The 47,290-nt window shown below is 68.3% G+C and carries 36 protein-coding genes and 2 pseudogenes; 14 read left to right on the top strand and 24 right to left on the bottom strand.

What is annotated here, in order from left to right; genetic code table 11:
• Positions 1-251: 251 nt before the first annotated feature.
• Positions 252-6,518, top strand: a complete 6,267-nt coding sequence (locus ACGFIV_RS32865; RefSeq protein ID WP_392838846.1) for a DNRLRE domain-containing protein — start codon at positions 252-254, stop codon at positions 6,516-6,518.
• 717 nt (positions 6,519-7,235) lie between these two features.
• Here the strand turns inward: ACGFIV_RS32865 and ACGFIV_RS32870 are convergent.
• The 7 genes and pseudogenes from ACGFIV_RS32870 to ACGFIV_RS32900 form a co-directional block, all read right to left on the bottom strand.
• A pseudogene (locus ACGFIV_RS32870) lies at positions 7,236-8,047 on the bottom strand (transposase family protein).
• Between the two features lie 1,457 nt (positions 8,048-9,504).
• On the bottom strand, positions 9,505-9,891 hold the full coding sequence (locus tag ACGFIV_RS32875) for a hypothetical protein (RefSeq protein WP_392838848.1): 387 nt from the start codon (positions 9,889-9,891) through the stop codon (positions 9,505-9,507).
• Positions 9,892-10,183: 292 nt separating this feature from the next.
• On the bottom strand, positions 10,184-10,390 hold the full coding sequence (locus tag ACGFIV_RS32880) for a hypothetical protein (RefSeq protein ID WP_392838850.1): 207 nt from the start codon (positions 10,388-10,390) through the stop codon (positions 10,184-10,186).
• A gap of 88 nt (positions 10,391-10,478) precedes the next feature.
• On the bottom strand, positions 10,479-10,922 hold the full coding sequence (locus ACGFIV_RS32885; RefSeq protein WP_392838852.1) for a hypothetical protein: 444 nt from the start codon (positions 10,920-10,922) through the stop codon (positions 10,479-10,481).
• A gap of 791 nt (positions 10,923-11,713) precedes the next feature.
• Positions 11,714-12,277, bottom strand: a complete 564-nt coding sequence (locus tag ACGFIV_RS32890; RefSeq protein ID WP_392838854.1) for a dihydrofolate reductase family protein — start codon at positions 12,275-12,277, stop codon at positions 11,714-11,716.
• Complete coding sequence (locus ACGFIV_RS32895) at positions 12,274-12,768, bottom strand: SRPBCC domain-containing protein (RefSeq protein ID WP_392838856.1); 495 nt, start codon at positions 12,766-12,768, stop codon at positions 12,274-12,276. Before ACGFIV_RS32895 ends, ACGFIV_RS32890 begins: the two co-directional genes overlap by 4 nt.
• Positions 12,768-13,154, bottom strand: coding sequence for an ArsR/SmtB family transcription factor (locus ACGFIV_RS32900; protein ID WP_392838858.1), 387 nt, complete (start codon positions 13,152-13,154; stop codon positions 12,768-12,770). The genes ACGFIV_RS32895 and ACGFIV_RS32900 overlap by 1 nt, the downstream gene beginning before the upstream one ends.
• A gap of 223 nt (positions 13,155-13,377) precedes the next feature.
• Here ACGFIV_RS32900 and ACGFIV_RS32905 point away from each other — a divergent pair, with 223 nt between their 5' ends.
• On the top strand, positions 13,378-13,800 hold the full coding sequence (locus ACGFIV_RS32905) for a hypothetical protein (RefSeq protein WP_392838860.1): 423 nt from the start codon (positions 13,378-13,380) through the stop codon (positions 13,798-13,800).
• A 57-nt stretch (positions 13,801-13,857) separates the two neighbouring features.
• Here the strand turns inward: ACGFIV_RS32905 and ACGFIV_RS32910 are convergent, their stop codons facing one another.
• The 7 genes from ACGFIV_RS32910 to ACGFIV_RS32940 form a co-directional block, all read right to left on the bottom strand.
• Positions 13,858-14,772 carry a glutathione S-transferase C-terminal domain-containing protein gene (locus ACGFIV_RS32910; RefSeq protein WP_358561279.1) on the bottom strand — a complete coding sequence of 305 codons (915 nt, stop codon included), beginning with the start codon at positions 14,770-14,772 and terminating at the stop codon, positions 13,858-13,860.
• Between the two features lie 321 nt (positions 14,773-15,093).
• Positions 15,094-16,785, bottom strand: coding sequence for a dipeptide ABC transporter ATP-binding protein (locus tag ACGFIV_RS32915; protein WP_392838863.1), 1,692 nt, complete (start codon positions 16,783-16,785; stop codon positions 15,094-15,096).
• Entirely contained in the window at positions 16,782-17,711 is a 930-nt protein-coding gene (locus ACGFIV_RS32920) for an ABC transporter permease (RefSeq protein WP_358561958.1), read from the bottom strand. Before ACGFIV_RS32920 ends, ACGFIV_RS32915 begins: the two co-directional genes overlap by 4 nt.
• Complete coding sequence (locus ACGFIV_RS32925) at positions 17,708-18,664, bottom strand: ABC transporter permease (RefSeq protein ID WP_358561956.1); 957 nt, start codon at positions 18,662-18,664, stop codon at positions 17,708-17,710. The genes ACGFIV_RS32920 and ACGFIV_RS32925 overlap by 4 nt, the downstream gene beginning before the upstream one ends.
• A 33-nt stretch (positions 18,665-18,697) precedes the next feature.
• Positions 18,698-20,326, bottom strand: a complete 1,629-nt coding sequence (locus tag ACGFIV_RS32930) for an ABC transporter substrate-binding protein (protein WP_392838866.1) — start codon at positions 20,324-20,326, stop codon at positions 18,698-18,700.
• 371 nt (positions 20,327-20,697) lie between these two features.
• Positions 20,698-22,356, bottom strand: coding sequence for a M28 family peptidase (locus ACGFIV_RS32935; RefSeq protein ID WP_358558102.1), 1,659 nt, complete (start codon positions 22,354-22,356; stop codon positions 20,698-20,700).
• 419 nt (positions 22,357-22,775) lie between these two features.
• A complete protein-coding gene (locus ACGFIV_RS32940) occupies positions 22,776-23,699 on the bottom strand; it encodes a DMT family transporter (protein ID WP_392838868.1) in 924 nt (307 codons plus the stop codon).
• Positions 23,700-23,738: 39 nt separating this feature from the next.
• Here ACGFIV_RS32940 and ACGFIV_RS32945 point away from each other — a divergent pair, with 39 nt between their 5' ends.
• The 6 genes and pseudogenes from ACGFIV_RS32945 to ACGFIV_RS32970 all read left to right on the top strand — a co-directional run.
• A complete protein-coding gene (locus tag ACGFIV_RS32945; RefSeq protein ID WP_358558108.1) occupies positions 23,739-24,308 on the top strand; it encodes a MarR family transcriptional regulator in 570 nt (189 codons plus the stop codon).
• 654 nt (positions 24,309-24,962) lie between these two features.
• Positions 24,963-25,901 carry an ABC transporter permease subunit gene (locus ACGFIV_RS32950; RefSeq protein ID WP_358558111.1) on the top strand — a complete coding sequence of 313 codons (939 nt, stop codon included), beginning with the start codon at positions 24,963-24,965 and terminating at the stop codon, positions 25,899-25,901.
• Positions 25,898-26,770 (top strand): carbohydrate ABC transporter permease, encoded by an 873-nt coding sequence (locus tag ACGFIV_RS32955; protein ID WP_358558114.1) that lies wholly within the window; start codon positions 25,898-25,900, stop codon positions 26,768-26,770. Before ACGFIV_RS32950 ends, ACGFIV_RS32955 begins: the two co-directional genes overlap by 4 nt.
• Positions 26,771-26,833: 63 nt before the next feature.
• A complete protein-coding gene (locus ACGFIV_RS32960; RefSeq protein WP_392838871.1) occupies positions 26,834-28,471 on the top strand; it encodes an extracellular solute-binding protein in 1,638 nt (545 codons plus the stop codon).
• A 64-nt stretch (positions 28,472-28,535) separates the two neighbouring features.
• Entirely contained in the window at positions 28,536-29,246 is a 711-nt protein-coding gene (locus tag ACGFIV_RS32965; RefSeq protein WP_392838873.1) for a DUF624 domain-containing protein, read from the top strand.
• Between the two features lie 96 nt (positions 29,247-29,342).
• Positions 29,343-29,552: pseudogene (locus tag ACGFIV_RS32970) on the top strand (beta-galactosidase); the annotation flags it as partial.
• A gap of 190 nt (positions 29,553-29,742) precedes the next feature.
• Here ACGFIV_RS32970 and ACGFIV_RS32975 read toward each other — a convergent pair.
• The 5 genes from ACGFIV_RS32975 to ACGFIV_RS32995 all read right to left on the bottom strand — a co-directional run bounded on the left by ACGFIV_RS32975 (position 29,743) and on the right by ACGFIV_RS32995 (position 35,733).
• Positions 29,743-30,516 (bottom strand): maleylpyruvate isomerase N-terminal domain-containing protein, encoded by a 774-nt coding sequence (locus ACGFIV_RS32975; RefSeq protein ID WP_358558123.1) that lies wholly within the window; start codon positions 30,514-30,516, stop codon positions 29,743-29,745.
• A 91-nt stretch (positions 30,517-30,607) separates the two neighbouring features.
• Positions 30,608-31,801: an acyl-CoA dehydrogenase family protein gene (locus tag ACGFIV_RS32980; RefSeq protein WP_358558126.1), complete on the bottom strand. Its 1,194-nt coding sequence runs from the start codon at positions 31,799-31,801 to the stop codon at positions 30,608-30,610.
• A gap of 283 nt (positions 31,802-32,084) precedes the next feature.
• Positions 32,085-33,161: an NADH:flavin oxidoreductase/NADH oxidase gene (locus tag ACGFIV_RS32985; protein WP_392838876.1), complete on the bottom strand. Its 1,077-nt coding sequence runs from the start codon at positions 33,159-33,161 to the stop codon at positions 32,085-32,087.
• 192 nt (positions 33,162-33,353) lie between these two features.
• Positions 33,354-34,226 carry a glucose-1-phosphate thymidylyltransferase RfbA gene (rfbA, locus tag ACGFIV_RS32990; protein WP_358558132.1) on the bottom strand — a complete coding sequence of 291 codons (873 nt, stop codon included), beginning with the start codon at positions 34,224-34,226 and terminating at the stop codon, positions 33,354-33,356.
• A gap of 217 nt (positions 34,227-34,443) precedes the next feature.
• Entirely contained in the window at positions 34,444-35,733 is a 1,290-nt protein-coding gene (locus tag ACGFIV_RS32995) for an activator-dependent family glycosyltransferase (RefSeq protein ID WP_392838878.1), read from the bottom strand.
• Positions 35,734-36,117: 384 nt separating this feature from the next.
• Here ACGFIV_RS32995 and ACGFIV_RS33000 point away from each other — a divergent pair, with 384 nt between their 5' ends.
• Positions 36,118-36,312, top strand: coding sequence for a hypothetical protein (locus ACGFIV_RS33000; RefSeq protein ID WP_358558138.1), 195 nt, complete (start codon positions 36,118-36,120; stop codon positions 36,310-36,312).
• Positions 36,309-37,052, top strand: coding sequence for a class I SAM-dependent methyltransferase (locus ACGFIV_RS33005; protein WP_392838881.1), 744 nt, complete (start codon positions 36,309-36,311; stop codon positions 37,050-37,052). Before ACGFIV_RS33000 ends, ACGFIV_RS33005 begins: the two co-directional genes overlap by 4 nt.
• Positions 37,053-37,170: 118 nt before the next feature.
• On the opposite strand, the gene ACGFIV_RS33010 is transcribed toward ACGFIV_RS33005, so the two are convergent.
• Positions 37,171-38,184: an NAD-dependent epimerase/dehydratase family protein gene (locus ACGFIV_RS33010; RefSeq protein ID WP_358560867.1), complete on the bottom strand. Its 1,014-nt coding sequence runs from the start codon at positions 38,182-38,184 to the stop codon at positions 37,171-37,173.
• Positions 38,185-38,189: 5 nt separating this feature from the next.
• Positions 38,190-39,539 (bottom strand): nucleotide sugar dehydrogenase, encoded by a 1,350-nt coding sequence (locus ACGFIV_RS33015; RefSeq protein WP_358560864.1) that lies wholly within the window; start codon positions 39,537-39,539, stop codon positions 38,190-38,192.
• Positions 39,540-39,759: 220 nt separating this feature from the next.
• Here ACGFIV_RS33015 and ACGFIV_RS33020 point away from each other — a divergent pair, with 220 nt between their 5' ends.
• The gene (locus ACGFIV_RS33020; RefSeq protein WP_392838884.1) at positions 39,760-41,181 is read left to right on the top strand and encodes an NDP-hexose 2,3-dehydratase family protein; all 1,422 of its coding nucleotides are present in this window, start codon (positions 39,760-39,762) and stop codon (positions 41,179-41,181) included.
• A gap of 34 nt (positions 41,182-41,215) precedes the next feature.
• Positions 41,216-42,328, top strand: coding sequence for a DegT/DnrJ/EryC1/StrS family aminotransferase (locus ACGFIV_RS33025; RefSeq protein ID WP_358560858.1), 1,113 nt, complete (start codon positions 41,216-41,218; stop codon positions 42,326-42,328).
• Between the two features lie 276 nt (positions 42,329-42,604).
• Here ACGFIV_RS33025 and ACGFIV_RS33030 read toward each other — a convergent pair whose 3' ends face one another.
• Both ACGFIV_RS33030 and ACGFIV_RS33035 read right to left on the bottom strand, forming a co-directional pair.
• Entirely contained in the window at positions 42,605-43,333 is a 729-nt protein-coding gene (locus tag ACGFIV_RS33030; protein ID WP_358560855.1) for a class I SAM-dependent methyltransferase, read from the bottom strand.
• A 2-nt stretch (positions 43,334-43,335) separates the two neighbouring features.
• Positions 43,336-44,553 carry a methyltransferase domain-containing protein gene (locus ACGFIV_RS33035; protein WP_392838887.1) on the bottom strand — a complete coding sequence of 406 codons (1,218 nt, stop codon included), beginning with the start codon at positions 44,551-44,553 and terminating at the stop codon, positions 43,336-43,338.
• 473 nt (positions 44,554-45,026) lie between these two features.
• Between ACGFIV_RS33035 and ACGFIV_RS33040 the strand changes: the two genes are divergently transcribed.
• Both ACGFIV_RS33040 and ACGFIV_RS33045 read left to right on the top strand, forming a co-directional pair.
• Positions 45,027-46,346: an FAD-binding oxidoreductase gene (locus tag ACGFIV_RS33040; RefSeq protein ID WP_358561886.1), complete on the top strand. Its 1,320-nt coding sequence runs from the start codon at positions 45,027-45,029 to the stop codon at positions 46,344-46,346.
• Between the two features lie 421 nt (positions 46,347-46,767).
• Positions 46,768-47,112, top strand: a complete 345-nt coding sequence (locus tag ACGFIV_RS33045; RefSeq protein ID WP_358561885.1) for a YciI family protein — start codon at positions 46,768-46,770, stop codon at positions 47,110-47,112.
• A gap of 41 nt (positions 47,113-47,153) precedes the next feature.
• Here the strand turns inward: ACGFIV_RS33045 and ACGFIV_RS33050 are convergent.
• Positions 47,154-47,290 (bottom strand): zinc ribbon domain-containing protein (locus tag ACGFIV_RS33050; RefSeq protein ID WP_392838890.1); only part of this gene is annotated, 137 nt, incomplete at its 5' end.

Genomic DNA, 47,290 nt, shown 5'->3' on the forward strand with positions numbered 1-47,290 from the left:
CCACCACGTCTACAGCCACCGACGCACCCTCAATCTGTTCAAGATGGAAGTGAGGGAATCAAGCTGACCAAATCACAAACTCGCCGGGGCCCTGCCACTGACCCCGCTACCTTAAAACTTCCTGTGAACCGTGACAAGATCGGTTCAATACGCGCGGTACATTTTCGATGTGCCGCGCGTATGCCGCGAATATGCCGTGCATTTCGTACCTTCCACGTGTACATCCACTAGTCGCAACACGTGGAGTAAACGTGGCCTCACTGTCCATGAAACCCCCGCAGGCGGCGCCACCGCCCAGAAGAAGGACCCGCCTGAAAGCCGGTGTGGCGGCGCTGACCCTGGCCGTAGGCGTTTCCAGCCTGCCAGGCGTTCCCACGGCATCCGCCACGACGGTCCCGCCCGCCGCCAAGCGGGCCGCCGTCCCTGAGCGCGTCACCGAACGTCCCGACCGCGTCTCGGCGGCGCTCGCGGCGCGCCTGCAGGGCAGTCGCGTCCTGATCACCGGCGAGACCACCGAGTCCAGCCAGACCTACGCCAACGGGGACGGAACCTTCACCGCCGAGACCGTTAGTGGTGTGGCCCGGGTCCAGAAGAACGGCCGCTGGGCACCGGTGGATCCCCGGCTCTTCGACGCGGGGAACAGCGTCCTGAAGGCCAGAGCCGTGAAGCCGGACTTGGAGTTCTCCGCCGGAGGGCGGACGCCGTTCGCGAAGATGACCCGGGAGCCGGGCAAGTCCCTGGCGTTGTCCTGGCCGTCTGAGTTGCCCAAGCCGGCCATCAAGGACAACACGGCCACCTACACCGGGGTCGCCGGGCCGGGCGGGGACCTGGTCGTCACCGCCCTGCCCACGGGCATGCGATTCGACATCGTGCTGCGGGAGCGTCCGCGCGGGCCCGTGGAGTTCAAGGTCCCCCTCAGGACCGAGGGGCTGGCCGTGGGCACCACCGCGGACGGCCGCCTGGAGTTGACCGGGGGGAAGAAGAAACTGGTCGCCGCCGCGGCCGCGCCCGCGATGTGGGAGGCGGCAACGTCCGGCAAGGTCGCCGCGACTCACGGGCGCCGGGGTGACCGAGGCCGCCTGGGCAAGATCACCGGAACGGTGGAGGGCAAGGACGGCGGCCAGGCGCTGGTGCTGCGCCCCGATCCGGCGTTCCTCGCCGACCCGGCCACCAAGTACCCGGTCACCGTCGACCCGACCGTGCTGCTGCCCCTCAACGACGACACTGATGTCAGCAGCATCTTCGTGGACGACAACAACTCCGCCGGCGAGTTCATGAAGGCCGGCACCGAGGCCACCGGCGACAAGGATCGCGCCTACCTGCGGTTCGACACCACCGGCCTGCCCTCGGTGATCACCGCCGCCCAGCTCGTGCTGCGCAACGTGGACGCCCCCTCCTGCGGCCCCACGGTCGGTGCGGGCATCCAGGTCCGGCAGGTGACCAGCGCCTGGGACGGCTCGCTCATCGACTGGTCCCCCCAGCCGACCAACACCACCACGGGCGCCGTCACCAGCACCGAGGGCTCCCAGGCCGGGGTGTGCGGTAGCGGCTACATGAAGTGGAACGTCACCGGGATCGTCCAGGCGTGGGCCGGCGGCGCCGCCAACCACGGCCTGGTGCTGCGCGCCGCCTCGGAGACCGCGACCGCGAACTACCGTGTGTTCACCTCCTCCGACGAGACGATCGAGTTCAACAGCCCGCCCAAGCTGGTGATCACCTACACCACCCCGCCCACCCTCGGGGCCCTTTCGGTCTCGCCGTCGGCCGGATCCCAGACCTCCTCGCGTACCCCGAGCCTGAAGGCGCAGCTCAACGACGCCGACGGCGGCGTGCTCACCGGTGAGTTCCAGGTCGAGCACGACCCGGTCGTCCCGGCCCAGGGCACCGGATTGATCTGGTCCGGCTCGGCCACCGGCGTGCAGGCCGGGACGACCGGTTCGGTGACCGTCCCGGCGAGCACCCTGACCGACGGCTGGAAGGTGCGCTGGCGAGCCCGCGTCTACGACGGCACCACCTACTCGGCCTGGTCGGGCTGGCAGTCCCTGGCCGTGGACGCCACCGCCCCCGCCACGCCCACCATCACCTGCGCCTCCTACGCCTCCGGCGTATGGTCGGCCAAGCAGGCCGCTCCGGTCGGCTGCACCGTCGACACGACGGCGAACGACGCGGTCGAGTACGCCTGGGACCTGGACGACCCGGCCGCCACGGAGAGCAAACCCACCACCGCCGGCAACCCTCAGACGATCACCATCGACCCGGCCAACGGCTGGCACACCCTCTACGTCAAGGCCCGCGACGCCGCCGGCAACAGTAGCACCACGGCGTCCTACACCTTCGGCGTCGGCGTCGGCGACGTGGCCAAGCCCCTGAACGAGGACCGAACACAGGCCGCCGTCACCCTGGCCGCGCGTGCCGAACCCGGCCGCACCGGCGTGCGCTACGAGTACCGCGCCGACGTCAGCGCCACCGGCACTTGGACGACCATCCCGACCGCCCACGTCACCGTCCCCGGCTCGGGCACCCCGATCTCCGCCTGGCCGCAGACCCGCGCCAACACCGCCCAGCCGTTCGCCGACCTGACCTGGGACGTGGCCGCCACCATGACCGCCGCCTCCCGCGGCGACGGCCCCTTACAGCTACGGGCCTGCTTCACGACGGGCACGATGGAGAGCTGCTCCGACCCGGTGACCATCACCTTGGAGGCCACCGCCTTCGGCGCCTCCTACGCCACCTCGCAGCTCGGCCCCGGCACCGTGTCCCTGCTCACCGGCGACTACTCGATCAGCGCCAGCGACGTCAACGCCTTCGGGCTGTCGGTCGGCCGTGGTCACACCACCCTGGCGCCCGCGACGGCTTCTGGCGCCAACGGGGTGTTCGGACCCGGCTGGTCCGCCTCCTTCCCGGGCGGCGCCTCGTCGGTGTCCGGCATGACGTTCGAGGATCATTCCGCGCAGGGATACGTGGTCTTCACCGGCGCGGACGGCTCCCAGCTCAACTACTCCGTCCAGGCTGGCGGCACCTTCGCCGGCGTCAGCGACACCAGCGACGGTTCCCAGGTGGTCAAGGACTCGGCCACGCAGTTCACCCACACCGACGCTGAGGGCGTCAAGACGGTCTTCACCCTGGCGGGCGGCAAGTGGGGCGTCAGCTCCATCGACGAACCCGGCAGCGAGAACACCACGGCTTACACGCGCGATGGCCAGGGCCGCGTCACCCGGATGCTCGCTCCCGTCCCCTCCGGCGTCACCTGCACCACGCTGGTCGCGGGCTGCCGCTCCCTGGACGTCACCTACGCCACGACCACGACCGCCACGGGTGTGACGTCCGGCTGGGGCGACTACGCTGGCCAGGCCAAGTCGATCAGCTATACGGCCTACGACCCCGCCACCTCGGCGATGAAGACCACCACGGTCGCCACGTACTCCTACGACGCCACGGGTCACCTGCGCACCGCAACCGACCCACGCACCAACCTGGCCACCACTTACGAGTACAACGCCCAGGGCAGGATCTCCCAGCTCACCCCGCCCGGCCTCAACCCATGGCGCGTCGAGTACGACACCTCCGGCCGCCTGGCCCACGTCCAGCGAGAGGCCGGCGCCAACGACCTCACCCAGGCCGTCGCCTACGGCGTCCCGATCAACTCCCCGATCGACCTGACCGGCGCCACCTCCGCGACATGGGGCCAGTCGGTGGACCTGCCGCGCGTCGGCGCCGCCGTCTTTCCCGCCTGGCGCGTCCCGGCCCGCGCGGGCAGCGGCGCGTACCAGCCCGCCGCCGCCGACTGGGAGTACAGCCAGCTCATCTACGTCGACGTCAACGGTCGCGCCGTCAACACCGCGGCCTACGGAGCCGGCGCGTGGCAGATCTCCACCACCCGCTACGACGACAACGGCAACACCATTTGGGAACTCACCCCAGGAAACCGCCTCCAGGCCCTGACCCCCACCGCCGACACCGACCCCTACGTCCGCGGCCTCACCAGCTCGGCCGCCCGCGCCGACCTGCTGTCCACTACGGCGACCTACAACGATGACGGTGATCTGCTGGCTCAGGATGGTCCCACCCATCAGGTGAAGCTGGCGTCCGGAGCCCTCGTTTCGGCCCGGCAGCGGACCACCAACACGTACGACGAGGGCAAGCCCGACCCCAACATCAAATATCACTTGGTGACCACCACAACGGTGCAGCCGGTAGTGGTGGGCGGCACAGCCGCCCCCGGGACCGCCGACATACGAACCACCAAGATCGGCTACAACCCGATCGTGTCCGGAGACACATCCGGCTGGGAGTTGTTCGCCCCGACCACGCAGACCACGGTCATGCCCGGCGGTACGGACATCGTCCAACGCACTCGGTTCGACGCGGCAGGCCGCGATATCGAACGCCGCATGCCCGCGTCCAACGGCTCTGACGCCGGGACCACCATTACCAGTTACTACACCGCCGGAACTCACCCGTCAGTGTCCGCTTGCGGCAACAAACCACAATGGGCCACCCTGCCCTGCCGCACCGCCCCTGCAGCCCAACCCGGCGGGCAGACGATCCCCACCGCCACGATCACCTATGGCTACTACGGCCAGAAGGCCACCGTCACCGAAACCTCGGGCACGGTCACCCGTACCACCACCGTCTCCTTCGACACCGCCGGCCGCCCAAGCAGCCACGCGTTGACGGTGACTCCCGCCTCCGCCGGTGGCACCGCGGTTCCGGACGTCACCTTCGCCTACAACGCGTCCACAGGTTTGCCGACTATGTCGAGTATGGGCGGAGCCACCGTCACCACCGGCTACGACGCTCTAGGCCGCGTCACCTCCACCACTGACGCCGACGGTAACTCGTCGATCACCACCTACGACATCTCAGGCCGTGTGGCCACGCTGAATGACGGCAAAGGCACATACACCTACGCTTACGACGGAACCGACGCCGCCGGGCAGGCCGAACGGCGTGGCTTGGTGACCAGCGTCAGCACCGGCACCCCGGGCACGTTCGGCGCGGCCTTCGACGCCGACGGTCAACTGCGCACCCAGAGCCATCCGGGCGGGCTCACCGCGTCCTGGCGGTTCGATAACGTCGGCAAGCCGTTCCTGCTGACCTATACCAAGAGCGGTAGCACGTGGCTCGAGTTTGCCGCAACCTCCGATACTGACGGCCGCGTCGTCTCGCAATCCGTTCCCGGCGGAAGCAATCAGACGTACGCTTACGACGCCGCCGGACGTCTGACCGCTGTCGCCGACAGCTACGCCGGGTCGTGCACTACCCGCCTGTACGGCTACAACCTCAACACCAACCGCACCAGCCAGTCCGCCTATCCAGCTGCGGCAGGTGGGGCGTGCAGTACCAGCACCACTCCCGTCACCCAGACCTCCTCTTTCGATACCGCGGACCGCGCCACCAACACCGGCTACACCTACGACGCGTTCGGCCGCACGACCGTTGTTCCGGCCGTCCACGCTTCTGGGGGTGTCGACCTGGAGGTGGCTTACCACGCCAATGACATGGTGGCCTCCCTCACCCAAGGTCTGCTCACCCGGGAGTTCACCCTTGATCCCCTGGGCCGTATCCGCGCGATGACCAGCAGCGGTGGACTGGTGTCCGGCACCATGACCAACCACTACACGTCGGGTGGCGACTCGCCCGCCTGGATCGCCGAAGTCAATGGCACGTGGACCCGTAACGTCACCGCCTTCGACGGCATGGCGGCCACGCAGTCAAGCGACGGTACGGTCACTCTTCAGCTCGCCGATCTCCACGGTCATGTCGTCGCCACGGCGAGCAACAGCAACACCGCAACCGGAATCAGCTCGTATTTCGAACAGACCGAATTCGGCATACCGCGTGCCGAAAACATCACGTCCCCGAACAGATACGGCTGGCTCGGCAATGCGCAGCGCTCCATCGACTCACTCGCTGGCATCGTTCTCATGGGCGTCCGGCTCTATAATCCCACCACCGGCCGTTTCTTGCAGGTCGATCCCGTCGTCGGTGGCAGCGCCAACGCCTATGACTATTGCAATGCCGACCCCATCAACTGTCGGGATCTCGATGGGAGATGTCCGGGCGGGTGGAAGGCATGGGCCTGTGAAGGTACCGTCGCGGTCGCCCAGTTCGCCGTCGAAGGGCTGATCCTGGCCGGGTGTGGTGGGGTCACAGGCGGCGTCGGTATCGTCTTGTGCCAACTCGGTGCCGCAGCCGCGGGAACGGCGATCGGCTACTGGGTAGAATCTCTCTGGGACAAGAACTTCAACTGGAACACTATGTGGTCAAAGGTGTTCTGGAGCTTCACCAAGGCGTGGGGCATCGCGGCCGGCGTCGACAAGTTCCTGAGGAGCCCCGTAGGCAAGAAGTTCGTTAAAGTGATCCAGTCTCTAGCAGTGCGGCTGGGGCAAGTGATCGCTAAGGCCGTCCGCTGGATATTGGGTACAAGGGCGGGCAGGCAGGCTGCGATTATCGCCAGCGCCCTGATCGGTTACATCGTTTCCGGTATTTACAGTGTCCAACGCGCGAAAAAATAGGTAGGGTCGTATAGCTTCGCGGGGTGCGCCCATGGCTGTGGGTGCACCCCGCGTGTACGAATGCTGCGCCATCCGGTGCAGGAGAATCGAGGAGATGGCGATGAGATGGCTGGCATGGACCAAGAGCAGGGTGATCGCCGTGGGTTGCTGTGGTCTCGTATATGTGGGCGCAGTGGGTAACGCGGTCTTTGGAGATCAACAGTCGTGGGCGACGGGGCTCGTGAGAGGCCTCGTTCCGACAGCTCTGGTGGCTGCTTTATTAATCGCCTCTGAGTGGGGGCGTGGCGCTGCGAAGGGGCGCGGCGTCAAAGATCACAAATCATCTGAATGAGAGCATGGATGGCTGTTGTCGCCTGATGTCCATCCATCGGATATTTGACCGCAAAGCGTGCGCTCTACCTATACGTGATGGAGCATTGAATCCACGATCCCAGATCGTCAACCGGCCGGGAAGGACTCCAGCACGGGTGGCGGTCACGATAACGCGGGCTTGATACGTCGGCTGATAGGTGATGACTCGGGGAAGCCGGGGTGGTCGGTGCTCGTCATCCACTTCTGTGGGGCGCGGTATGAGGATCGGCCGGTGGATTCGCCATGTTCGTTCTGTTGTCGGCCAATTCGTATTTTGAAGGAGAGCGTCCGATCCCCTGGGCGCTTACGGCGAGTATAGGCCTCGGTGTTGGCGTCGTGTTGACGCTGACGTTCAGTGACGTGATCTCAGCGAATTGCCGGTAGGTAGTCGTGCTCGAAATGAGTGAGGACAAGCGCCGCGCGGGCGATGTCGCCGATTCTGGCGGGGCTGATGGTGATGTGCTGGAGGGTCCGCCAGCGGCCTTTGAGCAGGGCGAATCCGCGTTCGCCGAGGCGGCGCAGGGCTCGTAGGAGCCGGTTGTAGGTGCGGTTGTCCGGGCTGAGCATTTGATTGTCGGAGGGTTGTTTGATCGGCGTGTGGATGCCGGCGCCGTCGTAGCCGCTGTCGGCGAGGGTGGGCAGGCCACGGGCGGCAGCGGCGTACAGCGCGCCCAAGACGTGCGTACGGGCGGCGGACAGCTCGACCTCGGCGATCCACAAGGCAGCCCGCCCGGCGTCGACAGTGCCTGCAGGTTGCCGGCGTGCTGGTGGGCCTTGCCCGAGTACCACACGTCGATGGGCTCGCCCTTGACACTGATGGCCTGCTCGGCGCACCGGTCGATCGGGATCAGAGTGCCGTCCAGGATCACATACGCCAGCCCGTCGGCCTGTGCGCGGTCGAGAGCTTCGGGCAGATCCGGTTCCTGAGCTGCTAGAACCTCGATGCCCTCGTGAATGTAGCGGTAGGCGGTGGCCCGGGAGACGCGGTGATCGCGGCCAAGCTTGGGGATGTCGCGCTCGCCGCGGAACCAGCGCAGCACCATGACCGCCTGCCGGAACGGGGTCAAGGCGCGGCTGTCTTTTGGGGTGCTGCGCAGTCGGCGCTCTTCCTGCAGGAGTCGTGCGACGTAGTGAACGAGTGCGCGGGAGACGTCCAGCGTGGCACGATGAGCAATCACGTGGAGCCTTACGGCTGGTGAGATTTCTTGTGGTGAGAGCTCTTCTACCGGGGGCTCCACGCCTGTTTCCGGCCTTCGGCGACTCCTCCCGAAAGGCCCGGTACGCCACCAGCAGCGTCCAAGAAATCCCAATCATCCGAATTATTTCGTTGAGATCACCTCATTCACATTGGTGCTGGCGGGGCCGGTGGACCAGCAGAGTTGGACTGGGCATCCTTTGGTGAATACGTAGCGTCGTTTCTCAGCGATGAGAGTCGAGCAGATGTACGTCTGAAGCTTGCGGCGACTGAAGCTGACGAGCGGCACGCTTTTGTAGGCTTGACCTTCACCACGCCCTGGCCTGCCTATCATGCGCTCGACCAAGCCTACAGCGGCTTGCCGCCCGAGCCTCCCCGCTTACCAGCCGAGATCACTCACCTGTGGGTCTGGGCCTACCCCCTGGGTCGGTGTATCGGGTGGTTCCCGGACCAGGGATGGTTTGACCCGCATCGAGGGGCACCTTACGCCCAGCCATGCAGAAGCCGCCGCAGGCTACCGGACTCGAACCGGCTCATCCCCGTGAAGGGAGTCAGCAAGCTGATACGATCTTTCCCATTCGCCTTTGCCTGCGACGGCCCATGCAGCCTATGACGGTGCAGAACCGACGTCGACGGATTAATCTCCGACCGTCTCCCGCCGCTGTGGCCGAGTTTTGGGTCGGCCATCACACCGGTACAGGTCGACAATCGCGCTGCGGTCGACCACCACACGGGGTTACGGGCGATCGGAGGGCCGGGGCTTCGTGCCTCAGCCCCGGCCCATCGAGCACGGTCGCGCATGACGGCCCTTGCTGTACAGAGGGGCTCACGTTGGGGGCCAAGCGAAATGGGTCTATATGACAGAATCCCCGACATGCTTAATACGGTGAGCAACAATGATCTTGCGGGTGCTCTCTATTTCACTCTCGCCCTGGTCAACGCTGGTTTGGCACAAGGCAAGTGGCGTTCGGGCTTCGGATGGTGGTTGCTTTCTCTCTTTCTCGGGCCACTCGCAACTCTGCTTATCGTGGTTCTCCCACGCCCGAGGCCCTACCGCACAAATGACGAGTGATAGCCCTGGGTCAGGACTTCAGGACATCGGGGGTTGCAGTTTGGGTTGCAGTTCAGGGTGATCCAGAGCCGTTCAGATCAGACCGTTTGTACCCGCTGATCTGCCTTGAACTGTCCGGAGACTGTTCCCTGACGAGGGTACCGCCGTGCCCGTCGCGTGCCCGACGGAGCGGGGAACAAGGGGGAGGCGCGGGGAACGCGATCAGTGCGCTGATCTGCGTTTTCGCAGGTCGGGCAAGATCGGCTTACGTATTTACAAGCAGGATGTCAGGGGTTCGGATCTCCTAGATTAGATCCCGTCAGTCAGAACGCTCTATGCATCTGGTGATCGGCTGAGGTGCCGACCGTGTGGGTAGACCTCGGTTGTGTCTACAGGTCCGCCGGTGAAGGGATGGCGATCAGACCCAGCGTGGCGATCTCGGTGAGTGCCTGGCTGGAGAGATGCCGGACCTCAGCCCATTCGGGATCGGTGGCGAGCCCTTCAGGGGTCCACTTGTCGGCGTTGGCCTGCCCACTCATCTCTGCCAAGCGGTCGTCGATGCGCTGCAACAGGTCGTGAAGCACTGGGGACAAAAGTCCTGGCGATCGCTCGTCAACACTCCACGGTACCCACCCGTTCGCCCAGTCGAAGTCGAGCGCCAATTCGTCCACGTGCCACTGGTGCCGGTCAACCCACGCGACCTGTTCGTCAGCGGAGGCGGCCAGCATCACTAGGGTCTCCGCCAGTCGCAACACCGAGGCCGGCACGTTGGGCATAGTGTCCAGAGCCTCCAGTCGGGGGTCAGAACTCATCGGCGCAGACATAGCGACGATCTCATCTTTCCCTGCCCGATGATCCTCCGGTAGACCTACGAAACCGCTCCCGGTGCGCTCCTGTACATCAACCGCTACATTAACCCGGGCTCACACCTGCCCATGCACCCACATATCAGCGATCACCTGGAGTCCAAGTCAGGCCGTAACGCCGCGGCCCGCGATCATGGTGCCTACTCCTGAAAAGCGGAAGGTCGATGCACTGTGCCCGTTGCGTGCCCGATGTGTGCGGTGATCAAGGGGGAATCACGGGGAGCAGCGCTCCAGCGTTCAGTGCGGCGGAGAGGCCGGTGACGACCTGGTCGTGACGCAGGTGCCGGTGCAGCATGAGCACTTCGATCAGGGCGCGAGTGCCCGCGGCGTCGCCGTGCGCCTTGCAGGCGGCAGCCCACCATGCGTCGTGAACCGGGGTGAACCGTCCGGCCGCGCGGGCTTGCTCCAACGCGGTGGCACCGGGCAGCGCGCCCCGGCTTCCGAAGAAGGACCTCAAGGTAGTGGGTCGAGGTCCACGCGGGTGGCGCCCTTGGTCATCAGCCGTGGCGGGCGATCTCGGTCTTGCCGTCGAACACGACCAGTTCGCCGGCGTGGAGCAACACCCGGACCTGACGGCCGACCATGCGGGCCGGGACGGAGTACTCGTTCATACGGACGGTGACCTGGGCGTACCGGTCGACGCGGGAGTTGAACCGACGGCCTGTCTCGAACGGCTCGGCTGGCAGCGGCGCGAGGAGCGGCTGCTCGGTAGCGAAGTGCTCCCCGACCGTGCGGGCCCGGGACCCGATCCGACGCGCATCGTCGGCTTGATCCCAGGCGTCGACCATGGCGTTGAGCTCGGCGAAGGACTCGACCTCGGGGACGAGGTGGTTGCGGCGGAACCAGCCGATCTGCCCCTCGAAGCCGCCCTTCTCGTGCGCCCCCTGGATGCCGGGCTGACAGTAGAACGCCTTCCGTAGTGCGAGCGGAACGCGGTCCACCTGTCGGCTTCGACCCGTTGCCGGCTGAACCCGATCACGCTGGCGACGGCGGCCTTGAGATTGTCGTAGCGGATCTTCCCGGTCGGCACCCCACCCAGCACATCGAAGGCGTAGGCGTGGCCCTCGAAGAACGCCTCCTGCCCAGCCGAGGCGCTGATCCTGTGCACGGCCTTACCGGAGTAGGACAGTCGCAGGCTGAACAGCGCGCATGTGACCAGCTCGCCGCGCAGCCGGATCGCGACCTCACCGAAATCGACCTCGGCCTCCCGATCGGGCAAGTGCTCCTGAGGAATGAAGGCGTTCGCGGGTTCACGCCCGGCCTCGATGCGGATCTCACGCCGGCGGGTGGCGACGTACTCCCGCACCATCCAGTACGACACCACCCCGACCGCGTCATGCTCGTCGAGTAGCCGGTCGAAGATCCGCTTCGCGGTGTGCCGCTGCTTCCGCGGGGCGTCGAGATCGTCGCGCAACCAGTCGTCGATCACCTCCACGTACGGATCCAGTCGGGATCCGCGCTTCGGTGGCGGCTTCCTGGCCTTGGCCACGCCGACGCGAGCGCGGCAGCGACCGTGCGGTAGCCAACTCGGTGCTTCCGCTGGAGCGCTCGGTTCGACAGTCCAGCACGGGCGTCGCGCCGGATCGCCGAATAGAGCTCGACGCGGGAGCCTGCGGGTGACAACCCAGTTCACCGACACCGCTGGGTGCTCGAGATACGCCCCGGCCGATCGGCCATAAGCGCTCCGCGCGTCATGGAGGCTCGCGCCCGGCGAATCAGGCAGGGCCGCAAGTCACCGTCCCAGAGGGCGGTACCGGAGGAGTACAACACCGTTTCCGAATCGGCGTTCATCGATGAGCTCGAGGTCGGCGCGCGCGTCGGTCGGTAAGGCCTCCTTTCCCCCACCAAGGACAGTGGGCCAGACGAACAGCTGGCACTCGTCAACCAGCCCGGCCTTGAATGCCTGGGACGCGAGGTTCGCACCCCCTACGGTGATATCGCTGCTGGCCGCGGCCTTCAGTTCGCGCACCGCGGTGGGGTCGAAGTGGCGTTCGATTCGGGTGTTGGCGGTCGACGCGGCGGTCAGCGTCGTGGAGTAGACGACCTTGTTCGCTGTCTGCCAGGCCGTCGCGAAGTCGGCCATGAGGTCGGACTGTGCCGCTAGCGTGGCGTCGGTCTCCCACACGGCCATGGTTTCGTAGAGGCGCCGCCCGTAAAGGAACGTGCCCACGGGTTGCAGGAGGTTTGTCTGGGACCGGAACACCTCGGCGTCCACCGGGCCGAAGTCGAAGGCGCCACGCTCGTCCTCGATGTAGCCGTCCAGAGTCACATTGGTCACGTAGATCAGCTTGGTCATGCCACGACACCTTCACGATCGGCCGCGATCTGGGCACTTGTTAGCGTGGCGTCCAGCTTGGTGAACGCCTCGAGCCAACCCTGCTCGCTGGGGCCCGCCAGGTGCGGTGGGAGCCACTGGCGGATCTCGAGTCGCGTGCGTCCCTCGCCCTCGTCGTGGAACTCGAATCGGAATCTTGTTGCGAACGGCTCGATGCCCTCCTGCAGTTGGCCGGCTACGTGCATGACGCCCTCAAGCAGTTCGCCGTCTGTGACGTCTGTGAGGTTGATGTAGATGTGAATACGAAGGTCTGGCTCGTTGGCAGAGACCTCCGTCCACCGCTGATAGCCGCCGGGACGCACGTCGAAATCGATCTCCTCGCGCGGCAGCGAGTTGCCCATCGGGCCCCACCACTCCGCCAGGTGGTCTGGATCGGTGAAGGCTCGGTAGACGAGCTCACGTGGCGCGTCGAACACGCGCGAGATAGCGAGTTGCCGAGTTTCGGTTTCCATTAGAGCTCCTGGTCATCGGGGACCTTGGGGTCGTTGGCCATCCGGTCCGTTGCGCGTTCGGCGGCCTGCACCGCGGCAAGGTGGGCATCGAGGCGGGTGAGGGAGGAGTCCCAGAAGCGCCGGTAGCGATCGATCCAGTCGGCCGCGTCGCGCAGTGGGGCGGCCTGGAGGCGGCTCCCGCGCCACTTGCCCGATCGTGTCCGCGAGATGAGCGCGGCGCGCTCGAGCACCTTCAGGTGCCGCGACACCGCCGGCATCGAGATGGAGAGGGGAGCGGTTAGCTCGGTGACGGTGGCGTCGTGTTCGGCCAGCTCGACGAGGATTGCCCGTCGAGTCGGGTCTGCGAGCGCTGAGAACACCGCGCTGAGCTGGTCAGTGCCGGCCATCCGAAGTCTCCCTTCATTTAACCAACATGTTAAATGAAACGCGACTCACGCTCTGCTGTCAAGGGAGGCGTTCACCGGGCCGATCAGTCGAGAAGAGGCGGGAGCCGAGGAGTACGGCACCCTGCGAGGGCGGCGGGTCTGGATCAACGGTCAGAACGTCGCCGCGACCAACACCGGCTTCTCGTGGACCTTCCACAGCGGCCAGCCGGCTCCGGCCACCGTCGTGCGCGCCACCGGCTACGGCGAGGAGTCACTGACCTGGAAACTGACCAACCCGATCCTCACCATGAAGCTCGGGTCCACGACCGCCGGGACCACGGTCAACTCGGTCGACTGGAAAGTGGTCCATCAGCCCAGCGGCACCACGGTGGCGACCCCGAAGGGCATCGAGGCCAAGGTCGCCCTGCCCGTGCCCCCGCCGAGTCAGGTGGTCACCTACGACCTCTACTGCACCGTCGACCTGACCGGCCTGGACGGCAAGCACCACACGGTGTCGATCACCTACCCGAACGCCGGTGTCGCGCACGTCGGCTGGAGCGGCAAGGCGCTCCTCGCCGCCTTCCTCATAACCGAGGACAGGAACGTCGACCCGGTCACAGGCACCGTGACCCTGACGGACAACCTCATCTTCCAGGGCGCCGGATGACGCGGTCGATCCGTACCTGGACGCGCCGGGCCGACCTCGATCACCGGGGGGCGGTGGTCAGGCCGGGCGGGGGGCCTGGGCGTGCCAGTCGGGTGTCTCGGCGCCGGGCACCGTGAAGGACCCGAAGTCGGTGGTGTCCCGGAAGGCAGGCACGGTGTAGAGATCCCGGGCGTACGCCCACAGGTGCGGGTACTCATGCAGGCCCGGGTTGATGGCACGGTGGGCGTTGGGTCCGGCGTCGTAGCGGACCAGGGTCACCCACAGCCGGATGTCGGCCTCGGTCAGCGTCGAGCCGACCAGGTATCGCCGGGTGGCCAGCCGCTCGTCGAGCGTGGCGAACGCGTCGAGCAGCGCGGCGCGGGCCCGCGCGCCGTCCGGGCCGGGCCGGCCCGCCGCGGCGGCGCCGTGGTTCACCGCCGGGCCGATCCAGGCGTCGAGCTCCTCGATCTCGTCGCGGTGCCGCTCGGGGTAGGTGACCACGAGCGGCTTGGCGAGGTGCCGGAACAGGGTGCCGAGGTCGATCCCGATGCCCTTGAAGTCGTTGCTGACCACGGTCGCGGTGGCCCGGTCCCACAGCGTCGGCACCGAGATGTGGCCGTCGTAGCCCTCCTCCGTCGCCTCGTAGGCTTCGCGCAGCAGGGTGAAGCCGTTGACCGGGTCCGGCCCGTACCGCTCGCGGAACGCCCAGCCCCGTCCGTCGCGTGCGTTGTCCACGTACGAGACGCTGACGACGTCGTCGAGGCCGGCGAGGGCACGGGCGATCGTCACCCGCTGCGACCACGGGCAGAACCAGCCCGCGTACAGGTGGTACCGGCCGGCGCGCGGCGTGAAGCCGGCCGGGCCGTCCTCGGTGATCCGCCCGGTGAATCGGTAGAGCGGGCGGGGGTCGTCGGCCCTGCGGGTGATGCGGTACTCCCCGTAGGTCGTGGTGTCGACGGGGCCGGCCAGCTTGAACTGCGACAGGTTTGACATGGGATACCTTCGAGAATCGAAGCACTGGAGCCGCTCCAAACCCTACTTGTCATGTAGGTTTTAGGTCTAGCGTCCGCTTCGCGGTCGTTCGGGGCCGGTGGGGCGTGGCCCGCCCGCGTCAGGTCGGCGCGGGGCGATCGGCCGGCGGTTCGAAGCCGGGTTTCTCGCGCAAGGTCGCCCGGTGTGGTCCGGCTTCACGGTCCCCTGCGCGCCGAAGGTGGGCAGGTCCGGGGCGAAGGGCGCCGTCCTCTGGGGGTCGAGGGTGGGTGGTCCGGCGGGTCCGGTGGACCGGGGCCGCTGAGCGGGTGGGGTGCGCGGTGGTCAGGCGTACCGCCCGCCGGGGATGGCCGCAAGCAGCTCGCGGGTGTAGGCGTGGGCCGGGCGGTCGAAGAGCTCGCCGGTCGTGCCGATCTCGACGATCCGGCCGGCCCGCATGACGGCCACCCGGTGGGCGATCTGCCGCACCACGGCGAGGTCGTGGGAGATGAACAGGTACGCGACGCCGGTTGCCGCCTGCAGTTCGGCGAGCAGTTCGAGGACCTGGGCCTGCACCGAGACGTCCAGCGCGGAGACAGGCTCGTCGCAGACCACGAGGTCCGGGGAGAGCGCCAGGGCCCGGGCGACGGCGACCCGCTGGCGTTGCCCACCGGACAGTTCCGCGGGCCTGCGCGCGAGCACCGAGGCGGGCAGCGCGACCCGGTCGACGAGCTCGCGGGCGCGCGCCCGCCGGGAAGCCCGGTCGCCGACGCGGAACACGCGCAACGGTTCGGTGATCACCTCGCTGATCGTGAAGCGCGGGTCGAGCGACGCGTACGGGTTCTGGTAGACGAGCTGGGCACGCCGGCGCAACCGGCGCAACGCCTCCCCCCGGGCCTGGGTGATCTCCATGCCGTCGAAGGCGATCCGCCCGGCGCTCGGCTCCACCAGGCGCAGGACCAGGCGGGCCGTCGTCGACTTGCCGGAGCCGGACTCGCCGACCAGGGCGAAGGTCTCACCCCGGTCGATCGAGAAACTCACGTCGTGCACCGCGCGCACCGACCGCGCGGCGCCGCCGGCCACCCGGGGGAGCGGGAACTCCTTGGCCAGGTTCTCTACCGTCACCAGGGGCCGGCCGGTCACCGCCGCGCCAGGAGCGGGCCGCGGCGGTGCGCTCGGGCGGGCGACCGCCAGGCTTGGGGCGGGCCGCGGCGGTGCGGCCGGGCGGGCGACCGCCAGGCTCGGGGCGCTACGCAGCAACCGCCGGGTGTACGGGTGGCCCGGTCGATCGAGGATCCGCCGGGCCGGTCCGGCCTCGACCACCCGCCCGCGCGACATCACCACGATCCGTCGCGCCCGGTCGGCGGCGATGCCGAGGTCGTGGGTCACCAGCAGGACGGCCGTGCCGAGCTCCTCGGTCAGGCTCTGGATGTGGTCGAGGATCAGCCGCTGGACGGTGACGTCGAGCGCGCTGGTCGGCTCGTCGGCGATGATCAGCCTCGGTTCGGCGGCGATCGCCATGGCGATCAGCACCCGCTGCCGCATCCCGCCGGAGAGCTCATGAGGGTACTGCCGGGCCCGGACGGCCGGGTCGGGCAGACCTGCCCGCTCCAGCAGGTCGACGGCGTCCAGCGGCGCGGAGCGGCGGTCCGCCAGGCCGTGCAGCCGGCGCACCTCGGCCACCTGGTCACCGATGCGCCGCACCGGGTTGAGCGACACGGTCGGGTCCTGCGGGATGAGGCCGATCTGAGCCCCCCGGATCGGCCGCAGCTCCCGCTCGGACAGGCCGGCGAGGTCCCGCCCGCCGAACCGGATCCGGCCGGCGTCGATCCGGCCGGTGCCGGGCAGCAGGCCGATGACCGCGTGCGCCGTCGTGCTCTTGCCCGAGCCCGACTCGCCGACGACCGCGACGATCTCACCGGCGCGGACCGTCAGGTCCACGCCGTCGACGGCCCGCACCACCCCCGACCGCGACCGGTAGGAGACCGCCAGGTCGCTGATTTCGAGAAGGTTCTCCGGACCGCTCGGCGTGCTCATCGCTGGGTCGTCAACTCTCCGTCGAGGGCGCGGGCGATCCGGTTGGTGGCAAGGACGGTGGCCGCGACCACCAGGCCGGGCAGCGTCGAGAGCCACCACGCGTTCGCCAGGTAGTTCCGCCCGGTGGAGATCAGGGTCCCCCACTCCGGGGCGGGTGGCGGGGCGCCGTACCCGAGGAAGCTGAGCGAGGAGACGGCAAGGACCGCGATGCCGAATTCGAGGGTGGCCAGCACGACCACCGGGCCTATGGCGTTGGGCAGCACGTGCCGGAGCAGGACCGAGTACCAGCGTGCCCCGATGGAGCGGGCGGCCTCGACGTAGAGGGACTGACGTACCCGCAGCACCTCCGCCCGCATCACCCGGGCGAAGCCGGCGACGCTGGCGAGACCGACGGCGACGGCGACCTTGACGGTGCCGAAGCCGAGCGCGGTGACCAGGGCGAGGGAGAGGAACAGGGCGGGTATGGCCAGCAGCACGTCGACGATCCGCATCAGCACGTCCTCGACCCACCGGCCGGCGAAGCCGGCGACCAGCCCCATCGTGCCGCCGACGACGAAGGCGACCCCGACCGCGACCAACGTCGCCTTGAGGGAGAGCGCCGCGCCGTGCACGACCCGCGAGTACAGGTCCCGCCCGAGTTCGTCGGTGCCGAACCAGTGCTGGGCGCCGGGGCCCTGGAACCGGTCGACGGGTACCCCGAGCAGGGGGTCGCGCGAGGTGAACAGCGCCGGCCAGAAGGCCGCCAGCACGACGAGGACGACCACCAGGGCGGAGAGCACCAGCCCGGGACGCCGCAGCAGGAACCGGGCCAGCCGCCGTACCTCGGAGCCGACGATGACGCCCGGCTCGACCGGTTCCGGGTGGCGCGGGCGGTCCGGGTCCGGCCCGGTCCCCGGCACCACTTCGCCGGCCAGCGATTGGCTCATCCGGTGCTCCTTGGCCGGGCGGCGGCGACCACGATCCGCGGGTCGAAGAGCGGGTAGACCAGGTCGACGGCGAGGTTGACCGGCACGAAGGTCAACGCGCCGAAGACCACGACGCCCTGGACCACCGGGATGTCCTGCACCGTCACGGCGCTGACGGTCTCCCGGCCGACGCCGTTGCGGGAGAAGACCGTCTCGACGACGACCGAGCCTGCCATCAGGTTGCCGACCAGGACGCCGGCCATGGTGAGCGCCGGCAAAGCGGCATTGCGCAACGCGTGGCGCAGGTGGACCCGTACCCGGCCGGCGCCCTTGGCCCGCGCGGTCTGCACGTAGGGTTCGCCGAGCGTGGTCAGCAGGCTCTTGGCGAGCAACTGTGCGAGCATCGCGCCGGTCGGCACGGCCAGGGTGACCGCCGGCAGGATCAGGCCGGCCGCGCCCTCGTCGCCGAACGCGGGCAGCAGCCGGAGCCGGAACGACAGGAGCTGGACGAGCATCAGGCCGATCCAGAAGGTGGGCAGCGACACGCCCAGCGCCGGCAGCGACACCAGCAGCTGACGCAGCCAGCCGTGGGCGGTGTAGGTCGCGTACAGGGCCAGCGCACCGCCGAGGAGGACGGCCAGCACCAGGGCGGCGGCCGTCAGACGCAGCGTGTAGGGCAGCGCGTCGGCCAGCGTCGAGATCACCGGCCGCCCGGTCGCCACCGAGTCGCCGAAGTCGCCGCGTACCGCCCGGCCGAGGTGGCCCAGGTACTGGACGATGATCGGCTGGTCGAAGCCGTACTCCCGGCGCAGCGCCTCAAGCTGCGCCGGGTCGATGGCGGCCTGGTCGGCCCCGCCCGCCATCGCCGAGACCGGATCGCCGGGCAGGAGGTCGAGCACCAGGAAGGAGACCGTGTAGGCCGCCCACAGCACCACCACCGCCTGCCCGACGCGACCGGCTAGATATCGACGCATGCTCGGTTGCTCCTCCCGCCCGGCATCCGGCCCCTAGCTCTTCCAGGTGTCGTGCAACTGGATCCGGGTGGACGCCTCGAAGTCCAGGTCGTGGACCCGCTTGGAGACGCCGAGCTCGGTGGTCAGCTCCACCACCGGGACGATGTACGCGTTCTCGACGATCAGCCGCTGGGCCTGGCTGACCTGGGCCTGGCGCTTCGTGGCATCGGTGGTGGCGGCCTGCTCGGCCAGCACCGTGTCCAGCTCGCCGGGGTGGAGCCGGTACACGTTGGCCAGCGAGGTCGAGTAGCTGCTGCGCAGGATGTCCGGGTCGGCCCGGGTGATGTTCCCCCACAGCGCGTCGAAGTCGCCGGACTGCTGTAGCTGGGTGATCTGGGCGATCGGCTGCTCCCGCAGCCGGATCTCGACGCCGACCGCCTTGAGCTGCTGCTGGATCAGCTCAAGGGCCGGCCGGTTCGTCGCGGCGTTGGCGAACCAGCTGACCGAAAGGCTCAGCCGGACGCCGTCCTTGGCCCGGATGCCGTCGGCGCCGGGCCGCCAGCCGGCCGCGTCCAGGAGCGAAGCGGCCCTGCCGGGATCGAACGCGAGCCGCTCGCTGAGGTCCGTGTAGAACGGGGTGGTGTGGGCCAGGATGCTCGTCGCCGGCTTGCTGCCGGTCGGGAAGATCGCCTCGACGATCTGCGGCCGGTCGATCGCCGCCTGGATCGCCTGGCGCACCGCGGGGTCGCGCGCCGGCGGGCGGGAGTTGTTGAGTCCCAGGTTGAAGACCACGCCCGGGTTGGCCCGCGCCCGCAGGGTGACGTCGTCGCTGCCCCGCAACGTGCTCTCGTCGGCGAGGCCGACGCTGCCGATGGCGTCGACCTGCTCCGACTGGAGGCTCCCGGTGCGGACCCCGGCCTCGGGGACGATGGTGAACACCACCTTGTCCAGGTAGGCCTCGCCGGGCTTGCGCCACAGTGACGACCCCCAGTTGTAGCCGGTACGCCTGGCCAGGGTGATCGACTGGTTCGCCCGGTATCCCTCCAGCGTGAACGGGCCCGACCCGGCGATCCCCTCGGTGCAGCGCTGGTCCGCCGTCTTCCGGGTGCTCGCCTGCGAGACCAGGCCGAGCGAGAAGGTCGACGTCGCCTGCAGGAACTGGGCGTTGGGCTGCTTGAACGAGACCGCCGCGGTGAGCTCGTCGACGACCTTGGTGCCGGTGTACCCGCTGAGGTAGCCGATCGCGAGGACGGCCTTGGCGCCGAGCTTGGGCGCGGTGTCGAAGGTGTCCTTGACCGCCTGGGCGTTGACGGGCGTCCCGTCGCTGAACGTGGCTCCCGGACGGAGGTGGAAGGTGAAGGTCCGCGCGTCCGGGCTCACTTCCCAGCGCTCCGCGAGCCAGGGAACGATCTTGCCCGTGGCCGGATCCTGGTCGGTCAGCGAGTCGACGATCTGCCGCAGGGCGTAGATGGTGTCGTTGCTGCCGACCTGCTGGGGGTCGACGCAGCCGGCGTACGACCCGACCGCGAAGGTCAGCGTTCCGCCGGCCTTGGCCGCGTCGCCGTCGGCGCTCGCGGTTCCGCCGCCCGAGCCGCAGGCGGCGGTCAGCAGGATCGGCCCGGCCACGGCGAGCGTCATGATCAGCCGTCGGCGGACCACGGTGGACTGGGGGGCTGGTTGCACGTGTACTCCCACTCGAATCGAGACAGGCGCCGTGGTCGCCCCCGTGCTGGGCGGGACGGGAACGGACCGGCACTGTACGGTTCGTCAGCTCGTGCCGGCGCACCACCTCGCGCCGCCGGTGCGGGCCCGGCCGGTCACTGGCGTCGCGCCGCGCTCATGGTAGGCAGCACGAATTATTTGAGTCAATACCTACAGGAAAAGTAGGAAATATGCATAGGAGCCGGCGGCGGACCGAAGGGCACGGAAGACGCGCGTCAGCCCCGTCGTCCAGGGCCGGAGCTTCCACAGCAGCCGAACGCCCCCGTCAGAGATCCTCTGACGGGGGCGTCGTGTCACCGGTGCGGCGAAGGCTCGGACACGCTCGGCAACGCTCAGACGGTGACGCTCCACGTGTCGAGGAAGCCGGTGTCGAGCTGGTAGTTGTCGGTCACCTGCAGCGTCCAGGTTCCCGAGGCCGACTGGGTGACCGGGACCGAGTAGGTGCGGGTGCCGTAGGAGGTGCAGGACGAGCCACCGCTGCTGTCGATGGTGTAGTACGTCCCGTTCGGGCCGCGCAGGCGGATCTGCAGGTCCTCGGCGCAGGTGTGTGAGATCGTCACGCTGACCTTGACCGGCGACACGGCGCTGCCGGTCGCGGTCGAGGTGACCGGGCTGTTGATCGTCGACAGGTCGTTGATCGTGTAGTTGGTGCCGTTGGTGAACGTCCGGTTTCCGCCGGTGCCGCTGACCGTCAGCGTCCAGGTCGTGGTGCGGGTCACGGTCTCACCGGTGCCCGTGACGGTGATGGCGTAGGTGCCGGTCGGCGTCGACGCCGAGGTGGAGAGCGTGAGCGTCGAGGAGCCGCCCGAGGTCACCGAGGCCGGGCTGAAGTTCGCCGTGGCGCCGCTCGGCAGCCCGGACGCCGTCGTGAGGTTCACCGTCTGCGCGGTGCCCGACGTCGTCGCGGTGTTGATCGTGGTCGTGACCGCCTGCCCCGCCGGCACGGAGCTCGACGCGGGGTTGGCGCTGATCGAGAAATCCCTGCCGGTGGGAGTGCCCACGGCCTGGGTCCAGATGGCGTACGCCAGGGCGTCGCCCGCCCGGTCCAGGACGGTGTCGTTGATGTTGGCCGTCGTGTCGCACGACCGGTGGTAGCAGGAGTCGTACGCCTGCCCCGCCGTGCCGCCCCACTTGGCGGCCTGCGCCGAGGTCTTGGTGGCGCTGGCGCCGGCCGCGACACCGGAGGTGGCGATGCCCGCGTTGCGGAAGGAGGCGTCATCGGAGCGGTTGGCGCCCTCGGTGTTCTCTTCCGGCTGCAGGCCGAGGTTGGTGTAGAACGCGCGCAGGTCGGCGGCGGCCGTGGTGGTGATGTTGTTGATGAAGTAGCCGCCGTTGGGCGAGCCGACCATGTCGAAGTTGAGGTACTGCTTGATCTTGGAGCGATCGGTCGAGCTGAGCGAGTTGACGTAGGCGCGCGAGCCGAGAAGGCCCTGCTCCTCGTCGCTCCACCAGCCGAATCGCACATGCTTGGTCATCGTCGGGCGCTGCGCGGCCAGGGTCAGGGCGACCTCCAGCAGCATCGACGACCCCGAGCCGTTGTCGTTGATGCCGGGACCGGCCGAGACGCTGTCCAGGTGGGCGCCGGACATGATGACCTGGTTCTCGTCCCCGCCCGGCCAGTCGGCGATCAGATCGGGCCCGGCGCCGCTGGTGCAACCCGGCGTGCAGGTCACGCGGCGGGTGGTGTAGCCGGCGGCCTGCAGTTTCTGCTCGACGTAGGAGACCGACGCGGTGTAGCCGGCGGTGGTCGACCTGCGGGTGCCGCCGTTGGAGGTGGCGATGCTCTGCAACTGGCTCAGATGGGCCTTGATGTTCGGCAGGCTGACGTCGGGGGCCGCCAGGGCGGTGAGGGGGGCACTCCGGGACGTACTGTCGGGTGCGTTGTGCCGGGTGCTTCCCGGTGGAGCCTGGGCGGTCGCGGGGGTAGCGGACGCGAGCAGGCCCGTCAGGGCCATGATGACGGTCGCCGTGAGGACAGCTGTGCGCCTCAAGTGCGTTTTCCTTTCTCGGCATCCCACTGTCGCGCTTCCGCCGGGTGGGCGGGCGGCGCTCATCGCGCCGTCACGGATCGCTGGACGGCGCGAGGGTGTGGGACTGGGGGGTGTGGAGAAACGAATGCTCACACGCCGGATATGCCGGTCGGCGGCCGAGGCGGTCGAGACCCGTACGGCACCCGGCATGACTCCCAGGGCCGGGAGTGGCGTTCTACCGTCGGTACGGCTACGACATGTGACGACGCTCCTGACTTCGAAGGGGCGAATCCACTTGTGCGTGACGGTAGGGCCACCGGAAGGCGCAGTACATACGTAGCGGCATCCGTATATCTACCGAAAATCACGAGCAGGGATGGCGGATGGTGCTGATATGGGCAGTCAGCGGCTCGGCGAGCAGGTGGAAGCGGAGAGGCAGGTCACCCGACGCACTCCGCTTGATCATGTGCGTGGGCGGTGTGCTTCGATCGGTGGGCTCTGACCAGCGTGACGAGGCGAGCCGTGAAGGGCTGGCCGGAAAGGATCCCGAGGAAGACCAGCGCGAGTCCGCAGATCTGGTGCACGGCGAGCGTTTCACCGGCGACCATGGTGCCGAACAGGACACCGCTCATCGGGTTGAGTAACCCGATGAGCCCCACCGTTCCGGCACTCAGGTGCCGTAGTCCCGTGAACCAGGCGGCGAAGGCGAGCGCGGTCGCGACGACCGTGACATAGCTGAAGCCGAGCAACGCGGACCCGTCCAGGGTGGGCGGTGATCCCTCCGTCGCGACCGCGACAGGCAGCAGGACGACTCCCCCCGCGACGAGCTGCCAAGAGGTCAGCGAGAAGACATCGACGTCCGAGCTCCACTTCTTGGCGAGCACGTAGCCAAGGGACGACATCACCATGGCCATGACAGAAGCGAGTACACCGGAGGCCCGCACGGTGCCCCCGCCATCCAGCAGCATGAGGCAGACGCCCCCGATCCCGATGCCGGCTCCGGTCATGTGCGTCGCCTTCGGGCGCTCGGACAGCGCCGCCCAGGCGAAAAGCATCATCACGATCGGCGAGGTCGCCATGATCGTCGATGCGATGCTCGTCGGAAGCGTTTGCGCCGCCAGATAGACCAATGCGAAGAACGCGCCCATGTTCATGGTGCCGAGGACCAGCGACTTCCACCACCATGACCCGTGGGGACGCTTCCTGCGGACGAGGAGGAGCAACAGGCCCGCGGGCAGCGCCCGGATCACCGCTCCGTAAAGCGGGTAGTCGGCCGGTAGGAACCGATGGGTGATGAAATAGGTGGTCCCCCACGCCACGGGTGCGATCGCGGTGACGGGCCCCCACCGGAAAGTAGCTTCCATGGAAGCTACTATAGCTTCCATGGAAGCTATAGTAGGAACGTGAACGAGCACCTGGACCATGTCGCTCGCATCCAGCAGGCCTGGGCCCGTGAACGACCCGACGTGGACGTGGCGCCACAAGGTGTGATCGGACGGCTCCACCGCCTCGCCGGCCACCTCACCGAACAGCTTTGTGTCGTCTACCGGCGCTATGGGCTCGGGGAAGGGGAGTTCGATGTGCTCGCCGCCCTCCGGCGCGCCGGTGAGCCCTTCGAACGCGCACCCGGAGAGCTTGCCGCGTTCACCATGGTCACCACGGGGGCGATGACCAAACGCGTCGACCGGCTCGAACGCGAAGGGCTGGTCACACGCCGTCCCAGCACGAGCGATGGCCGAGCACGTGTCGTCGCACTCACCGATGCCGGCAGGGAACTGATCGACCAGGCGTTCACCGAGCACATGCGCAATGAACGCCGCCTCCTCGACTATCTGACGCCGGACGAGGCCGCACAGTTGGAATCGCTTCTCGCCACCTGGCTCGCGAGCTTCGAGACACCGCGCTTCGAGACACCGCGCTTCGAGACGCCGCGCTTCGAGACGCCGCGCCAGGCGGAGAACAGGAAGCTGTGATCGCTGACCTGCGTAAGCGTCTGGATTCCTCCTTCGGTGAGGCGCGATAGCCCGCTCTGGGCGGATCAAACCTGATGTGGGCGGGCCCCGTCAACGCGCCAGAACGCCGGCGCGCCGCCGCGCCCCGCCGGCGTGCTCTCACCTGGGGGGCTTGCGCCGTCAGCGCCTTCGGGGCCTCCGGCGACCGTGAAAGGTTCATCGGAGACGATCCGATTCGAGCCGATCGAAAGTACCGGTCACGGCGGCCCGGGGCCTGCCGGGGGTGACGACGAGGCACCGACGCTCTCGTCGATCCGAAAGTTTCGGCCTGGGGTGCGATGCCGGAGTGCCGCTGGGCTGTGAACAGGGCTTGGAGGAACCGGCCGAGTGGTGGTTGACCACCCTCTTGACGAACCTGGACAGGGCTCCTATATTTCCGCAATATTAATGCGTGACTCCGAAAATTTCGGGCCTTTCACCGTGACATGTCGCCGACATGTGGACGACGCCGTCGTCGGCCGAGGGGATGGCATGAGCGACCAGCCGCCGAACGAATCGAGGCCCGCTTTTGGTGAGTCCACACGACGGCGAGATATGCGGTCGTCTCCGTCCGGGCGAGCCAGGCCCGAGGTCGGCTCCCTCGGGAAGCGCTTTCCCAGGGCCGGTCGTTCCGAGGTGAGGCCCGATCCCGCCCGCGGGAAGCGGCGACCTGGTCCCACCTGGCGGCAGGCGCTGCGTCGCGACTGGCAGCTGTACTCGCTGGCCGTCCTCCCCCTGCTGTTCTTCGTGGTCTTCCGGTACCTGCCGATGATCGGCAACGTGATCGCCTTCCGGAAGTTCGAGCCCGGCGGCAGCGTGCTGGGCGAGAAGTGGGTGGGCCTGCGCTACGTGCGGCTGTTCCTGAACGACCCGACGTTCTGGCACGTGTTCGGCAACACGTTGCTCCTCGGCGCGCTGACCCTGTTGTTCTGCTTCCCGTTGCCGATCGTGCTCGCGTTGCTGATCAACGAGGTCCGGCACCGGCGCCTCAAGCGGTTCGTCCAGTCGGTGTCCTACCTGCCGCACTTCCTCTCGATGGTGGTCGTGGCCGGTCTCGTCATCGAGCTGCTGTCGGTCGACGGGCCGGTGAACCAGGTCCTGCGCGTGGTGGGCGACGCCCCGATCACGTTCCTGCAGCAGCCGGAGTGGTTCCGCACGATCTACGTCTCCTCGGAGATGTGGCAGACCGTCGGGTGGGGGACGATCCTCTATCTCGCCGCGCTCACGACCATCGATGACCAGCTGTACGAGGCGGCGCGGATCGACGGCGCGGGCCGATGGCGGCAGACCTGGCACGTGACCCTCCCCGGCATCCGGCCGACCGCGGTCACTCTGCTGATCCTGAACATCGGCGCGTTCATGGCGGTCGGTTTCGAGAAGATCCTCCTGCTCTACAACCCGCTGACGTACCCGACCGCCGACGTGATCTCCACGTACCTGTACCGCATGGGCGTCGAATCCAACAACTTCAGCTACGCCGCGGCGATCGGCCTGTTCGAGGCCCTGATCGGGCTGACCCTGGTCATGTCGGCGAACCTGATCTCCCGTCGCGCGGTTGGGACGAGCCTGTGGTGACAGTGGACAGAACCAGGGGATATCGCCTGTTCCAGGGGGTCAACGCCGTCGTGCTCGCCGGCGTCGTGATCGTGACCCTGTACCCCTTCATCAACGTCATCGCTCGCTCGCTGAGCGACGAGAACTTCATCCGGTCCGGTCAGGTCAACCTCGTCCCACGCGGGTTCACCCTCAAGACGTACGAATACGTGGTCTCCGACCCGATGTTCTGGACGAACTACCGCAACACCGTGGTGTACACGGTCGTGGCCACGTTGATCTCGATGCTCCTGACCACCTGCTACGCCTACGTCCTGTCCAAGAAGCACCTCAAGGGCCGCAAGACACTGGTCGGGATCGCCGTCTTCACCATGTTCTTCTCCGGCGGCATCATCCCCAACTACGTCCTGATCACCGGCATCGGACTGAAGGACAGCATCTGGGCCGTCGTCCTCCCGAACGCCATCAGCGTCTTCAACCTGCTGATCATGAAGACGTTCTTCGAGGGACTGCCAGTCGAGTTGGAGGAGGCCGCCGCGATCGACGGCATGGGCACCTACGGCATCCTGCTCCGGATCGTGCTGCCGCTGTCGAAGGCGGTGATCGCCACGATGACGCTCTTCTACGCCGTCGCGTTCTGGAACTCCTGGTTCGCCGCCTTCCTCTACATGAGTCAGTCCGATCTGTTCCCGGTGACCGTCTACCTGCGCAACCTGATCGCCGGGGCCACCACCGCGTCGTCCGTCGGAGCCGACGCCATGGACCTCACGGTGGCCGCCAACATCAAGGCGGTGACGATGGTGCTCACCATCCTTCCCATCGTGGGGATCTACCCCTTCGTCCAGCGGTACTTCGTCACAGGAGTGATGCTCGGCGCGGTCAAGCAATAGCCCCTCGCCTCCGGCGGCCTCCGCACACCCCCCGTTCCGCGCGAAAGGACTCCCATGTACCAGATGAACCGGCGTCAGGCGATGGTCGCGGTAGGCGCGTTCCTCGCACTGGCCGGCTGCGGCAGTGACGACTCCAAGAAGAAGGGGGACGACTTCTCGGCGAACCGGGAGGGCGCGATGCCCGGCTACGGCGCCGGCGGCCGGTTCAGGGCCGCCGCGCCGCTCTCGTTCACCATGCTCTACAACAACCACCCGTTCTACCCGATGAAGAACGACTGGCTGTTCTGGTCGGAGCTGAGCAAGCGGACCAACGTGAAGATCGAGCCGAGCGTGGTGCCGCTCAGCGACTACGAGAAGAAACGCAGCCTGCTGATCGGCGCCGGCGACGCCCCGTTCATCATCCCGAAGACCTATCCCGGCCAGGAGACCCCCTTCGTCGCGTCCGGCGCCATCCTCCCGGTCAGCGACTACGTCGACCTGATGCCGAACTTCAAGGAGAAGGTCGCCAAGTGGAACCTCCAGGGCGACCTGGACACGCTCCGGCAGTCGGACGGCCGCTACTACGTGCTCCCCGGGCTCCACGAGGACTTCTGGGTGGACTACTCCCTGGCGGTCCGTAAGGACGTTCTCGACAAGCTGGGACTTGAGATCCCGCAGACCTGGGACGACCTGCGCACGGTGCTGAAGGCGATGAAGGAGGAGTACCCCGACTGCTACCCCATGTCCGACCGCTGGGGAACCCTCACGCCCGGCGCCAACCTGCTGAACATCATCGGCATCTCCTACGGCGCCCCCGGAGGCTGGGGCTACGGGGACGGGATGTCGTGGGACCCCGCCGCCGGCAAGTTCGCCTTCACCGGTGCCATGGACCAGTACAAGCAGATGCTGCAGTACCTTCAGACCCTGGTGGAGGAGAAGCTGCTCGACCCGGAGAGCTTCACGCAGACCGACGACCTGGCGATCCAGAAGCTGGTGTCCGGCAAGTCCTTCGTGATCAGCTCGAACGCGCAGACGCTGGTCAACGAGTACCGGCCGCCGCTTTCGAAGGCGAATCCGAAGGCCGTGCTCGTCAAGATCCCCCTGCCCGTCGGGCCGCTGGGGCCGATCAAGTACGGCGCGGGGAACACCCGCCTGGAGAACGGCATCATGATCTCCAAGAAGGCCCGCGACAGCAAGAACTTCGTCGCCATGATGCAGTTCATCGACTGGCTTTGGTATTCCGACGAGGGCCAGGTGTTCGCCAAATGGGGCGTCGACGGGGTCACCTACACCAAGGACGCGTCCGGGAAGTACAAGCTGGCGCCGGACGTCGACTTCGTCGGGCTCAACCCCAAGGCGACGAAGCACCTGCAGAAGGACTTCGGCTTCTCCAACGGCGTGTTCGCCTACGGCGGCAGCACCGAGCTGCTCCAGTCGACCTTCTCCGAGGAGGAGGTGGCGTTCCAGAAGGTGATGAACGCGAGGAAGCCCCTGCCGGCGCCGCCTCCGCACCCGCTCACCGACGAGGAGCGCGAGCAGGTGACGCTGTGGCAGACACCGCTCAAGGACCACGTCACCCAGAACACGATGAAGTTCATCCTTGGCAAGCGCGACTTCGGCGATTGGGCCGCCTACGTCAGCGAACTCGAAGGGAAGAACATGTCGTCCTACGTCAACCTGGTGAACACCGCCTACGACCGCTTCAAGAAGCAACACGGCTGACCGCGGGGGGCCGCAGGCTCCCGGGCGCGGCGGAAACGGAGAGCGTGGTGAGCGAAGGAGGACGATGCGGACCCCGCCCGAGTCTCCCATGACCGATGCGACGGCCGGACGCCGGTTCGGCGAAGGACCCCTTTCACGCGCCTCCGCTCTCGTCTACACCCTGCTCGTGGTCGAGCTCCTGCTCCTGACCGCCACCTCGCCCGGCCTGGTCGGGCTCGTCCTTCTCGACCGTGACGCGGCCGACGTCCCGCTGGCCGCGGCCTGCCTGCTTCCGGTCGGTCCCGCGCTCTCGGCGGCGGTGTACGCGTTGCACCATCGTCGCCTCGATCTCACCGAGCTTCATCCGGCGGCGGCGTTCTGGCGCGGGTACAGGGCCAACTTCCGCGGGGTCGTGAAGCTGTGGATCCCGTGGCTGGTGTGGCTGGCCGTCATCGGGTCGAATCTCGCGAACTTCGCCGCCGCCGGCGTCCCGCGATGGTGGGCCGTGCTGTCGGTCCTCATCGCGGTGGCGGCGACCCTCTGGGTGGCCAACGCACTGGTGATCACCTCCCTGTTCGAGTTCCGGGCGAGGGACGTGGCCCGCCTGGCCGCGTACTTCCTCACCCGTTCCCCCCGGGCCGCACTGGGCAACGCCGCCCTTCTGGTCGTGGCGGCCGGCCTCACGCTGGTCGCCTCCGAGGTGGTTCCGGCGCTGCTGGCCTCGGTACTCGCATCGGTGTTGCTGCTGAACAGCCGCCCGGTGATCGCCGAGGTCCGCGAGGCGTTCACGGTCTGAGGGGCCTTCGCCTTCGGCGGTCCTGGCGCGGCGGCATCACAAGAGGAGGACTCGAAATGACGAACCCTCGCATGGACGGCTTCAGGAACCGCGCCCCCGGTCTGGCTGACCCGTCTGCACCCCGAGGTCTTCCCGATCATGGCGGACGGCGAGCCGTTCGGTTTCGGGAACCGTCAGCACTACGACCCCTCGTCGCCGATCTACCGCCGGTACGCGGCGAACATCACCACCAGGCTCGCCGAGCGCTACTCCTACCACCCGGCACTGGCGATGTGGCACATCGGCAACGAGTACGGCCCCACCGCGTACAACGAGGAGGTCGCCGGGCTGCCCCGTAACGACTTCAGCTACCCCGGCACCGTCATGCGCCACTACACGCCCTCATCGGCGCGAAGATCGACGAATACTGGCCGGCGCGCCCGGACGAGCGGTTCAACCGTCCAGTTCGCCGACGGGCGCACCGCGACCGCGGACTGGTGGCGCGAGCGCTGTAGGTTCACTGCGTCGCGGCGGTCCTCAGGGCGTGGAACTGCTTCAGCAGGGCCGCGTCGCCGGAGATCCGTACGGACGCGTCGTCGCCGCGGTTCCAGAGCCAGAGCAGCAGCGGCATCGCGTCCCCGCTCACCAGCGCGTCCCCGTCGAAGCCCGTGGCGGCGTCACTCACCTCCACATGGCCGGGCTGAGGGCCCTCGCCGGCGACGGCCCTCAGCGTCCAGGCGTGGTGGCTCGTGGAGACCGAGACGGGCCGCTCGTCCGGAGCGTCGAGGAGGGTGCCGAAGTCGTCCAGCCAGCGGGTGCTCCCGTAGCCGACGAACAGCCTCAGCACCTCGTCGATGCCGTCGAAGGCGAGATCGTCCGGGACCGGGGACACCGGACGGCCCGCCGCGAGCTCGGCGTCGATGCGATGGATCACCGTCTCCTGGGCCATGCGGCGGATCCAGAAGCCGACGGTCTGATCGGGCTCGTGCCAGGTGGGCGCGGGGCCGGCGGGGGAGTGCGCCGAGAACTGCCCGGTCAGCAGGGCGTGGGTCTTGTCCAGCGAGGTCACGGGATCGGCGTCGAGCACGCCGGGCGGCAACTCGTCGGGGAAGGCATTGAGCCGGATGGCTTCGGCCTTGTGCAGGTAGACCTTGGCGACGTGCCGCGCGAGATCGCCGACGGACCAGCCGGGGCACGACGGCACGGGGGCTGAAGGATCGGCGCCGGCGACGGCGGCGCGCAGCAGGGCGAAGTCATGCTCGAAGCAGCTGAGGAGCCGGGAGGAGTCCATCCCCCTATCGAACCAGCCCCCCGGGCATCCTGCACCGGATTTCCGTGGCGGGTGTCGCCGCCGTCCGATCGGATCCGGCCCACCACGACCGTCAGCGTGCGGCGGTGGCGGCGTTCGCGCGGTAGCTCATGTAGTTGTTGTCACGGTCGATGCCGAGTGACTGACTGCTGAGGAAGTCCACCGCGTCCACATAGGTGTACGGCTGCATGAACCATCCCGCGCACACGTCGCGGTAGAGCCGCGACAGCGGATGCGCCGCCCCGTACGCCGCGCCGCCGATGACGGTCAGGCAGTCGTCGACCACCGACTTCGCCAGCCGGTTCACCGCCAGCTTGGCGTACTGGAACGGCACCATCATGCGCCTGCCGCGCTCGTCCAGGTCACCGGTGAGGTCGTCGTTGAGGTCGTCGGCGTTGGCGAGCGCCGCCGTGGCCGTGGCCCGGAGCGTGTAGAGGTTGGTCTCGATGTCGGAGACGAGGGCCCGTACGGCCGCCGACGGCGCGGCCGACCGGCGCGCGGCCGTGCTGACGGCGATGTCGCGGGCGGCGCGTGCGACGCCGGCGTAGATGCCGAGCATGGTGATGGAGCTGACGGTCTGCCCGGCCAGCGCGCGGTCACTGTGCGCGCCGATCACTCCCCGCTGTAGCACGTCCTCCTCGGCGACCGGGCAGTTGTCGAACACGATGTCGCAGGTGCCCGACGCCCGCATGCCGAGGCCGTCCCACTCGGGCAGGACCGTCAGCCCGGGGGTCGCGCGGTCGAGCATCGCGGCGGCGAGCGTGACCGGCTCGCCGTCGACGACCTTCTGCGTGTGCACCAGGAAGTGGGTGGCGATCGGCGCGAGGGTCACCAGTGTCTTACGGCCCGACAGCAGCCAGCCGCCGCGCCCGTCGGGCGTCAGCCGGGTCACCGCCGTGTGGTGGTCCTTCGCACCGCCGCAGATCACGAGCCGGTCTGACGCCATGCCCCGCAGCATCCGCTCCGCCAGCGCCCGCACCGGCGGCGAGCCGTGCTGCCACTCGTAGGCGAAGGTCAGGCCACGGCTGAACTGCACGTGCAGGGCGAGCGCGGTCGAGGCGTCGGCCTCGGCGACGGCGGCCAGCACCGCCGCCACGTCGGACAGGCGCGAGACTCCGAGGCCGCCGAGCTCCTCGGGGACGGTGCCCGCCATGACCCCGTTGTCCAGGAACCGCTCGAAGGTCTCCGTCGGAAACTCGCCGAAACGGTCGTGGTCGGCGGCCTCGTCCCGGATCCGGGCGGCGTCCTGCTCTATCAGGGCCAGCAAGGCTCGGCCGTTCGGCGTGACAGGCGTATCGAACCGTCCGTCAGGTACGCGAGTTGCGCTCCAAGTCGACAATGGACACTCCGAGATGTCTGGGGGTGTGACGACGTTCGAGGTCTGCGGACAACCGGACCGGCGGGTCGAAATCGAGCGTAACACCGTGAAGAGGCGTAGAACCGTGCACGGCCGAACCAGTGGGGAAGTGCGCAATGGGGAAGAAATCGCAGATGGGAGGCGGTACGAGAACCGCAAGCCGGAAGGTGCGCGGCCGCGGGCCGGGGGGATCTCAGTTGGCGCGAAGGTACTGCTCGGGCCGGCGTGGCGGCACGTCCAGCGCGCGGGCGGCGCGCTGCGGCCAGTAGGGGTCGCGCAGCAGTTCGCGGCCGAGCAGGACGGCGTCGGCCTGACCGGAGGTGAGGATCGACTCGGCCTGATGGGGGTCGGTGATCTGGCCGACCGCGGCCACCGTCCAGCCGGTCTCGGCGCGCACCCGGGCCGCGAACGGCACCTGGTACCCGGGGCCGGTGGCGATCCTCACCCCCGAGGCGTTGCCGCCGCTGGAGACGTCCAGCAGGTCGACGCCGCGGGCGAGCAGCTCCTTGGCCAGGCGCACGGTGTCGTCCACGGTCCAGCCCTGGCCGTCGGGGAGCCAGTCGGTGGCCGAGATCCGGAAGAATACCGGCAGCTCATCGGGCCAGACGGCGCGGACGGCGTCGACGACCTCCAGGGCGAAACGGATGCGGTTCTCGAACGGGCCGCCGTAGGCGTCGGTGCGGTGGTTGCTGTGCGGGGAGAGGAACTCGCCGATCAGGTAGCCATGCGCGCCGTGGATCTCCACGACCTGGAAGCCCGCCCGCAGCGCGCGCTCGGCCGCGGCGGCGAAATCGGCGACGACGCCGCGGATCCCGCCGGCCGACAGCTCCTCGGGTACCGGGTAGCCGCCGGCGAAGGGAACCGGGCTGGGCGCGACCGTGGGCCAGCCGCCTTCCCCGGTGCCGAGGGGAGCGCCGCCGCGCCAGGGCCGGTCGGCGGAGGCCTTGCGGCCGGCGTGCGCGAGCTGGATGCCCGGCACGGCGCCGTGCCGGGACAGGAAGCCGGTGATCCGGCCGAACGCCGCCTGCTGACGGTCGTTCCACAGCCCGAGGTCGGCGGGGCTGATCCGTCCCTCGGGGGAGACGGCGGTGGCCTCGGTGAGGATCAGCCCGGCGCCGCCCACCGCCCGCGCCGCGAGGTGGGCGAAGTGCCAGTCGTCAGGCGCTCCGGTGTCCGGGCCGTCGGTGGCGGCCGAGTACTGGCACATCGGCGCCATCCACACGCGGTTGGGGATGGTGAGGGACCGCAGGGTGAGCGGCGCGAAAAGCATGGGATCTCCTCGTTCGACCTTGTTCGCTCGCGACGTCCCACCGTACGGCCCGCTCGCCGCCGGTCACCTCGGCGCGTTGGAACCCGGGCGAGCGGTGCCCCGGGCTCCGCTCGCCGCCGGTCACCTCGGCACGGCGGAACCCGGGCGGGCCGTGCCCCGGGCCGAGGTGACCCGTGTACGCGGTGGGACCGCTCAGTCCAGCGCGTAAGCGATCTCCGTGAGGTACCGGCCGTAGTTCGACTGCCGCATTTCGGCGCCGAGCTGGTAGCAGGCCTCCGCGTCGATGAAGCCCATGCGCAGGGCGATCTCCTCCAGGTAGGCCACCCGCTCACCCTGGTGCTTCTCGACGGCCTGCACGTACTGGCTGGCGGCCAGCAGGGAGTCGTAGGTGCCGCAGTCGAGCCAGGTGCAGCCACGGCCCAGCCCGATCAGTCTCGCCCGGCCCCGCCTGAGGTATTCGAGGTTGACGTCGGTGATCTCCAGTTCGCCGCGCGCCGAGGGGGCGAGCCCCCGGGCGATGTCGACGACCTGGTTGTCGTAGAAGTACAGGCCCGCGATCGCGTTGTCGGAGCGCGGGAGCACCGGCTTCTCCTCGATGGAGACCAGCATGCCCTCGGAGTCGACCTCGCCGATGCCGTACCGCTCCGGGTCGGGCACGGGGTACCCGAACAGGGTGCAGCCATCGAGCGATTCCCGCGCGTGGCGCAGCAACTCCGGGAATCCGGCACCGTGGAAGAGGTTGTCGCCGAGGATCAGCGCCGAGCTGTCGCCACCGATGTGGTCGGCGCCGATCAGGAACGCCTCGGCGATGCCGCGCGGCTCGTCCTGCACCTTGTAGGTCAGGTTCAGGCCGAGCTTGGAGCCGTCGCCGAGCAGGCTCTGCATGACGGGGACGGCCGACGGCGTGGAGATGATCAGAATGTCCCGGATCCCGGCCAGCATCAGCACGGAGAGCGGGTAGTACACCATCGGCTTGTTGTAGATGGCGAGCAGCTGCTTGGACGTCACCAAGGTCAGCGGGAACAGCCGTGTACCGCTGCCCCCGGCGAGAACGATTCCCTTCATCTTCCGGTCCGTTCTTCGATTCGTAGGTCAGGGGTGGGGATGCGCGGGCCGGCGGCCCGATCGAGATGGTGAGCCCGCTGCCGGCCATGGAACGTCCAGGGGCGACAGAGCGTCCGGGGGCCGTGCGGCCCCCGGCGCCGGCGGCCATCCATCGGCCGGCGGCCGGCGTCGCGGGCTCACGCCGGCACCCCTCTACCCCTCAAGATCGAAGAGCGGTTCAGGGGCGCGACGTGCGGTATTCGGCGGTCAGCTTCTCCAGCACCGGCACGACGTCGTTCGGGCTCGGCATGGATCGCACCTCGGTGCGCAGCTGAGCGGCGTTCGCCGCGTACGACGGGTCCTCCAGGACCAGCTTGAGACTGTCGCGCAGCACGTCGGCGGTCAGGCTGCCGGCGTTGACCGCGTACACCCCGGCGCCCCGGCTCTCCGCCGCGTTGGCCATGGCCACCGAACCCCACCACTTCTCGACCTTGAAGTCGTTGGGCACGATGACCTGCGGGACGGCGTGCTCGATCGCCGACGCGAAGGTCCCGCAGCCGCCTTCGTGGACGATCGCCGAACACGAGGGCAGCAGCGCGTTCAACGGGACGAAGTCGACGGTACGGACGTTGTCCGGGAGCTTCGGCACCGACTCTAGCTGCTTGGCGTTGAAGGTCGCGATCACGTCGAGGTCGAGGTCGGCGATCGCGTCGAAGAGCTCGGTGGCCGAAGCCGACGTGCCCTCGATGTTGGCGTCCCGGTGTGAGATGCCCAGCGTCATGCAGACGCGCCTGCGGGTGGGCTCCTCGTACACCCACTTCGGCGTCGTCGCGGGGCCGTTGAACGGGACGTTGCGCATCGGCACGTAGTGCACGCCCTGCGGCCGCCAGACGTACAGCGGCATGGGGGACAGGGTCCACTGGCCGACCGCCGCCGACTCGTCGAACTCGGAGCCGACCCGCTCCATGAGCGGCTGCAGCCAGTCGCGCAGCGGGTCGCCCTCGGATTCGAGCCGGTCACGGCAGGCCGCACGGAGCTGCGCCAGCCTGTCAACGGTGAACAGCATCCGGGCATGCGCCGCGCCGACGGCGCGGGCCGCCACCGCGCCGGGCAGAGCGGTCGGGTCCGTGATCACCAGGTCGGGACGCCACGTACGAGCGAAGCTCACCAGGTCGTCGACCGTGGAGTCCGGGTAGAACACCCCGCGCACGCCTGAGATGAGGTCCTTGAACTCGATGTACGGATCGCCCCAGCCGAAGTCGGTCTGCACGGACTTCCCGGTGCGCTGGCCGCGAGGGTCGGCGGGCCCCGTCGCCCCCTCGATCGGCGGCACCTGCATGACCTTCTCCTCAAGGACAAGCATCTCGCCGATCGACACGCCGGGAAGTCCGGTGCTCGCGATGACGTCGGCCATATCCGGCGGACCCGCGATGCACACCTCATGCCCTGCGTTACGGAGCGCCCACGCCATCGGCACCTGCACGTACAGATGTGATCTGAAGGGGTTGGTCACGAAGAGGATCCGCATCGGAGCCCTTCCTTCTAGATGATGAGCGACAGCGGCCATGCCAGGTGACGCGCCCAGCGGCAGCCGGTCGGCGGGGCCCCTCGCACGCCGGGAACAGGGGGGCGCGCATCGCGAAAGGTCGCCGCGTCAGTAGGTGGTATCCGGCCGGCTTTTCGTACCGCTGGGGCCTTACTCGAAGTCGACGTTCGGTACCCAGTATGGCGTCAGGGGCCGTCGTGAGCGTCTTCTGGATTGCGTGCTTGGCCATCACGGGAACGCGGTGCGTTCAACCGATCCCGGCCCGGCGCCGTGCGCGGCCGCGCCAACGGGGAGTGCGGAGCCGTCCAATTCGGCATTCAGATTTCCCGCTCGCCCCGGGGGCGGCCCATAACGGAGGCGGACGGCGTGGAGACCCATTTCGCGGCCGGACGGTTTCGCATGGGCACTGAGAGGAGAATCCGCATTCACAGCTGGCAGAAAGCGGTCACCGACGTGCAGCTTGCTGCCGTCGATTTCTCTGGTCCGAGGTCTCGCGATGTCGAAGAGTTGTTTCTGCGAGGACAAACGGCAAGCCCTCCAGAGAAAGAGACGAAGGAATGACCAGAACCGCTTTCACCGCCCGTTCCACGCTTTTCGACACCGAGCACGCCAGGCTTTTCGATCGCGTCTACACCGCACGAGGCAAGGACTACGCCGCCGAGGCGGGGGCCGTCGCCCAGCACATCCGGGCGCACAGGCCCGACGCCCGTTCGCTGCTGGACGTCGGCTGCGGCACCGGAGAGCACCTGCGCTCGTTGAAGGACATTTTCCCCGACGTGGAAGGGCTCGACCTCACCCCCGCCATGCGGGAGCAGGCGACGAGCAAACTGCCGGGGGTGCCGATCCACGACGGGGACATGAGCGACTTCGCGCTCGGCCGCACGTTCGACGCGGTGATCTGTCTCAACAGCTCGATCGCCTTTCTGCCGTTGCCGGGGTTGACGTCCGCGATCGCCTGCATGGCGCGACATCTCAACCCTGGAGGGGTGCTCGTCGTGGAGCCGTGGTACTCACCGGAGAGGGCCACCGACGGCACCGTGGTCGGCGACATCGTGCGCGGGGACGACGGCGTGACCGTCGCGCGAGTCTCGCACGGCGTCCTTCGTGACGGCAGGCACCATCTTGAGACGCATTTCATCGTGGCCGACGCCGACGGCATCCGCCACTGCACCGACGACCAGGTGATGGGTGTCTATCGGCGTGAGGACTATCTTGCCGCGTTCGCCGGCGCGGGTTGTGACGCGGAGTACTGGGAGGAGGGGTTGGCCGGCAGAGGGTTGTTCGTCGCGGTCCGCCGCTGACCGGCGCGCCGCCCGTTCCATCGGACAGGCCGGCGCCGAGTGCTCCTCGGACGCCGGCCTGTCTGATGGGACGCCTCTGGCCCCGTGCGGATGCCGCCCGGGGCCCTCAACGGCGGTTTCAGGCGGGTGAGGGCACCGCCAGACCGCTGTCAGGCGCCGCGCCGCTGTCGGCCAGGTCGAGCCACCACGGGTTCTCCCGCGCCCACTCGATCGTCCTGCCGAGCCCCTCGCGCAGATCCGTCGCGTACCGCCACCCGAGTTTCCTGCCGATCTTGGTCGTGTCCGGAACCCGCCTGAGCAGGTCCTGGTACCGGCCGCCGAGCCGGTCCCGCGTCTCGATCGGCACGACCGCCTCGACGCCGGTCAGCTCCGCGACCAGGGCGCTCAGCTCGGCCACCGTGGTCTCGACCGAGCTGCCGACGTTGAAGCACTCCCCGATGGCGGCCTCGCTCGTGCCGACGGTGATCGTCGCGTCGACCGCGTCCTTCACGAAGGTGAAGCACCGCGTCTGGCCGCCGCCGTCGTACACCACCGGCGGCTCTCCGTTCAGGGCCCGGTGGATGCTCCTGCTGACGACGAACGCCGGCCGCTGCCTCGGGCCGTACACGTTGAAGAAGCGCACGATGGCCGTCCTGAGGCCGCGCTCGCGGGCGAAGGCGAAGGCGAGGTGCTCGCCCAGCGCCTTGCTGGATGAATAGCACCACCGGTCCACGGCGGTGCTGCCCACCACCCGGTCGTCGTCCTCCCGCCACGGGACCGCGGGGTTCTTCCCGAAGACCTCGCTGGTGCTCGCGACCACGACCTTCGCGCCCGCCCTCGTGGCGAGGTCCAGCGCGTTCCGGGTGCCGAGCAGGTTGATGTCGATGACGTCGAGCGGACGGTCGAGATACCGATCGACCCCGACGACGGCGGCGAAGTGGTAGACGGTGTCCACGCCGTCCTTCACCACCTCGGCCAGCTGCGACGCGTCCCTGATGTCACCCGTCACGTAACGGACCGACGGCGCCGGCGACTGGTCGGGGGGCGGCGCGCCGCCGTCGAACACGGTGACCTCGTCGCCCCGCCGGACCAGCTCGTCGACCAGATGACTGCCGAGGAACCCGCACCCTCCGGTTACCACTACCCGCGCCATGACCGTTACCTTCCGATTCCCCGGTAGGCGAAGCCATGCCGCCGGAACCGGTCGATTGTCTCCCGCGAGTAGTAGGCGCGGCCGTCGAGGATGACGCACGACGGCGCCACGGACTCCCGGAGCGCGACGAAATCGATCGCGGAGAACTCGTCGTGCCCCGCCAGCACGGCGATGCAGTGGGCACCTGCCAGCGCCTCCTGCGCCGTCCCCACCGGCGCCAGCCCGAAGATCTTCTCGACCTCGCCGGAGTCGGCGAGCGGGTCGTAGATGACGACCTCGGCCCCGCCCTGCTGCAGCTTGGTCACGACCGGCAGCACCGGGGTCGCGCGAAGGTCGCCGGTGTTGTTCTTGAACGACACGCCGAGCACCGCGATCTTCGTCTCCTCCAGCCGCAGGCCGGACTTGGCCAGCTCCTCGACGATCAGATCGACGGTGTAGGCCGGCATGGAGTCGTTGACCTCCCGCGCGACGGGGATCGTGTCCAGCGCGATGTCGTGGTCGCGGGCGGCGCGCCACACCATCCACGGGTCCTTGGTCAGGCACGACCCGCCGACGCCCACGCTCGGGAGCAGGATGTTGACGTTTCCGGTGCCCTTGCGCATCGTGTTGGCCGCGGCGATGACCTCAAGCACGTCGACGTCCAGCACGGCGCACAGCTTGGCCAGCTCGTTGGCCATGGCGATGTTGTGGTCGATCCACCAGTTGCTCGCCAGCTTGACCACCTCGGCGCTCTCGGTCGAGGTGCAGGTGATGATCTCGTTGCCGAGCGTCCGCTGCCAGAACGCGGCCGCGGCGGCCACGCTGTCGGGGCACCATCCGCCGACGGCGATCGGGAAAGTCCTCATCTCCTGCAGCGCCTGCCCCTCCGACAGCCGCTCGGGGCAGAAGACCAGTCCGATGTCCTCGCCCACCTTCAGCCCGCCGGCCTCCAGCAGGGGCGCGACGAGGTTCCTCGACACGCCCGGAGGCACAGTGCTCTTCAAGATGACAAGCTGGCCCTTGCGCAGACGCTTGGCCAGTTCGGTGCACGCGCTCCGCAAATACACATCGACGAGCTCGGTGTCCCGCACCGGCGTGCCAACGGCGATGACCACCACGTCCACTTCGGAGACCAGGTCGTACTCGGTGGTCACCCGCAGCCGGCCCGAGTCAAGGCCGCTGTACAGCAGCTCGGGCAGCCCCGGCTCGCTGAACCAGCAACGGCGTTGCTCCAACTGAGCGACCAGCCCCGGGTCGACCTCGATTCCCACGACGTCCACGCCCTCATCGGCAAGGACCGCCGCTACGGTCGATCCCACATAACCCATTCCGATTATGGCGGCCGAGGTATTCCCCTGATCAGACAAGAATTTCATGGGTCACCCACTCTCAGGATGTGCCGGTTGGCATACCAACAGCGTGCGACCGGTACGTCGGCGACGCATCTCCTGTAATGCCGTGACCTTTTCATCGGGACCGGATTCGCGGCTGTTCTGGCCCCGGATCGCCCCGGCCTCACCGCAATCCAGAAGATGCAGCGCAAAGCCCGGCCGTACGACGATGCAGGCAGTCATACGACCTCATGGGGGGCCACTGGTGCCTGCGCGACTCAATCAGCTCGACGTCAGCACGCCCGTCGGCATCGCCGCCCGCGTGACCGCATCGGCACGAACGACCGCGTCTCGGATGAGCCCCGACGTCGAAGGCTGGCTCGACGGGAAGAGAAGGCAACCGTTCGAGAGCACCATAATCCCGCTGGACGAACTGACCGAGCCGAATGGATGGCGCTACGCCGCGGACACCGGGAATCTGGAACACCACAGTGGCCGGTTCTTCAGTGTGGAGGGCCTGCACGTCAGGACGAACCACGGTCATGTCAGGGAGTGGTGGCAACCCATTCTCGTGCAACGGGACATCGCCATTCTCGGAATCATCGCCAAGGAGTTCGACGGCGTCCTGCACTTCCTGCTGCAGGCCAAGATGGAACCCGGCAACGCCGACCTGGTGCAGTTGTCCCCCACGGTCCAGGCGACGTCAAGCAACTACACCCAGGTGCATCGCGGAACGCGCGCCCCCTACGTCGAGTACTTCACCGAGCCGGACAGGGGCCGGGTCCTCGTCGACATCCTCCAGTCGGAGCAGGGCGCCTGGTTCCACCTGAAGCGCAACCGGAACGTCGTGGTCGAGGTCACCGACGACGTGCCCCTCCACGAGGACTTCTGCTGGCTGACCCTCGGGCAGATCGGCAGACTGCTCCAGCGGCGCAACGTCATGAACATGGACGCCCGTACGGTCCTCGGGTGCCTGCCCATCGCGGGCCCCGCGAGGGGACCCGACGGCGAGGACGTCTACGACGGCGCCCCGCCGGACTCCACGGAGCCGGACGGCCTGCACACGATGACGGAGATCCTCAGCTGGTTCACCGGCCGCAAGAGCGAGTACGAGCTGTCCGCCCGGCTGGTCCCGCTGAACTCCGTCGTGGGGTGGCGCAGGGACACCGAGAAGATCTCCCCGGAGGGTAGCGGGAACTTCAGCATCGTCGGCGTCCGGGTGAACGCCCGGACCCGCGAGGTGCACAGCTGGAAGCAGCCGCTGCTGGCGCCGCACGGCCTCGGCCTGGCGGGACTGGTGGTCCGGCGCATCGGCGGGAGGCTGCACGCGCTGGTGCGCGCCGAGGTCCTGCCGGGCAACCGGGACACGGTGGAGCTCGGCCCCACCGTGCGGTTCATGATGGACGACTACGCGGGCACCCCGGCGGAGCGCCGCCCGGAGTTCCTCGACCACATGCTGTCCGCGCGCCAGGGCGTCCTCTATGACGTCGTGCAGTCCGAGGAGGGCGGGCGCTTCCACTACGCCGAGACCCGGTACCTCGTGGTGGAGGCCGGCGACGACTTCTCGCTACGGGTGCCGCCGGACTTCGCGTGGATGACGGTCGAGCAACTGCTGGCGCTGCAACGGCACAGCTACTACCTCAGCATCGAGGCCAGGACCCTGCTCTTGTGCCTGAACAACCTCTGAAAGAGAAATCGATCCCGAAGGAGTTCGTGCACCGATGGCCATTCATGTATGGGACCACCGGCGGGAGTACGAGAACGAGCGCGAGGACATCCTCGACGCGGTCGACACCGTATTCCGCTCGGATCAGCTCATTCTCGGCGAGAGCGTGCGGAGCTTCGAGCAGGAGTTCGCCGCCTACAACGGCGCGGCTCACTGCGTCGGGGTCGACAACGGCACCAACGCGGTCAAGCTCGGCCTGCAGGCGCTCGGTGTCGGTCCCGGCGACGAGGTCATCACCGTGTCCAACACCGCGGCGCCGACCGTGCTCGCGATCGACGGGGTGGGCGCCACCCCCGTGTTCGTCGACGTGCATCCCGACACCTACCTGATGGACACCGGCAAGGTGGCCGCCGCCATCACCGACCGGACCAAGTGCCTGGTCCCGGTACACCTGTACGGCCAGTGCGTGGATCTCGCCCCGCTCCAGCAGCTGGCGGCGCAGCACGGCCTGAAGCTCCTGGAGGACTGCGCCCAGGCGCACGGGGCGCACGCGAACAACGGCCGCCTGGCCGGGGCGACGGGTGACGCGGGGGCGTTCTCCTTCTACCCCACCAAGGTCCTCGGCGCGTACGGCGACGCGGGCGCCGTGATCACCTCAGACGACGAGGCCGAGGAGAGACTGCGCCGGCTGCGCCGCTACGGCATGGAGGAGCTCTACTACGTGGTGAGCACGCCGGGCCACAACTCGCGGCTCGACGAGGTGCACGCCGAGATCCTGCGCCGCAAGCTCCGCAGGCTGGACGAGTACATCGCCGGCCGCCGTGAGCTCGCACGGCGTTACGCGGAGGGACTTGAGGACACCGAGCTGATCCTTCCGCGGCTCGCCCCGGGCAACGACCACGTGTACTACGTCTACGTCGTGCGCCACCCCGAGCGGGACGAGATCCTCAAGGCGCTCCGGGAGTTCGACTTCCACTTCAACATCAGCTATCCGTGGCCGGTGCACACCATGACCGGATTCGCCCACCTCGGCTGGGGTACCGGTGACCTCCCGGTGACCGAGGCCGCGGCGAAGGAGATCTTCTCCCTTCCGATGTACCCGTCGCTGCCCGTGGACATCCAGGACAAGGTCATCACCGCCCTCCGCAAGATCCTCGCCCGCGGCTGACGGCTCGCGGCCCCGACGCGCCGATCCCGCATGAATGGGTCTCCATCGCCCTCATGCCGGGATCGGCGCGTCGTGCTGTCCGGCGACCGCCTCGTGCTGTCCGGGACGCCGAAGCGCTCGACGAGCGTGTCCTCCCATGAATCTCATCTACGCGAACCCCAACAGATGGGTTTCATGTCCGCGAACGCGAACACGCCCGGCTGACGGCGGCGTGTGCCGCCGGCAGCCGGGCGTGTTCCACGGCCCTAGGCCGGGTACCGCTCGGTGGATCGAGGCTCAGGCCTTGACGCCGACGAAGAGTCCCGGCCGGTCGCGGCCGGTTTCGAGGAACTCGACGCTGGTGGCGCCCGCCTCGGTGAAGGCCGTCTCGTACTCCTGCCGCGTGAACAACGACAGCATGTGGAGGTCGGTGAAGTGCCGGATACTGGATTGGGGATCGGCCACCAGATACTGCGCCGTCATGCGGTGGACCCGGCCCTCCACCACCGTGTGAGAGAGCCGGGCGATGGTCTGCCCGTCGACCGTGACGACGTCACCCATGACGCGCCCGGACAGCGCGTTCTCCGGGAAGTACCAGGGCTCGACGATGATGACCCCACCCGGGTTGAGATGCCGGCCGAAGCAGCGCAGCGCCGCGTTCAGCTGCTCGGCGTCGTCCAGGTAGCCGATCGCGCTGAACAGGCAGGTGACCGCGTCGAACTTCCGGTCGAGACGGAAGTCCTTCATGTCGCCCTGGTGCAGCGGCACCCCCGGCAGCCTCTTCTGGGCGACCCGGAGCATGTCCTCGGCCAGGTCGACGCCCTCGACATGCTCGAAAGCGTCGGCGAAGCTGCGGAGGTTCCTCCCGGTGCCACAGGCCACGTCGAGCAGCGCCGAGGCGGAGGGGTTGCGCTCCCGGACGTACGTGACCAGCTTCTGGGAATCGGCCTCGTACGCCCTGTCGCGCCCCTGGTAGAGGGCGTCGTAGATCTCGGCGTTGTGGTAGATCGGCGACAGGTCTTCCATGGTCAGTCCACCCGGACTTCGGGCACGTACAGGATCCACTGGCCGCCGGCCTCGCGGAACCGCTCCTCCTTCGCCATGATCTCCTCGGCGTGGTTCCAGGCGAAGAGCAGCGCGTAGTCCGGATACGACGCGGTGAAGGCGTCCGTCGACCTGACCGGGATGTGCACCCCGGGTGACAGCCGGTCCTGCTTGGCCGGGGTCGTGTCGCACACGTAGGAGACCAGGTCGGGGCCGATGCCGCAGAAGTTGGTGACGGTCGCGCTCTTGGCCGTCGCCCCGTAGCCGACGACGGTCTTGCCGTCCGCCCGCAGGGAACGCAGCAGGCTGACCAGGTCGTCGCGGATGCGGTTCACCGACGACGCGAAGCCCTGGAGCACCTCGGGCTTCTCCAGGCCCTGGGCGTTCTCCTCGGCGAGCATCTGGGCCACCGCCGGGGTCGGCTGCCGGGCGCCGGCACGCGCGAGCGTGTAACGGACCTCCCCGCCGTGCACCGGCTTCCGCTCCACGTCCACCAGCTCGAACCCGAACCGCTCGGCCATCGCCTGCACGGAGCGGACCGAGAACAGGTAGAAGTGCTCGTCGTAGATCTGGTCGAAGGACGTCTTCTTCACGATGTCCCCCAGATAGGGGTCCTCGAAGACGAAGATGCCGGTGGGGGTGAGCAGCGCGTCCACACCGCGGAGGAGCGAGTCCAGGTACGGAATATGGCAGATGGTGTTGGCCGAGAAGATCGCGTCGGCCGGCCCGTCGGACTCGCGGACGGCGGCGGCGGTCGACTCCTCGAAGAAGTCGGTACGTACGCGCACACCCCGCTCCCGGGCGACGTTCGCCACGCCCACGGAGGGCTCGAATCCCAGGTGGCGGATCCCGGACTCGGCGATCGTCCGCAGCAGGACCCCGTCGTTACAGCCGATCTCGACGAAGAACGGGTCCTCGCTGGTGAGCTCGGTCTCGATGAAGTTCAGCGCGGTCCGGGTGAAGTGCTCCCGCATCACCGAAGAGCCGGACGAGTGGTACGGGTAGTCCTCGTGGAACATCCGCTCGCGCGGAACCTCCTCCATCAACTGGACCATCGTGCAGTCCACGCAGTGTCCGACGGCGAGCCTGTAGAAGAACTCACCGTCGACGTCGTCCGGGCGCGGGAAAGCGTCGGAGAGCGGCTGGCGTCCGAGATCCAGGAACTCCTCGACCACACCGCCGCAGATTCGGCATTCGGTCACCGGTGCCTCCACCTTTCTTCACCGGCCGCTGTCGGCCGCTCGTGAAACGGATGTCGTCGGGCCCACGGCCCAGCATGTCGCCGCGCGGGCGAGGGCGCATCTCCCAGCGTGCGCCGGGAACCGCACTCCGCGGCGACCGCCGTGCAAAGACCTCTTTTCGGACAAAGCGTGTCGAAAAAGGCATGGGGGATCGCCCGTGTGCGCCGCCAGGTGGCCAGCCTCCCAGCCTGACAGGGCGCGGCGGTTTGACGACCCCACCCCTACCCCTATTCGGGTTGAAAGCCGATTCTCCACACGGAATCATTCATAGAGTTGAATCCCTGATTGATGACTCCGTCATCGCGGGAACATGAGCACGGCATTCTCTGTCAGCGACGAGCGGCAGGCCAAGACAGCCGCGAAGGAGTTCCCTTATGCATGTAAATGTCTCCCCTGTCACGATTTCAAGCCTTCGTGACACCATCAGCGGTAGGGTGATCGAGCCGGATGACGAGGGGTACGACCAGGCGCGGGCCGTCTACTACGGCGGATTCGACCGCCGGCCGGCGGCCATCGTGCGGGCGGCCGACGCCGCCGACGTCGCGCGCGTCATCACGTTCGCCCGCGAGAGCGGGATAGAACTGGCCGTCCGGGGCGGCGGCCACAGCAACGCCGGCCACAGTGTCTCCGAGGGCGGCATCGTGCTCGACCTCAGAGACCTGAACGCGCTGGAGATCGATGTCGAGGGCCGGACCGCGTGGGCCCAGGGCGGGCTGACCGCGGGCGGGTACACCACCGCGGTGGGTGAGCACGGGCTGGCCACCGGTTTCGGGGACACCGGCTCCGTCGGGATCGGCGGGATCACGACCGGAGGCGGCGTCGGGTTCCTCGTCCGCAAGCATGGCCTCGCCATCGACAACCTGCTGGCCGCCGAGGTCGTGACCGCGGATGGCGAGCTGCTCCACGTGGACGAGGAGACCCATCCTGACCTGTTCTGGGCGATCCGCGGCGGCGGCGGCAACTTCGGTGTCGTCACCCGTCTGCGTTTCCGGCTGCACCCGGTCGAGTCGATCGTGGGCGGGATGCTGATGCTGCCGGCGACGTCCGAGATCATCGCCTCGTTCATCGCCGCGGCGGAGGCCGCGCCGGAGGAGCTCTCGACGATCGCCAACGTCATGCCCGCGCCCCCGATGCCGTTCCTGCCCGAGGAGCAGCACGGTCAGCTGATCCTCATCGCCCTCATGGCCTACGCCGGCGACACCGAGGCCGGTAACGAGGCCATCGCGCCGTTCCGCGCGCTGGCCACGCCTCTCGCCGACATGATCCAGACCATGCCCTACTCGGGGATGTTCCCGCCGGAGGAGGAAGCCGAGGAAGCGACCGCGGTGGCGCGGACGATGTTCATCGACGGGGTCGACGGCGATGTGGCCGACACGATCGTGGAGTATCTGGAGTCCTCCGACGCGTCCATGCGCGCCGTACAGCTCCGGGTGCTCGGCGGGGAGATGGCCCGCGTGCCGGTCGACGCCACCGCGTTCGCGCACCGCAACAGCAAGATCATGGTGAACGTCGCGGCGTTCTACGAGGGCGCCGAGGAGCGGGCCGTTCGCGAGGCCTGGGTGATCGAGTTCTCGGAGGCCCTTCGCCAGAGTGACTCCGGGGCGTACGTCAACTTCCTGCAGGATGAGAGCGCGGACCGGGTCCGGGCCGCGTACCCGGGCGCGACCTGGGACCGGCTCAGGGCGATCAAGGCCGAGTACGACCCGACCAACCTGTTCCGGCTCAACCAGAACATCCCCCCGGCGACCGCCTGATCTCACGCGTCGCGTCAGCGGAGGTTCCTCTGTGATCGAGGAACCTCCGCTGAACCATTTCAGGACCTCGACGCCAAGGCCTCGAACCGACTCCCGAGGACCTTCCAGTCGACCACCGTCCGGCCCCCGGCCTCCCGGTCCGAGCCCATGGCTCCCGGTGCGTATGCTCGTAAGCAACATGCCTGACCAGTCGAAATACCGCGATCACCGTTGAGCTGTGGCGCATGCCCAGGTCGAGGTGATCGTTCGCCCCGGCGGCTTCGCCGAGCCGGCGACTCGCGGATGCCATGCCGGCCGAGGCCCGCCGAAATCCTCGGCGCGAAATCTCCGGGGCGTGTCGATCCGACCTGGTCCCATTCGTCGTCATGGTGTACGGCGACCCGCCGCGCGAGGACGGAACAGATCACAAAGGAGTCGGACCATGAAATACATGTTGCTGATCTACAGCGCCGCGACGAACGACGCGGCCGGCGAGGGCAGCTTCGAGGACTGGATGAGCTACGACAAGGCGGTCAAGGAGTCGGGGATCTGGGTCGCGGGGGACTCGCTGGCCGACCTGACCACCGCCACGACCGTCCAGGTCGGCCCGGCAGGTGAGCGGACCGTCACCGACGGGCCGTTCGCCGAGACCCGCGAGGTCCTCGGCGGCTACTACGTCATCGACGTGCCCGACCTCGACGTCGCGCTCGACTGGGCCGCCCGCTGCCCCGGCGCGCGTGGCGGAGGGGCGGTCGTGGTGCGGCCGGTGGCCGAGTTCGAGATCTGACCCGGTGACTCCTCCGCTCCCTGAAGGGGAGCGGCTTCTCGCTAAGCCGCTTGCGCGGCCAGGCGAAGGGCAAGCCCTGCCCTGAGGATGTTGACAGCCGCGTTCACGTCGGCGTGCGCGGTATGCCCGCACGCCGTACAGGCGAACTCGGCTTGGGTGAGGCGGTTGTCCGCGGCGC

The organism is Sphaerisporangium sp. NPDC049003 (assembly GCF_043197795.1).
GTDB lineage: Bacteria > Actinomycetota > Actinomycetes > Streptosporangiales > Streptosporangiaceae > Sphaerisporangium.

What these genes read in the sequence shown, in the direction of transcription:
- ACGFIV_RS32875 (WP_392838848.1), bottom strand. Translation starts at nt 9,891, where the DNA reads ATGCCCAACGTGCCGGCCTCGGTGTTGCGACTGGCGGAGACCCTAGTG.
- ACGFIV_RS32890 (WP_392838854.1), bottom strand. Translation starts at nt 12,277, where the DNA reads ATGACCAAGCTGATCTACGTGACCAATGTGACTCTGGACGGCTACATC.
- ACGFIV_RS32895 (WP_392838856.1), bottom strand. Translation starts at nt 12,768, where the DNA reads ATGGAAACCGAAACTCGGCAACTCGCTATCTCGCGCGTGTTCGACGCG.
- ACGFIV_RS32900 (WP_392838858.1), bottom strand. Translation starts at nt 13,154, where the DNA reads ATGGCCGGCACTGACCAGCTCAGCGCGGTGTTCTCAGCGCTCGCAGAC.
- ACGFIV_RS32910 (WP_358561279.1), bottom strand. Translation starts at nt 14,772, where the DNA reads ATGTCAAACCTGTCGCAGTTCAAGCTGGCCGGCCCCGTCGACACCACG.
- ACGFIV_RS32915 (WP_392838863.1), bottom strand. Translation starts at nt 16,785, where the DNA reads ATGAGCACGCCGAGCGGTCCGGAGAACCTTCTCGAAATCAGCGACCTG.
- ACGFIV_RS32920 (WP_358561958.1), bottom strand. Translation starts at nt 17,711, where the DNA reads ATGAGCCAATCGCTGGCCGGCGAAGTGGTGCCGGGGACCGGGCCGGAC.
- ACGFIV_RS32925 (WP_358561956.1), bottom strand. Translation starts at nt 18,664, where the DNA reads ATGCGTCGATATCTAGCCGGTCGCGTCGGGCAGGCGGTGGTGGTGCTG.
- ACGFIV_RS32940 (WP_392838868.1), bottom strand. Translation starts at nt 23,699, where the DNA reads ATGGAAGCTACTTTCCGGTGGGGGCCCGTCACCGCGATCGCACCCGTG.
- ACGFIV_RS32960 (WP_392838871.1), top strand. Translation starts at nt 26,834, where the DNA reads ATGAACCGGCGTCAGGCGATGGTCGCGGTAGGCGCGTTCCTCGCACTG.
- ACGFIV_RS32965 (WP_392838873.1), top strand. Translation starts at nt 28,536, where the DNA reads ATGCGGACCCCGCCCGAGTCTCCCATGACCGATGCGACGGCCGGACGC.
- ACGFIV_RS32975 (WP_358558123.1), bottom strand. Translation starts at nt 30,516, where the DNA reads ATGGACTCCTCCCGGCTCCTCAGCTGCTTCGAGCATGACTTCGCCCTG.
- ACGFIV_RS32985 (WP_392838876.1), bottom strand. Translation starts at nt 33,161, where the DNA reads ATGCTTTTCGCGCCGCTCACCCTGCGGTCCCTCACCATCCCCAACCGC.
- rfbA (WP_358558132.1), bottom strand. Translation starts at nt 34,226, where the DNA reads ATGAAGGGAATCGTTCTCGCCGGGGGCAGCGGTACACGGCTGTTCCCG.
- ACGFIV_RS32995 (WP_392838878.1), bottom strand. Translation starts at nt 35,733, where the DNA reads ATGCGGATCCTCTTCGTGACCAACCCCTTCAGATCACATCTGTACGTG.
- ACGFIV_RS33005 (WP_392838881.1), top strand. Translation starts at nt 36,309, where the DNA reads ATGACCAGAACCGCTTTCACCGCCCGTTCCACGCTTTTCGACACCGAG.
- ACGFIV_RS33010 (WP_358560867.1), bottom strand. Translation starts at nt 38,184, where the DNA reads ATGGCGCGGGTAGTGGTAACCGGAGGGTGCGGGTTCCTCGGCAGTCAT.
- ACGFIV_RS33015 (WP_358560864.1), bottom strand. Translation starts at nt 39,539, where the DNA reads ATGAAATTCTTGTCTGATCAGGGGAATACCTCGGCCGCCATAATCGGA.
- ACGFIV_RS33025 (WP_358560858.1), top strand. Translation starts at nt 41,216, where the DNA reads ATGGCCATTCATGTATGGGACCACCGGCGGGAGTACGAGAACGAGCGC.
- ACGFIV_RS33030 (WP_358560855.1), bottom strand. Translation starts at nt 43,333, where the DNA reads ATGGAAGACCTGTCGCCGATCTACCACAACGCCGAGATCTACGACGCC.
- ACGFIV_RS33045 (WP_358561885.1), top strand. Translation starts at nt 46,768, where the DNA reads ATGAAATACATGTTGCTGATCTACAGCGCCGCGACGAACGACGCGGCC.